This is a genomic window from Amycolatopsis sp. NPDC039088 (assembly GCF_055598845.1).
This window is the reverse complement of sequence record NZ_JBVKAE010000014.1, coordinates 45,947-102,960: the sequence shown is the minus strand read 5'-3', so window position 1 is coordinate 102,960 and position 57,014 is coordinate 45,947. Positions and strand designations below refer to the sequence as shown.

Genomic DNA, 57,014 nt, shown 5'->3' with positions numbered 1-57,014 from the left:
GTGAAGGGCGACGCCGGATTCGACTGGCAGGGCTGGAACCCCGACGGCAACGTCGCGAACTACACGCCGTCGTCGCAGCATCCGCAGTCGGTCAACCAGGACTACTACATCAGCTGGAACAACGCACAGGCCAACGGTTACGCGGCCAGCGGCGCGGACAAGAGCTCCGTGCACCGCGGTGATCTGATCGACGCGCGGGTCAAGAAGATGATCTCCAGTGGCACCAGGGTGACGCGCGTGAACCTCACGCAGGCCATGGAGGAGGCGGCACTCGCCGATCTCCGGGCGGAGAAGGTGCTGCCGGAACTGTTCAAGGTGATCGACAAGGCGCCGGTGACCGGTCCGGCCGCGGACGCGGTGGCGAAGCTGAAGACCTGGCTCGCGGCGGGCGGCCTGCGTTCGGAGACCGCGCCCGGCAGCAAGGCGTACGCGAACGCCGACGCGATCCGCATCATGGACGCCTGGTGGCCGCTGCTGGTCAACGCCCAGTTCAAACCCGGCATGGGCGACGCCGCCTACGCCGCGATGGTCGGCGTGCTGAAGATCAACGAGTCACCGTCCGGCTGGCAGAACGAGGTTCCCGGCAAGCACGTCGGCCAGCCGCACGCGGGTTCGTCGTACCAGGCGGGCTGGTGGGGCTACGTGCACAAGGACATCCGTTCGGTCCTCGGGCAGAACGTCGCCGGTCCGCTCGGCGCGAAGTTCTGTGGCGGCGGTGACGTCAACGCCTGCCGTCAGGTGCTGCTCGACTCGCTGACGCAGGCGGCCGCGCAGCCTGCCAACACCGTGTACCCCGGTGACGGCGACTGTGCCGCGGGCGACCAGTGGTGCGCCGACACGATCATCCACCGCGCGCTCGGCGGGATCACCCAGGACAAGATGAGCACCCAGAACCGGCCGACCTTCCAGCAGGTCGTGGAGTTCCCGGCGAAGCGCGGCGACAACATCGCCAACCTCGCCACCGGCCGGTCGGCGAGCGCCAGCAGCCACGAGACCGGCTGGTTCGACTCGCCGCCGTCCAAGGCCATCGACGTCGACCTGTCGACGCGCTGGGCGAGCGACTGGAGCGACAATCAGTCGATCACCGTCGACCTTGGTTCGGTGCAGCGCGTGTCCCGTGTCGTCCTGCGCTGGGAATCCGCGTACGGCAAGGCGTACCAGGTGCAGGTGTCATCGGACGGGACGAACTGGCGCGACGTGGCATCCATAGTGGACGGAGACGGCGGGCAGGACAACGTCGCCTTCGAAGCGGTGGACGGCCGTCATGTCCGGATGGCCGGTGTCCAGCGCGGCACGAAGTACGGCTATTCCCTCTACGAGTTCGAGGTGTACGCCCACTAGCGCGGGGACGGTTTACGGTGGCGGGGTGGACACGAACGCTTGGTCACCCCGCACCCTCGCCGTCGCAGCCGGACGTCCGGAGGGCCCCGGCGAACCGCTGAACGTGCCGATCGTCGCGGCGAGCACCTTCGACGCCGGTGCCGACCGCGCCTATTCACGCGAGGACGGCACGCCGACCTGGGAGGCGCTCGAAGCCGCGATCGGCGCGCTCGAAGGCGGGCACGCCACCGCGTTCGCTTCGGGGATCGCGACGCTCAGCGCTGTCGTCGACACGCTGCGGGTCGGCGCGAAGGTCTGTGTTCCGACGTACTCCTACGCCGGGTCTCGCGGACTGCTCGCGCACGCTCAGCGCACCGGCCGCCTGGTGGTCACCGAGATCGCCCCGGACGACACGGACGCGTGGGTCGCGGCCGCGGACGCCGACCTGCTCTGGCTCGAATCGCCGACCAACCCCACACTCGACGTCATCGACATCGAGACGATCGCCGCCGCCGCGAACGGGTTGGTCACCGTCGACAACACCTTCGCGACGCCGCTCGGGCAGCGGCCGTTGGACCTCGGCGCCGACATCGTCGTGCACAGCGCGACGAAACTCATCGGCGGGCACAGCGATCTGCTGCTCGGACTGACGATCGCGGCCGACGAAGCCGTCGCCAAGGACCTGCGCGACGCGCGCACCAGGATGGGGGCGACCCCGGGAGCGCTCGAAGCCTGGCTGGCCCTGCGCGGACTGCGGACGCTGCCGGTCCGGCTGGCCGAGCAGACCCGTACGGCCGCGCTCCTCGCCGCGCGGCTGGTCGACCACCCCGCGATCACCCGGGTGCGTTATCCCGGCTCCGGCACGATGATCGCGTTCGAACTCCCGGACGCGGAGACCGCGGACAAGGTCATCGGCTCGCTGCGGCTGATCCGCGCCGCCACCAGCCTCGGCGGGGTGGAGAGCCTGGTCGAACGGCGGGCGTGGCTCGCGGGCGACGCCCACGTGCCCGCCGGACTCGTCCGGTTCAGCGTCGGGCTCGAAGATCCGGAAGATCTCTGGACGGATCTGGCCTCGGCACTGGTGTTCTGATCGTGACCTTCAGGTTGCCGGGCACCGGTTTTCGCCTCCGGTCGGCCAATATTTCACCGCCAGGCACTCCGAAAGGGTGAACCGGTCGGTGACGAAGCTGAGATAATCACGGTGAGGCACGGCTTCGGCCAGGAAAACGGGAGTTTTCGTGCTGTTCGAAGGAAGCGGAAAGAATGCTTCCGGAGCGCGGTCGTTCCGGCCCTCCAGGTGTTAACATTCCTTCGTCGCCGCGAGGATTTCCCTCTGTTGAGCGGACTTCGGGCCCTTGTATCGGGCAGGGCCGTTCCGGCGTTACCGGTTTTCCCAGTGGGTCTTGTCACTGTCTATTCGCTACAGTCCGGCGGTCTTTTTACGGCAGGATCGCGCTGTCACCCGAACGAGGTAATCCCTCGGGTGGTCGCATGGTGGGGGTCACCGTGCGTTGCGATGCTTTTCCACTGGGAGATCACTTTGAAGAAGACGTTGGGCCGCGTCGCGGGCGCGGTGCTGGCCGGCGCCCTCATCTCGCTGGCCGTGACGCCGGTCGCCATGGCGCAGACCGAAGCCACGACCTCGTCCCCCTCGGCTCCGCCCGAGACGACGTCCTCCGCTCCGGCGGGGCCGACCTACACGGGTGGTCCGGTGACCACGGCCCCGCCCGAGACGAGCACTCCGGGTTCGTCGTCGCAGCAGCCGACGCCGACCTCGACCAGCGGCAAGCCGACTTCCGGCTCGCCCTCGCCGACCTCCACCTCGGAGAAGCCGACCACCACCACCCCGCCGAAGCCCGAGCTGAACGTCGGCGCCGGGTACGTCGAGGGCACCGAGGGTGCGCTGGCGATCTTCTGCGGTTCGGAGCCCGCCAACGTCACCGCGCCGGACTACAACATCGTCGAGATGTTCCAGGACGGCGGCGAAGCCTACCTGTGGATCTACATGATCGAGGCGAAGCCCGGCTTCAAGGGCACCTCGAGCACCTTCACCTGGACCTGCGACGGCAAGCCGGGCAAGGGTGACATCGAGATCGAGGGGACGGTCGGCGGCGGCTCGACCGCGCCGGGTGTCAAGCCGAAGAAGCAGGTCAAGCTGAAGCCCAAGGGCGGCATCGAGACCGGTTTCGGCGCCACCGCGGCCTGATCGGATGAAGCTCCTGACGCAGGGCGGCCGCCTGGCCGCGGCCGCCCTTGTCCTTTCACTCGCGCTGACAGGCTGCGGCACCGACGAACCCGCCCAGCCCGCCGCGCAGGCGGCGCCGTCGGAATCGACTCCGCCGGTCGTCAAGCCGTTCGACGGGGTTCGCCCGACGAGCGTGAAGATTCCCAAGATCGGTGCGGAATCGAGCCTGGTCACGGTCGCGATCGGCAAGGACGGCAAGATGTCCGTCCCGTCGGCGAAGAACCCGATGCAGGCCGCCTGGTACCGGCTTTCCCCGGTGCCCGGCGACGTCGGCCCCGCGATCCTGCTCGGGCACGTCGACGGCAACAAGCAGCCGGGCATCTTCTACAAGCTCAAGGACGTCAACCCCGGCGACGAGATCCTCGTCGACCGCAGTGACGGCAAGGTCCTGAAGTTCGTGGTCGAGAAGAAGGACCAGGTTCCCAAGGACCAGTTCCCCGAGGACGCGGTCTACGGCAACACGGACAAACCGCAGCTTCGGGTGATCACCTGTGGCGGTGTGTTCGACAAGGAAGAGCACAGCTACAAGGACAACATCGTCGTCTACGCGAACCTGGTCGCCTGACCACAAGCGCGCCATGAAAGGTCCTTTCCTTGCAAATTTCGCAAGGAAAGGACCTTTCATCGCATGGGGGGACGCTCAGCCGACGCCAGACTTCGGGAACGGGAAGCCCGCCGGAGCCGCCGCCTCACGCACGACCCACCGCCGCATCCCCGCGTCACAAGCCGCGTAACCCCAGTTGATCAACCGCTCCTGCATCGCTTCCGGCAGCTTCGTCAGCCGGGTGGGTGTTTCCGCCAGCTTGTGCGTGAGGCCGACCGGCGCCGCCAGCGCATCCGCCAGCTCGAAGTTCTCCAGATCGACGTAGGTTCCCCAGTAGCCGCCCGCGAATTCCTTCTCCACATAGGACTTCAGCAGCGCACCGCGCCGCAGCTCGCGGACCTGGTTGTCGATGACGTCGAGGACCCGCAGCAGCTGCCGTCCCCAGTCGCTGTTGACCTTCTGCTTGATCTTCATCCGCTTGCCGGCGTCGCTGACCAGCACCGTCGCGCACTGTCCTTCGACGGGGTCGAGGCCGAGGTTGTCGTAGACGCCGGCGTCGCTCAGCACGATCTTCTTGCGTGCCTTGGCCGAAAGCGGATCGTGGATGACCACCGGCGAGAGCATCGGCGGGAACGCCGACGACGCGGCCACCGCGGTCGCGAGCGGGATGTTCCCGTGCGGCCCGTCCTGTCGGAAGAACCACCACAGCGCGCCGTCCTGCAGGTTGGTCGCGGTGAAGACGAACTGCGGTCCCGCCGGGTCCAGATCCCGGAGACAGCAGTCGCCGAACAGGTGTTTCGCGTATACCCGCGCGAGTTCCTCGCCGGCGCTTCGCCACGGGATGGCCATGGCGCGCAAGGTGACCGGGATGTCGAGCCGCGTACGCGCCAGTTTGCGGACCGGCGAGACGACCTCGTCGTGGAAGTTGTTGGCGACGCCGTTCCGGAAGTCCAGATCCGGCCACGCGTGCGCGAGGATCCCGGCCGCGATCGAACCGCCGGAGACACTGGAGAACGTCGAGATCTTCGACAGCCAGCCGAGTTCGTTGAGCCGCCACAGGGCTCCGGTGTGGAAGAGCATCGCGCGGTAGCCGCCGCCGGACAAGGCGAGACCGACACCTTGCCGGGCTGTCGAAGGCTCCATGGCATCCCCCACTTGAGCGAGTGTAGAAATGAGTCGGCCCGGCGCGACAGAGTGTTACGAAAGCAGTGGCTGTAAGAGACGACGTTGTTCTTCGGGGACGTGCTCGGCGTAATTGTCGTACAGCGCCTGCTTCGCCAGTCGCGAGGCGCGCGCGCCGTCCGAGTCCCGGATCGCCCCCAGTACCTCTTCGTGATGCGTGAGCCAGTTGCGCATCAACGCCGTCCGGTCGTCGGCGTGCTCCAGTTTGTCTTCGATGAGTTCGAGGACGACGCCGCGCACGACCTCGCCGCTGATCACCAGCAGGGGATTCCCCGTCGCGCGGGCGATGGCCTCGTGGAACGCGACGTCCGCGTGGCTGAATTCGGCGAACCCCTCCGAGACCCCGGCGCGCATCGCCTCCAGCGCGGTGTCCAGTTCGATGAGATGGTCTTCGGTCCTGAGCTGCGCGGCGAGCAGATGTGCGGAACCGTCGAGCACCATGCGGAACTGCAGGAGTTCGGAGAGACCGATGTGGTCGGCCCGCGCCAGCCGGTGCATGGACCGGTGCAGGGCGGCGGGTGAGGCGGCCAGGACCTCGGGGCCGCGCGGGTCGCCGGGCCGCGAACGGATCATTTCCGCTGCCTGGAGCACTCGGAGCGCTTCCCGCACCGTCGAGCGGCCGACGTCGAACTGGACCATCAGCTCGCGTTCGCTCGGGAGCCGGTCGCCGGGTTTGATCCGGCCGCTGAACACGGCTTCTTCGATCTGCTCGACGACTCGTTGGTACGCGCTGACAGGGGAGACCGGCTCGAATTCCATCTTGACCCTGCCGTCTCGTCTGGTTTACTGGTCAGACCAGTCTACCGGTCAGGGGGCAGGATGAAAGCCCGGATCCACGCGGCGGCGTTGACGTTGTTGCTGGTGACGTCCGGGTGCTCGGCCGGTTCGAGTGCCACCGTCGCCAAGGATCCAGGCACCCTCGCGGTCGGGTACACCGCGGAACCCGCGAACTTCGACTTCACCCGCACCGACGGCGCCGCCATCCCGCAGGCCTTGCTCTACAACGTCTACGAGGGCCTGGTGAAACTCGACGCGGACGCGAAGATCGTGCCGCTGCTGGCCGAATCGTGGACGGTTTCCCCCGACGGCAAGACCTACGACTTCAAGCTGCGGAAGAACGCGAGGTTCAGCAACGGCGCGCCGTTCACCGCCGAGGACGTCAAATTCTCGCTGATGCGGGTCAAAGCCGACTGGACCGTGTCGATCAAGTCCACAATGGACGTCGTCGACCGGGTCGACGTCGTGGCGCCCGATCACGCGCGGGTCATGCTCACGAAGCCCAGCAACGGCTGGCTGTTCAGCCTGACCAGCCGTCTCGGCGCGATGTTCACCCCGACCGGTGTCGCGGATCTGGCGAACAAACCGGTCGGCACCGGGCCGTACACGGTGTCCGCGCGACGGCGCGGCGATTCCATCGTGCTCAAGGAGAATCCCGCGTACTGGGGCCGGAAACCGGCGTACTCGACGGTGGTGCTCAAGTACATCAAGGATCCGACGGCACTCAACAACGCCTTGCTCAGCAACGGGATCGACGTCATCTCCGCGATCACCGTGCCGGATTCGATCCCGCAGTTCCAGAGCGACGACCGGTTCACCGTCGTCGAGGGCACGACGAACAGCGAGGTCACGCTCGCGTTCAACAACGCCCGTCCGCCGATGGACGACGTCCGCGTGCGGCGCGCGTTGTCCTCCGCGATCGACCGGAAAGCCTTGCTGGACACCGCTTGGGCCGGACGAGGCACGCTCATCGGCAGTATGGTCCCGCCGACGGACCCTTGGTATGAGGATCTCTCGAACGCGTACCCGTTCGATCCCGCGAAAGCGAAAGCACTGCTCGCCGAAGTCGGACGGCCGGTTCCGCCGCTGCGGCTGAGGATCCCGAACCTGCCGTACGCCGTCTCGGCGGCGCAGGTGGTGGCGTCACAACTGGCGGACGTCGGGGTCACGGTGACGATCGAGCCGCTGGACTTCCCGGCGGTGTGGCTCAAGCAGGTCTTCACCGACCACGACTACGACCTCTCGATCATTCAGCACGTCGAGGCGCGCGACATCGTCACCTTCGGCAGGCCGAAGTACTACTGGGGTTACGACAGCAAGCCCGTCCAGCAGAACCTGGCGAAGGCCGACAGCGGGACGCCCCAGGAGCAGATCGAAGCGATGCGGAAGGTCGCCCGGCAGCTGTCCGAGGACGCCGCCGCGGACTGGCTCTTCCTGTTCCCCAACGTGATCGTGGCGAAGAACAAGGTGACCGGCTTCGTGCGCAACCAGGTCAGCGAGTCCTTCGATCTCACGGGATTGGCGCCGCGATGACGGTCAGGGTCCTTCGCCGCTTGGCGATCCTCGTGGCCAGTGTGCTGGTCGCGTCCATCGTGGTGTTCCTGTTCATGGCCGTGCTGCCTGGCGATCCGGCGCAGGTCGCGCTCGGCGTCAACGCGACCCCGGAACTGGTCGCGAAGACCCGTGCCGAATTCGGCATCGACCGGCCGCTGGTGACGCAGTACTTCGACTGGATCGGCGGTGTCCTGCAAGGCGACTTCGGCCGCTCGTACGTCACCCGCGAGGAGATCGGGCCGGCCCTGGCCGACCGGCTCGGGGTGACGTTGTGGCTGGTCGGCGCCGGAATGCTGGTGGCGTTGCTGATCGCCGTCCCGGCAGGCACGTTCGCCGCGGTGCGACACCGGAAGGCCGACGGCACCGCGGTTTCCGGGCTCTCGCAGCTCGGTGTCGCGATCCCCGCGTTCCTCGCCGGCATCATCCTGGTGCAGATCTTCGCGGTGCAGTTGCGGTGGCTGCCTTCCGGTGGCTGGACGCCGCCGGTGCAGGATCCCGGCGAATTCCTTCGCGGTCTCGTCCTTCCCGCCTTGTCGCTGGGACTCGTGCAGGGAGCCGTGCTGACGCGATATGTCCGTTCCGCGGTGCTCGACACACTCGGGCAGGACTATCTGCGCACGGCGCGTTCCAAGGGACTCCGGCCGTTTCAGGCGTTGTTCCGGCACGGGCTGCGCAACGCCGCCGTGCCGGTGGTGACGGTGCTCGGCCTGCAACTGGCGACGCTGCTGGTCGGCGCGGTCGTCGTCGAGCGCGTGTTCGTCCTGCCGGGGCTGGGCAGCTTGCTGCTCGACTCGGTGGCGTCGCGCGATCTGCTGTCCGTGCAGGGGATCGTGCTGGTGCTGGTGGTCGGCGTGCTGCTGGTGAACTTCGTGGTCGACGTCCTCTACACGGTGCTCGACCCGAGATTGCGGGGTTCCTGATGCGCAACCGCAGTCTCGTGATCGGCGCCGTCCTGGTCACGCTGATCGTGCTCGCCGCACTGCTTTCCTTCGTCTGGACGCCGTTCGACCCGGCGCGGGTCGACGCGGCCAACCGGCTGCACGGGTTCAGCGGCTCGAACCTGCTCGGCACGGACAGCTTCGGCCGTGACGTGCTCAGCCAGCTGATGGTCGGCGCGCGGACGACGTTGTACGTCGGCGTGGTCGCGGTCGGCATCGCCGCGCTGATCGGGACGCCGCTGGGCATCCTCGCCGGGATGTCGTCGCGTTGGCTGGGCGAATTCGTCATGCGGGTGAACGATCTCGTGCTCGCGTTCCCCGCGCTGCTGCTGGCGATCATGTTCGGCGCGGTGTTCGGGGCGGACACGCTGACCGCGATGGTGGCGATCGGCATCGCGACCATCCCGTCGTTCGCGCGGATCGCGCGCTCGGGCACGCTGCAGGTGATGAGCAGCGAGTTCGTGCTGGCCGCGCGGTCGGCGGGCCGGTCGCGGCTGAACATCGCGGCCCGGCATGTGCTGCCGAACATCTCCGGACTGCTGATCGTGCAGGCGTCCGTGTCGTTCGCGATCGCCGTGCTCGCGGAAGCGGCGTTGTCGTTCCTCGGCTTCGGCACGCGCCCGCCGACCCCGTCGTGGGGCCGGATGCTGCAGGAATCGCAGGTGTTCCTGACCCTGCACCCGCGGCTCGCACTCGTGCCAGGGGTCGCGATCGCCATCGCGGTCCTCGGGTTCAACCTGCTCGGGGACGGCCTCCGCGATCGACTCGACCCCCGATTGGCGGCGCGGCTATGACCCTCGAAGTCCACGGCCTCGGGATCGGCGACCTGGTCCGCGGCGTCTCGTTCGACATCGCGCGAGGTGAGCGGGTCGGGCTGATCGGCGAGTCCGGTTCCGGGAAGTCGTTGACGGCGTTGTCGATCATGGGACTGCTGCCCGAAGAACTCGCCGCGTCCGGCTCGGTGAAGCTCGACGGCCGCGAGCTGCTCGGCGCGCCGGAGCGGGAGCTTTCGCGGCTGCGGGGCAACGAACTGTCGATGGTGTTCCAGGAACCGATGACCGCGCTGAACCCGGCGATGCGCGTCGGCGCGCAGGTGGCGGAACCCGTCCGGATCCACCGCAACGGCGGGAATCCGCGTGCGGCCGCCGAGGCCTTGCTGGAGTCCGTCGGGCTGCCAGGCACTTTCCGCGCCTATCCACACCAGCTGTCCGGCGGGCAGCGGCAACGCGTCGTCCTCGCGATCGCGCTGGCCAACAGCCCGAAGCTGCTGATCTGCGACGAGCCGACGACGGCGCTGGACGTCACCGTGCAGGCGCAGATCCTGGAGCTGATCCTTGACGGCGTCCGCGAGCGGGAGAGCGCGCTGCTGTTCATCACGCACGACCTCGCCGTCGTGGCGTCGGTCTGCGAACGGGTGCTGGTGATGCTGGACGGCGAGATCGTCGAATCCGGCACCACGCGCGAAGTCCTGACCACGCCGAAGCACGAGTACACCAAGAAGCTTTTGGCCGCTTCGGATCTGGAGGCGAGCCGATGATGATCTCGGTGCGGGACCTCGAACGCCGCTACGCCCGCCGTGACGTGCACGCGTTGCGCGGCGTTTCGTTCGACGTCGAGGCCGGTCAGCGCTTCGGCATCGTCGGCGAGTCCGGTTCGGGAAAGTCCACTTTGGTCAGATTGCTGGCCGCCCTCGACAAGCCGACGGCAGGTAGCGTCTCGTTCCAGGGCAAGCGCATCGACACGCTGCCCGAACGCAAACTCGGCTTCCTGCGGTCGGAACTGCAGATCGTCTTCCAGGATCCGATGGGTTCGCTCGATCCGCGGATGCGGGTGCGCGACATCATCTCCGAGCCGCTGGGTCGCCGGGATCCCGCGCGGGTTTCCGAATTGCTGAAGGCGGTCGGCCTGCCGGAAGACGCCGCCGGGCGGTACCCGCACCAGTTCTCCGGCGGGCAGCGGCAACGCATCTCGATCGCACGGGCGCTCGCGCCGAACCCGAGCGTCCTGATCGCGGACGAACCGGTCAGCGCGCTCGACGTCTCCGTGCGGAAACAGATCCTCGACCTGCTCGCGTCGCTGGTCGAGCTGTACTCCCTGACGTTGATCTTCGTCTCGCACGACCTCGGTGTGGTGCGGCACGTCTGCGACCGGGTCGCGGTGATGCGGCGCGGGGAGATCGTCGAACTGGGCGACGTCGACCAGGTCTACGACGCGCCGGAACACGAGTACACCAGGGAACTGCTGGCCGCCGCGCCGAATCTGCGGGCCGAGCTGGCGCGGTTGCGGGGAGGGGACGATGGCTGACTATCCCGAAGGCCTGCCGATCGGTGACGGCTGGTTGTCCACTGTAGACACAGCGCTGGTGACGTTCCCGTACGACGGAAGCGAGATCGGCCGTGCGCCGGTCGGGACGCCCGAGCTGGCGACGCGCGCGATCGACGAGGCGGTCGCGGTGTTCAAGCAGGTCGCCGCCTTGCCGTCCCGGATGCGGCGTTCGCTCTTGAACGACGTCGCCGCGGCACTGGAAGCCCGGCGTGAAGACTTCGAACAGTTGCTGGTCCTCGAAACGGGCAAGCCGTTGGTCGACTGCCGGGTCGAGGTCGCCCGCACGATCGTCACCTGGCAGGCCGCCGCCGAAGAGGTCTCGCGGCTGCACGGGGAGACCGTGCCGCTCGATCTGCTCCCGTCCGGCGACGGGCTCGTCGGGTTCTGGAAACGCAAGCCGATCGGCGTGGTCGTCGGCATCGCCGGGTTCAACTACCCGCTGCTGCTGGCTTCGCACAAGATCGCGCCCGCGATCGCGGCCGGTTGCCCGGTCGTGGTGAAACCCGCGCCGCAGACGCCGCTGGCGACGTTGTGGCTCGTGCATTTGGTGCGCGAGCTGACCGACGTGCCCGCGATGGTCCAACTGGTCACCGGCGATGCGGCCGTCGGATCCGCGTTGGTCACGGACCGGCGCGTCGGCGCGGTGTCGTTCACCGGCTCCGCGCTGGTCGGGCACCGGATCGCGCGCGACGCGGCGCCCACGAAGACGTTGCTGGAGCTGGGGTCCAACGCCGCGCTCGTCGTTGCGGAAGACGCCGAACTCGACGCCGCTGTGGACGCGGTGCTGCGCGGCGGGTTCTACGCGTCCGGGCAGGCGTGCATCTCGGTGCAGCGGGTGCTGGTGGTCGAGCCGGTGGCCCAGGAGTTCACCGAACGGCTGTTGGCGCGGCTCGGCGAGGTCGTCGCGGGAGACCCGCGTGACGAGAAGACGCGGGTGTCGGCATTGATCGATCCCGGGTCGACCCAGCGCGTCCAGGAGTGGGTCGACAAAGCGACTTCGGCAGGTGCGCGGCTCGCGGGTGGCGGAGTGGACGGCACGGTGTTGCGGCCGACGGTGCTGCTCGACGTGCCCGACGGCCTCGAATGCTGGGACGAGGAGATCTTCGGCCCGGTCGTCTGCGTCCGCACGGTGCCAGGAGTGGACGAGGCGTTCGACGCGGTCAACGCGTCACGCTACGGCCTGCACGCTTCGGTGTTCAGCACGTCCTTGAAGACCGCGTTCCGCGCGCTCGACGAACTCGAAGTCGGCGGCGTCGTGGTCAACGAGGTGCCCGGTTTCCGGTCCGACACCATGCCGTACGGCGGGGTGAAGGATTCCGGGATCGGGCGGGAAGGGCCGCGGTTCGCGGTCGAAGAACTGACCGTGACGAGGATGGCGGTGCTGCGGCCGTGACCTATGAGAACCTGTTCCGCCTCGACGGACGGCGGGCCGTGGTGCTCGGCGGCGGCAGCGGGATCGGCCGTGAAGCCGCGCGTGCGCTGGCCGCGCACGGCGCCGAAGTGATCGTCGCCGACCGTGATGTCGCCGCGGCCGAGGAAACCGGCGCGGGGGAGGCGTACGAGATCGACCTGCTCGCGGACGGTGCCGCCGCACGAGCGGCGGAGGAACTCGGCGAGATCGACGTGGTGGTGCTGACCGCCGCGACGAACGTGCGCAAACGACTGCTCGAGTACACCCGCGAGGAATTCGACCGGGTGATCGCGTTGAACCTCGGCGCGACGTTCGAGGTCGTCCGGGCATTCGGTGCCGGGATGGTCGAACGCGGGCGGGGCAGCATCATCGGGTTCTCCTCGATCCGCGGCACCACCGTCGAACCGGGACAGGGTCCGTACGCGGCGACGAAAGCCGGTCTGGTGCAGCTTTTCCGCACGGCCGCGGCGGAGTTCGGCCCGGCCGGGGTGCGGGTGAACGCCATCGCGCCCGGCGTCGTCGAGACTCCCCTGACAGCGCAGATCAAAGCGAATCCTGCCTGGTACGACGCTTACGCGACCAAGGGCGCGCTCGGCCGATGGGCTCGTCCCGACGAACTCGCCGGCGCCGTCGTCTACCTGGCCTCGGCCGCGTCGTCGTTCGTGACCGGCGCTGTGCTGGCGGTGGACGGCGGCTGGACCGCGGTCGACGGCCGCTTCGAACCGCCCGCAACGTGAGGAGGCCCGCTGTGCCGGAGTTGCCCGACCTGACCGCTGTCGAACTGGTCGCCCAGTACCGCGCCGGGACGCTGTCGCCAGTCGAGGTGACCGAAGCCGTCCTCGCGCGCATCGAGGCGCGTGAACCCGAACTGCACGCGCTGTACGCGTACGACCCGGGTGCCGCACGCCAAGATGCGAAGGCGTCCGAGAGCCGCTGGCACGCCGGGGAACAGGCCGGGCCGATCGACGGCGTTCCCTTGACACTCAAGGAGAACATCGCGACCCGCGGTACGCCGGTCCCGCTCGGGACGGCCGCTTCCGAACTGACGCCGGCGGTTCAAGACGCCCCGGCGGCCGCCCGCGTGCGCGAGTCCGGCGGTGTCCTGCTGGGCAAGACGACCATGCCGGACTACGGGATGCTGACGTCCGGGCTGTCGAGTTTCCACACCGCGTCGCGGAATCCGTGGGACCTCGCACGCACGCCCGGTGGTTCCAGCGCCGGAGCCGGTTCGGCGGCCGCCGCCGGTTACGGCCCGCTGCATGTCGGCACCGACATCGGCGGCTCGATCCGGTTGCCTGCCGGATGGTGTGGTCTGGTGGGTTTGAAGCCGAGTTTCGGCCGGGTGCCGGTGGATCCGCCGTTCCTCGGCCGCGTCGCCGGGCCGATGACCAGGACCGTCGCCGACACCGCGCTGCTGATGAGCGTTCTGTCCGGTGTGGACGGTCGCGACCACCTTTCGCTGCCACCGGCCTCGCTCGACTGGACCGCGCTGTCCTGCGAGGTCAAGGGACTGCGGATCGGGCTGCACCTCGATCCGGGCGTCGGACTCCCGGTTCTGCCGGAAACGATCGCCGCCGTCACCGAAGCCGCGCGGCTGTTCGAGAGCGCGGGTGCCTTGGTGGAGGAGGTTTCGCCCTTCCTGCGCCGCGAAATGCTCGACGGGCTCGACACCTTCTGGCGCGTCCGTGCCTGGTCGGACATGTCGGAGCTGCCCGAGGAGCGCCGCGCGAAGGTGCTGCCGTACATCGCCGACTGGGCCGCCGGTGGCGCCGACGTCAGCGGCGTCGACGCCTATCGCGGCTTCGCGCAGATCGACGCCATCGCCGTCGCGGCCCTGCGCGCCACCGAACGCTTCGACGTCGTCCTGTCGCCGACCTGCCCGGTCTCGGCCCCGCCCGCGGCATGGCCGTCGCCGACCAACGATTCTCGGCGGCCTTTCGAGCACATCGCGTTCACCGTGCCGTACAACATGTCCGGCCAGCCCGCGCTCTCGATCAACTGCGGCTACACGAGCGACGACCAGCCCATCGGCCTCCAGATCAGCAGCCGCCGCTTCGCCGACCTCGACGTCCTCCGCGCCGCTGCCGCCTACGAAACCCTTCGGCCCACACCCCGCCCCTGGCCCTGACCCGCGTTTCGTCCTCTGAATGCGGTCCTTGCACACGCAACTACCGCACTCAGAGGACTAAACGCGTCATACCCGTGAGTCGAGTTGGGTCAACCAGGATCCGCGAGAAAGTTGCTTTGCCCGCCGGCAACAGAAAGATCAAAGCCCCGGTGACATGACCACAAGGTCAGGGGCCATCCGGGGCTATTCGTCGGCCAGCTTAGCAGAGGAGCTACGAGAGTGACCAGCGCTTGCGCGGGGGACTGGATCGAAACCTGGCTCTCGAAGCCGAGGTTCGACGTCTACCTGCAAGCGGCGAACCAGGATCGAGAGCAGGCCGCGCGCTTGTACGAGTGGAACGCGGCCGTGTCCGCAGCATTCCATCACGACCTGTCCCACTTGGAAGTCGCCTTGCGGAACGCCTACGACCGGGCGCTGGCTCACGCCGTCGCGGCAGGGAAGCAACATTGGGTATTCCAGGCGACGACGATCTTCCCGTCGCGGTGGCAGAAGGCGGCGAATGGTACGCGATACGATGTCAACGAGAGAAGCCGAAGGCTGCTTGCCGAAGCCATCAAGAGCGCGACTCCGAAGGTCCGACGCCCCGACGGTTCGGGCAAGCCACCTGCGTCACCGTCGCCTGGAAAGGTGATCGCCGAGCTGAGTTTCGGCTTCTGGCGATATCTGTCGGCGAGACGTCATCACGACCCTCTGTGGATTCCTTATCTGCACTTGGCTTTTCGCACCGGTACTGATCGCCGTGACATCGACAAGCACGTCGAGCGCTTGCACCGGCTTCGCAACCGTATCGCTCACCATGAGCCATTACTGGCCGTCGACCTCCACGGTCACTGGAAGGACATACAAGACCTCGCAGGTCTCATCTCGCCGCAGGTCGCCGCCTACATCATGGCCAACAGCTCGTGTGCGCGTCTGCTGGCCGCTCGTCCCTGCTGACCCTCGCATTTAGTCCTCTGAATGCGGTCCTTGCACACGCAACTACCGCATTCAGAGGACGAAACGCGTTATACCCGTGAGCCGAGTTGGGTCAGCCAGGCGGCGAAGTGCGGGCACTGGGCTTGGAGACCTTCGATGCCCAGGTCGGCGATCGCCAGCGGTCCTTCGAGCGTTTTCACATAACCAGGGCAGTACCTGGCCAGGCGCTTCGAAGGCGCGTTCTTCGGGTCGTCGTTGACGAGTTCCGGCCCACCGGCCTCCGTGCAGTCTTGCTTGAGCCGCTCGGCGACCGCGGGATCGTCACGAAGGAAGCCGAGTTGCTCCCCGGCGGCGAACACCCAGGACTCCAGTTCGTGTTGGACGAGATGAGGCACGAAGCGGTGATCGCCCACGGCTGTTCGCAACGCCTCTTCGACGTGCTCGACCTTGCCGGTGGCGACACCGGCCGGACGGGTCGCCATCCCCGGCGCGTCAGAAGGAAAGCCGTAGTAGTCGAACAGCGTCGTCAGCACGGTCAGCCGTGGACTGGCGAGAAGTTCTTTGATCTCCCGGTACAGCTTCGGCCACGACGTGACGCCGCCACGGTAGGTGACGGACGACGTTTGAGTGCGGACTGTCGAGTAGGTGACGAACCAGCCCTGACGCTGAAGGTGTCCGGAGAGCAGGTCACGGACGACGGTCGCCTCGGTCTGGCCTTCCACCAACAGGTGCAGACGTTTCTGATCAGGCATCGAGAACGCTGCCCAGCGATCCCGGCTGACCGCCGATGATGTTCTTCTCCCAGAGTTCGCCGAGTGAGTACTCGTCGAGCCAGGTTTCCAACGCGGCTTTGTTCGGCCGGCTGAAGGACGAGTTGCCCTCTCGTTGCTCGACGACGATCAAGTCTTCGGCGGAGAACTGGTTCATCAACGTCACCGACTGAGTAGCGATCAGGACCTGACTGCGAGTGGATGCCGATCGCAGCATGTCCGCCAATTGGACGATGGCGAACGGGTGGAGGCCGAGTTCCGGCTCGTCGAGCACGACGAGCGCCGGGAGCTCCGGTTGCAGCAACAGCGTGGCGAGGCAGACGAAACGCAGGGTTCCGTCGGACATTTGGTTCGCCGAGAAGATCGTCTCCGAACCCTGCCGATGCCAGCGAAGCAGAATGCGGTCGGTGCTGTCCGGCTGGAGGACGAAGTCGCGGAAGAACGGCGCGACGAGCCGGATCGCGCCGACGATCCGGCGATACGCGACCTTGTCCGCCCGGTCTTCGCTGTCCCGCAGCCTCAGCAGAACCGCGGCGATGTTCCCCGCGTCCGCTCGGAGCGCGAGATCGTCCGCGGTCGGAGTCAGCCTCTTCACCGGTGCGTCAGCACTTGTGTCGTGGAAGTGGTAGACGCGGCAGCCTTGGAGCAGCTCAGTGATGTGCGAAGCCACCGAGTTCGTTCCGCGTTCTTCCACGACGTCGTTGAGGCGGCTCTCCCGGTGCCCGCGGCCGATCGATCTCGTCCATGGCTGTTCGTGTCCAGGGCCGTGATACGAAATCGATTCTTCGTCGAAGATCAGTTCTTCACCGGGTGCCGCCGCCAGATGGGCTTGGTAGCTGTTGGGCGGCGCCTCCAGTTTGAGGCTGATCCGCAAGGTGTCCGCGGCGTCGTTGATCAGCGCCGACGCGCCGCCGTTGCGTCCCACGAACAGGTTCAGCAGATCTTCGCTGATCCTGCCCAAGAGCTCGAAGGCCTGGACGAAGTTGCTCTTGCCCGCGCCGTTCGCGCCGATGAGCACGTTCATCGCGCCCAGTTCGACGCGCGCCGAACGGATCGAGGTGAACCCCTCGATCTCGATCGACGTCAGCTGCTGTCGGGTCATGCGCACAGCTTAGGCAATCGTCTGTGAAAGTTGACGATTCACTCGTTCGAGCCCCTGACCCGCCCACCACCCTCGCATTTAGTCCTCTGAATGCGGTCCTTGCACACGCAACTACCGCATTCAGAGGACGAAACGCGTTACTTGCCGATCGCGTCGGCGAGCGCCAGGATCCGCCGCGCGTTGTCCACGTGCAGGTTCTCGATCATCCGCCCGTCCACGGTCACGACGCCCTGCCCGGCCGCCTGAGCCTCTTCGAACGCCGAGATGATCTTCCGCGACCGCTCGATCTCTTCCTCCGACGGCGCGAAGACGCGGTTGCACGGCTCCAATTGCGAAGGGTGGATCAGTGTCTTGCCGTCGAAGCCGAACTGGCGCCCCTGAAGGCATTCGGCCTCGAAGCCTTCGAGGTCCTTAACGTCGTTGTAGACGCCGTCGAGGATCGCCTTGCCGGTCGCGCGGGCGGCCAGCAGTGCCAAGGAAAGCCCGCCGAGCAGCGGCGCGCGGCCGGGGACGAACTCGGCGTGCAGTTCCTTCGCCAGGTCGTTCGTGCCCATGACCAGCACGGTCAGCCGTTCGGACGCCGCCGCGATCTCCTCGGCGTGCAGCATCGCGACGGGGGTTTCGACCATCGCCCAGATCTTCGTGTGGTCGGGGGCGCCGCCGAGTTCCAGCGCGCGCTCGATGTTGTGCACCTCGGCGGCGGAGTTCACCTTCGGCACCACGATCGCGGCCGGACCGGCCTGCGCGGCGGCCCGGAGGTCCGCGTCGTGCCACTCGGTGTCGAGGCCGTTCACGCGGATGGTCACCTCGCGCGAGCCGTACTCCTTCGACGACGCGGCCGCGCAAACGCGTTCACGTGCGGCTTCCTTCGCGTCGGGCGCGACGGCGTCTTCGAGGTCGAGGATGAGCCCGTCCGCGTCCAGCGTCTTGGCCTTTTCCAGCGCTCTTCCGTTCGCGCCCGGCATGTACAGCACCGAGCGGCGGGGCTTCAAAGCCGCGGAAGTCATGAGAGGGCCTCCTTGGTGGCCGCGTCGTAGGCGGCGGCGAGTTCGGGGTCGTCTGCGGCCAGCGCGTCGGCGAGTTCGGCGACCACGCGGCACTGCTTCACCGACGCGTCGTCCTGCATCTTCCCGTCGATCATCACGGCGCCGGTGCCGTCACCCATCGCGGCGATCACGCGCCGCGCCCAGGCGACGTCCTCGGGGGACGGCGAGAACACCTTCTTGGCGATGTCGATCTGCACCGGGTGCAGGCTCCACGCGCCGACACAGCCGAGCAGGAACGCGTTGCGGAACTGGTCTTCGCAGGCCACGACGTCGCGGATGTCGCCGAACGGCCCGTAGTACGGCAGGATCCCGTTCGCCGCGCAGGCGTCGACCATCCGCGCGACGGTGTAGTGCCAGAGGTCCTGCTGATACGTCGTGCGTCCCTCGTTCAGGTCTTCGCCGGTCGGGTCCGTGCGCACGAGGTAACCGGGGTGTCCGCCACCCACCCGGGTGGTCTTCATCCGGCGGCTCGCGGCGAGGTCGGCCGGGCCGAGCGAGATGCCCTGCATGCGAGGGCTCGCGCCGGCGATCTCCTCGACGTTCGCGACGCCGCTGGCGGTCTCCAGGATGGCGTGCACCAGCAGCGGTTTGGTCAGGCCGGCGCGCGCTTCGAGCTGCGCGAGGAGCCTGTCGACGTAGTGGATGTCCTGCGCGCCTTCGACCTTCGGCACCATGATCACGTCGAGCTTGTCGCCGATCTCGGTGACCAGGGTGATCAGGTCGTCGAGCACCCAAGGCGAGTCGAGGCTGTTGACGCGGGTCCACAGCTGCGTCTTGCCGAAGTCGGTCGACTTCGCGATGGAGACGAGCCCGTTCCGCGCCGCCTCCTTGCGGTCGGCCCGCACCGCGTCCTCTAGATTCCCGAGCAGGACGTCGACCTTCTTGGCGATGGCCGGGACCTTGGCGGCCATCTTCTCGTTGCTGGGGTCGAAGAAGTGGATCATCCGCGAAGGAGGCACGGGGATCTGGCGGAGCGGTTCCGGCGCCCCTACCGCGAGCGGGGCGAAGAAATCCTTCGGCGAACGCATCGTTCCTCCATCGCAACGGGTCAAGTGACCGACGAGTAACCCTAAACCCGGAACCCGGGGAACCGCTGCGGCGCAGCTCACCTCCAAGGGGACACGATCGGGAATCGCGGAGGATTCTGTGGACGACTGGGCCTTGCCGGGTTTCACCGAGATGGGGTCGCTCGGGGAGGGCGGTTTCGGTCGGGTCGTGCTGGCGCGGCACGACGAATCCGCCCAGGTCGTGGCCATCAAATACCTGTACGCGAGGTTCGCGGCCGATCCGGTGAGGCTGGCCGAATTCCGCCACGAGGCGCAGATCCTGAGCCGCGTTTCGGGGCCGCATATCGCCCGTCTGCACCAGTTCGTGGAAACCCCGCAAGGTGCCGCCATCATCATGGAAGCGGTGCACGGGATCTCCCTGAAAGAGATCCTCGGCCGCCAGGAGAAGCTCCAACCCGAAGCCGCGCTGGCCATCCTCAAAGGCTCGCTGCTCGGCCTCGCCGGCGCGCACGCCGCGGGCACCGTCCACCGCGACTACAAACCGGCCAACGTCCTGGTCACCCGTGAGGGTGAAAGCAAACTCGTCGACTTCGGCATCGCCGTACTCGCCGGGCAGACCGGCGTCGCCGCGGGCACACCCGCGTACATGGCGCCCGAGCAGTGGGCCGGCGGGGTCGCCACCCCCGCCACCGACGTCTACGCCGCGACCTGCGTGTTCTTCCAGTGCGTCGCCGGGCACCGGCCGTACGAGGCCGAACAGACCGAAGTGCTGCGCACGCTGCACGAATACGCGCCGATCCCGTTCGGCGAGGTGCCGGAGCCGGTACGCGACCTCATCGCGCGCGGCATGGCGAAGGACGTCGCCCAGCGGCCGTCGGGCGCCGCCGAGTTCGTCACCGAACTGGAGACGTCCGCGCGGAAGGCGTACGGCGACGACTGGGAGCGCAACGGCTGGCACTGGCTCGCCAAGGGCGCCGGGGTCCTGGTCGCCCTGTCCCCGCTGGCCCTGCTCGGGGCCGGGACCGCCGCCGCGCCGGTCGTCGCGGGCGGCGCGGCGGGTGGTGTCGCGGCGACCACCGGCGGCGGGATCGCGCTCGGGCTCAAGGTGACCGCCGCGATCGCCGCCGTCACCGCGGCCGCCGTCGGCACGGTCGTGGTGATCAACGCCAACGGCGACGAGACACCGCCGCGGACGACGGTGGCCGCGATGCAGGTCGACCTGCTCACCCGCACCGAGAAGCTCGACGGCTACGACTACAACGGCAAGTACGTCCGGATCAGCGGGTTGAAGGACAAGGCCGCCGAGGATCGGGTGAACAAGGCGCTGATGGCGCCCATCGACGGTTGGCTCGAGAACTTCTGGCCGGACAGCTACCTGCCGCAGAAGGAACCCGACGGCGACATCCCGCACATGAAGACCGAGGCCGAGATCCTGCGCAGAGACGACAAACTGCTCTCGGTCGTCTACAAACGCTCGATCGACTCCATCCAGTTCGGCAACCACGGCGGGTTCAGCATCCGCCCGATCGTCATCGACCTGACGAAGGGTGAACAGGTCTCCACCGCGCACCTGTTCGACAACGTCGACGGCACCGCCGCGCGGATGCGGATGGTGGAAGACCAGATCCTGGAGGCCGCGAAGCCGGGTGACTGCCTCACCGGGGCACGCAACGACGTCGAGCACCTTCCGGTGGACGCGATGTCGGCGCGCTACACCTTCGACTACGACTCCATCGTGCAGGCGGCGCCGACCGCGAACGGCATGCGGTTCTTCGTCTACGGCTCCGCGCTCGGCTTCCCCCGCGCCTGCGATCCGACGGAGGTCACCGTCGACTACGCCCGCCTGTCCGGCCTGATGAGCCCCACCGTCACGAACCTGCTCGGCCTCACCGGCGGCGGCACGCAGGGCAAACGGACCAAAGAGGACAACGTCGGCCCCTTCACCATCACCACGCCGGAGAAATGGTGGCTGCTGTCCAGCGCCCCCATCGAGCGCTATCTGGTGACCGACGATCAGTGCTCGAACAGCGGCACGCAGCCTTTCCACTGCGCGGGCGTCCTCTTCAGCGACAACTCGCGGGTCGATCCGGCCACTCCGGCGTATGAACCGGGCAAACCGTACAACCGCTCGCTCGGTTCGCGTCCGTGTCATTCGATCGGGGCGCCTGGCGAATCGCAGGGGTCGCCCGTCCTGCAGAAGAAGGAACTGCGTCCGGTCGGGACGAAGAGAGCCGCGTACGAGGAGTGGCGGCTCACGTGCACCGGCGGCGGTTCTGTCACCCAGCGGGTCTGGTTCCTGCCGAAAACGCAGCTCGTGATCGTCGACGAGTGGAACACTCCAGGTCTCGACAAGATTCTGGAAGAGGCACGGTGGAACTAAGTGACGAGTGGAGACTGCCCGGTTTCACCGAACTGGAGCAGCTGGGCACGGGCACCTTCGGTCGCGTGGTGCTGGCCCGCCAGGACAACACGGGCCACGTCGTCGCGATCAAGTACCTCTTCTCCCGCTTCGCCGCGGACCCCGCCTACCTGGCAGCGTTCCGGCAGGAGGCGCTGGCGCTGCATCGGGTGACGAGCCCGCACGTAGTCCGCCTGTACGAGTTCTTCGAGACACCGCAGGGCGCGGCGATCGTGATGGAGGCGATCAACGGCGTCTCCCTGCTTTCCGTGCTTCGGGCCGAAGGCGCTCTCGAACCCGAAGCAGCGCTCGCGGTGCTGAAGGGTTCGCTGCTCGGCCTGGCCGCGGCGCACTCCGTCGACGTCGTCCACCGGGACTACAAACCGGGCAACGTCCTCGTCGCCGACACCGGCGAAAGCAAACTGGTCGACTTCGGCACGGCCGTCCTGGCGGGTGAGCAGGGGCCGTCCGTCGGAACGCCGGCGTACATGGCGCCCGAGCAGTGGGCAGGCGGCCCGGCCACTCCCGCCACCGACGTCTATGCCGCGACCTGTGTGTTCTTCCAATGCGTCGCCGGGCACCGGCCGTACCAGGCCGAAGAAACCGAGATACTCCGCACGCTGCACCAGCACGCGCCCATCCCGTTCGGCGAGGCCCCCGACCAGGTGCACGAGCTCATCGCGCTGGGGATGGCGAAGGATCCCTCGAAGCGGCCGGTCGACGCGCTCACCTTCGTCGGCGAACTGGAACGCGTCGCCCGTGCGGGTTACGGCGACGACTGGGAGCGCAAGGGCTGGTCACGGCTGGCGAAGGCGACGGGTCTCCTCGTCGCGGCGACACCGCTGGTCCTGCTCGGCGCGGGGACGGCGGCCGCGCCCGGCGTCGCCGCCGCCGGAACGGGCGCGGTGGCCGCGTCGACCGGCGGGATCGCGGCCGGACTGAAGATCGCCATCGGCGTCGTCGCGGCGACCGCCGCGGTGGTCGGCTCCGTGGTCGTCTTCTCCGACGCGAGCACCCCGCCGCCATCGCCGCCGACCACCCAGCAGGCCGTCGCGCTGAAGGTCGCCATGAAGACCAAGACCGGGACGGTCCCCGGCACGAACATCGCCTACAGCGGCGACTACCCCGAGGTGACCGGGACCACCGACCAGGCCTGGTTGAAACGGGTCAACGACGCCTTGGCGGCGCCGATCGACGATTGGAACCGCAAAACCGGCCCCGGCGCCGCTGGGCTGGAGCCGGAACGCGGTCCGTACACGCTCCTCACGAAGGCCGACGTGCGCTCGCAGAACGAGCGGTACCTCTCGGTCCGCTACTCGCACGATCTCGCGAACAAACCGCATCCGACCTGGAGTTACGGCCGGGCCACGGTGACGATCGACCTGAAGGAAGGCAAGGCGCTCACCCCTGGCGAGCTGTTCGCCCCCGGGAAGTTCACCGACGACGGACTGCTGGCTCTCACCGAGCGCATTTGGCCGGACAAGGAGCAGTGCGGGCCCGTCAGCACCACGTTCCCGTATCGGCCGCTCAAGACGGTGGATCTCACCGACGAGCGGAAGGCGTGGCTCGCCTTCACACCGACGGCCGTCGAGATCACCGTCAACATGACCGATCTCGGTTTCTCCACCGCCTGCGCCGTCCAGGACTACTCGCTGCCCTACGACAAGGTGGCCGATCTGCTGAACCCGGCCCTCGTGGCGGGCGTGACCGGCGGGAAGCCGGTGAAGGGGACGTCGTCCGCGCCGCCTCCCCAAGGACTCACCGATGTCCCCGTCGGCGCGTTGACCCTGCACCTGCCGCCGGGCTGGTCGGTGCAGTCGCAGGGACTCGAGAAGGTCATCGTCGATTCGAGCTGCCCGGATCCGAAGAAGTACTTCAACTGCCGGTACTTCCTGGTCACCGACAACACACAGGAGTCGGCGGAGCAGCCGTCGTACCGGCCGGGCGAGTTCTACCGCCGCAGTGCTGGAGGCCGTGCCTGCAACGCCGCCGGCCGCAAGGACCTCCGCCAAGAGGGTGACGCCACGGCCACGGTTTCCGCCACCGCACCGATCGGGGCCGCGACGGCGACCTACCAGGAGTGGATCATCAGCTGTGTTCCTCGTGGACAGACCGGTGGGAACGGCGAGACGCGGGTGACCCAGCGGATCTGGTTCCTTGCGGAAAAGCAGATCGTCGTCATGGACGAGTGGCAGACCCCCGGCGTCGAAGAACTCCTCCGGACCGCGACGGTCTCATGACCCTGACCTGCGAAGGTCCACAGTGGAATGACTATTCACTGGGCTGAATGGACTAGCGCACTACTTCCGTTGCCGCGCCTGTGTTCGGTGGCGGCCCGTTCGTGCCTGTGACCGTTCGGAGACGCCGGGTAACACCACTTACCTCGCTCTCACTCGGTTGGCGGCACGGTCGGACTGAAGTCCGATGACCGCCCACCGACCGGTCACCGATCGCAAGGCGCCGCCGATCGCAGCCACTCCCGTTGTCCGGCGCCGCCGCCTTCCGGCCCTGTTAGACAGTTCATGTGCCGCTTCCACCGAGGCGGCACGGGATGAAGAGCCTTAGGGAAACCAGGTTCGAAGGAGGCGGAACGTGGCGGCTACACCGAACATGGAGAGCTCGACGGTCGCCGGTGGCGCGAAGCGCAGCCGGTCACTGCCGAGCCGGGTGGTGCCGCCGGTCGAACTGCCCGCGAGCGTCGAGGAGCTTTCGCGCAAGGCCGCGGCCCTGCTCGGTTGGAACGGCATCGTGTTGCCGGAGACCACCGTGCTCGGCCGCAAGATCTGCGTGGTCGCCCGGCTCCGTACCGACGTGCACGCGGAGCGCATCGCGATGGGCATGGGTCCCGTCGTCGATCGCGCCACCGTCGACACCTGGACATGGCCAGAGCTGGCCGCGACCGCACCCGCGCCGGCCGCCGAGATCATCGGCGTCCTCGCGGTCGCCCGGCACTGGCGCACCGCGATGGCCTCCGCGGTCCCGTTCGCACGCTACGGCGAGGCCGCGATGGTGCTCCCATCGCCAGCCGTACTGACCGAAGACTACGTCGGCAACTGCCTGCCGCGTGCCCGCGCCTACGGGCTCGCGATCGTCAGCGCCGACCCCAACGCGGTCACCGACCTCGACCTCGAGGGCCACAACGAGCGCATGATCTTGGACGAGGACCCGGTGTCGCGCCTGGTCAACGAGATCGTCTACGACCAGCTGCTGCGGGCCACCGAGCTCCCTGCCGAAGTGGACTGAAGCCACTACTGTCGGTGCCATGCGAGTCGTCATTGCGGGTGGACACGGACAGATCGCGCTGAAGCTGGAGAAACTCCTCTCGGCGCGCGGTGATCAGGCGGTGGGGATCGTGCGCAATCCCGATCACGTCGCCGATCTCGAAGCGGCAGGCGCCGAAGCCGTCGTCCTCGACCTGGAGAAGTCCGATGTGGACGCCGTGGCGAAGGTGCTCGACGGCGCCGACGCCGCCGTCTTCGCCGCGGGCGCGGGCCCGGGCAGCGGCACGGCCCGTAAGGACACTGTGGACAGGGCCGCCGCGGCACTTTTCGCGGCGGCGTCCGAACAGGCCGGTGTCCGGCGGCACATCCAGGTCGGCTCCATCAACGCCGACGTATGGGAAACCGCGGACGTGCCGGACGATTTCCGGCTCTACCTCAAAGCCAAGAAAGCTGCCGAAGACGATCTGCGCGCCCGCGACCTCGACTGGACGATCCTGCGACCGGGTCAGCTCACCAACGACGAAGGCACCGGCAAGGTCCTCATCGCCGACTCCACCGAACGCGGCCCCATTCCCCGTCAGGATGTCGCCGCGATCCTGGTCGCGCTGCTCGACGATCCGTCGACGGCGGGACGTATCCTCACCGCGATCTCAGGTGATACTGCTATCTCTCAGGCCGTTTCCGCTTTGTGAAACCATAGTGTGTGGACGTAATCCGTCTTTTGACCGAACGGAGTAGGTCCTTGCGCGAGGACATCGCGGTTTTCAGCGGTAGCGCACATCCCGAGCTCGCCGAGGAAATCTGCACGCATCTGGGCGTCCCGTTGCATCCCGTGCGGGTTCAGCGGTTCGCCAACGACTGTCTCGAAGTCCAGCTCCAGGCGAACTGCCGCGAACGCGACGTCTTCCTGATCCAGCCACTGGTGCGGCCGGTGCAGGAGAACCTCGTCGAGCTGCTGTTGATGCTGGACGCCGCGCGGGGCGCGTCGGCGAAGCGGATCACCGTCGTCATGCCGCACTATTCGTACGCTCGATCGGACAAAAAGGACGCGCCGCGGATTTCGATCGGCGGCCGTCTCGTCGCCGACCTGATGGCGACCGCGGGCGCCGATCGCGTCCTCGCGATGACCCTGCACTCGCCGCAGGTGCACGGTTTCTTCAGCGTCCCGGTCGACCATCTGCACGCGTTGCAGGAGCTGGCCAAGTACTTCCGCCAGTACGACCTCTCCGCGACCACCGTGGTCTCGCCGGATCTCGGCAACGCCAAGGAGGCCGCGCATTTCGCTCGGCTGCTCGGGGTTCAGGTCGCCGCCGGCGCGAAGCAGCGCTTCGCCGACGACAGGGTCGAGATCAGCTCGGTGATCGGTGAGATCACCGGCCGCGACGTGATCGTCCTCGACGACGAGATCGCCAAGGGCAGCACGGTGCTCGAACTGCTCACCAAGCTGCGGGAACTGAAGCCGCGCTCGATCCGCGTCGCGTGCACGCACGGGCTGTTCTCCAGCGGCGCGCTGAAGCGGATCGGCGGCCAGCCGGACGTGCTGGAGATCGTCTGCACGAACACGGTGCCGATCGCGCCCGAGGAACAGAGCCCGAAGCTGCGGGTCCTGTCGATCGCGCCAGCGCTGGCGGAGGCGATGCGGCGGATCCACAACGGAGAGTCGGTCAGCGCACTCTTTGAGACGGCCTAGCTAAACGGTGCCGAGAACCCGGTCGAGGTACGTGTTCGCGAAGACCCCGGCCGGGTCCACCTCCTTGCGGACCCGCGAAAAGTCGTCGAACCGCGGATAGCGCGAGCGCAGGGTCGCGGCGTCGAGGTCGTGCATCTTGCCCCAGTGCGGGCGGCCGCCGACCTCGCCGACGATCGAGGCGAATCCGGCGAAATACTCGCGGTAGGGCATGCCGACGAACTGGTGGATCGCGATGTAGGCGGAGTCGCGGCCGTTCGCCGTCGAGAGCCAGATGTCGTCCGCGGCGGCGACGCGCACCTCGACCGGGAACGCGACCGGGTTCTCCAGTTTCGGTACCAGCGCGCGGAGTTCGGCGAAGACGTCGAGCAGCGACTCACGCGGGACCGCGAACTCCGACTCGACGAACCGCACCCCGCGATGGGTCACGAAGACGCGATGCGACGTGTCGCTGTACTCGCGGGCGGAGAGGACGTTCGAGGCGAACCCGCCGAGCGGCCGCACGAGTCTCGGTACGGCCCGGCCGAGGCGGCACAGCCCGCCGAACGCGAGGTTCTCCGTGATCTCGTAGTCGACGAATTCCTTCAGCTTGGTCAGTGGACGGCGCTCGCTGCCCGCCGGGAGCCGGTTGTTGCGTTTGACCAGTGCGTTCTTGCCGTAGGGGAACCAGTAGAACTCGAAGTGGTCGTTCTCGTCGGCGAACTGGTCGAAGCCTTCGAGAACCTGTTCGAGCGGTTCCGGTCGTTCCTGCGCGGACAGCAGGAACGACGGTTCACACTGCAGGGTGACGGTGCTGATGACGCCGAGCGCGCCGAGGCCGACGCGCGCGGCGGCGAACAGTTCGGGCCGCTCGTCCGCCGAACAGGTGACCACGGTGCCGTCCGCGAGGACGAGTTCGAGCGCGGCGATCTGCGTGGCGATGCCGCCGAGCCGGGCGCCGGTGCCGTGGGTGCCGGTGGAGATCGCGCCCGCGACGGTCTGCGCGTCGATGTCGCCGAGGTTGGTCATCGCCAGCCCCAGCGCGTCGAGTTCGGCGTTGAGCTGCTTGAGCGTGGTGCCCGAACGGACCGTGACCAGGCCTTTGGCGACATCCGCCGACGCGATTCCTGTCCAGCCGGTCAGGTCCATCGCGTCCGAATTCGCCGCGGCGATCGCGGTGAACGAGTGGCCGCTGCCCAGCGGGCGCAGGCGGCGTCCGTCCGCGACCGTACGGCCGATCGCTTCGGCGATGCCGTTCGTGTCGCGCGGTCGATGCACGCGCAGCGGCGACGCCGTCGCGGTGCCGGCCCAGTTGCTCCACCGTGTCATGCGCCACCCGTTCCGTGAGTGTTCGAGTGCCGAAACAGTAAGTGAATAGTATTCGCGTTTCAAGCCCTTCTGTCGTACCTTAGTTCGGGTGACCAGTGCGACGGTGTACGACTTGGCGACGAAGGACCTGGATCCTCCGTTCGCGGTTGTCGACTTGGATGCTTTCGACGCGAACGGCGCCGACCTGCTGCGGCGGGCGGGCGGCAAGCCGATCCGCGTGGTCAGCAAGTCCGTCCGTTGCCGGTACCTGCTCGACCGGGTGCTCGCGCGGCCCGGCTTCGAGGGCCTCATGTGCTACTCGCTCGCCGAAGCCGTGTGGCACGTGGAGCAGGGGACGACCGATGACATCGTCGTCGCGTACCCGACCGCCGACCACGGCGCGCTGCGGCGGCTGGCGGCGAACGACCGCGCGCGGGCGGCGATCTCGATCATGGTCGACTCGCCGGAACACCTCGACCTCGTCGACGCCGCGCTCGGACAGGACCACCCCGAGATCCGGGTCTGTCTCGAACTCGACGCTTCGTGGCGGCCGCTGCCCGGCGTGCACGTCGGCACCAGGCGCTCGCCGGTGTTCAGCCCGCGGCAGGCTGCGGATCTGACGCGGACCATCTTGTCCCGCAAGGGTTTCCGGCTCGTCGGGATGATGGCGTACGAAGGTCAGATCGCCGGGCTCGGTGACGCGGCGGGCAGCGGCGTCAAGAACGCTGTCGTCGGCTGGATGCAGCGAAAGTCCATTGTGGAGATCGCGAAGCGCCGCGCGGCCGCTGTCCGGGCGGTGCGGGCGCTGGCGGAGCTGGAATTCGTCAACGGCGGCGGCAGCGGCAGCGTCGAATCGACCGGTGCCGAGGAAGCCGTCACCGAGATCGCCGCGGGCTCCGGCCTCATCGGGCCCACGCTCTTCGACGGCTACGCGCACTTCTCGCCGCGACCGGCCGCGATGTTCGCGCTTCCTGTCGTCCGGCGCCCCGCCCCGAAGATCGCGACGCTCTTCTCCGGTGGCTACATCGCTTCGGGCCCGGCAGAGTCTTCGCGACTCCCGACGCCGTACCTGCCCGAAGGACTTTCGCTGCTCGGCTTCGAAGGCGCCGGCGAAGTCCAGACCCCCGTGTCCGGCGAAGCCGCCCGTCACCTGCGGCTCGGCGACCGCGTCTGGCTGCGCCACGCGAAAGCCGGCGAACTCGCCGAACGCTTCACGCACTACCACGTCGTCGTCGGCGACCGCGTCGACCGGACCGTCCCCACCTACCGAGGCGAACACCAGAACTTCGGCTGACCCGCGCGACCCCATCCCCCACCCGTCCCTGGGGGGCGCGCCCCGCACCAGCGTATCGGGAGGGGGTGTCGGGGAGTGGGGTCCCAAGGGGTGAGGGGCGAGGTTGTCCACAACTGTGGGTGGGTGTGGACAACTTATGTGGACAACTGGATAAGGCCAGGTCAGGGCGTATAGCGGCGTGGTTGGTGGGGGTTGTGTGACTGCTGGGGCGCCGGATCCTGTCGTCGATGGACACGAATGGAGCAGGGGGATTCATCGGTGACGGGGCGGCCGTCTTCGGGACGTTGAGCGTCCTGAAGACGGCTGGCCCAGCGGCAGCAGCGCCAGAAACCCTCAGGCCTCGCCGAACTTGCTCGCCAAGTACCCCTTGACCACCGACTTCGCCTCCGCGACGATCCGCTCGTCCCCGCGCGGGTCACGACGGAACGCCAGCTTCAGCAGCGCGTCGGCCGTCTCGTTCGCGATCGTCAGCGCGAACCGGATGTCGTCCAGCGGCGACGAGATCCGCGCCGAAAGCACCTTGGTGAGCTCGTCGACGATGACGGCGTTGTTGTCGCGGGTCTCGTCCAGGAGCTGCCGGTCCACGACATCACCGAAGTGGACCTTCGAGAACCCGGGGACCTCGCGGTGCATGTCGAGATAGATGTCGAGGATCGAGTCCACGACGTCCCACCAGTGCTCGGGCGCCAGCTGGTTCAACGTCTCCGACACCGAGGCGACGAACCGTTCGAGATTGCGCTGCGTCAATGCCTGCACCACGGCCCGCTTGTCGGGGAAGAACTGGTACAGCGACCCGACGGCCACCCCTGCGCGCTTCGCGATCAGTGTGGTCGTCAATGCGTCGTAACCGAGTTCGTCGATCAGCTGGGCGCTGGCGTCGAGCATCTGCTCCACCCGCTTGGCGCTGCGTTGCTGGACGGGCTGCCGCCGCAGCGGAGTCGTCTCCGCCGGCGGTTTCGCGGCCTGGATGTCGGACACTCGGGCTCCTCCTTCGCTGATCTGCGACTTTATCGTGCCGACGGGGTTCCCCACGGTCGAGTGAAGGCATAGTATCTGAGAACTTTTCATGTTCGGCCGTGTCTCCGAAGAAAGGTGCGTAGCCGGTGGAAAAATCGATCTTCCCGTCCGAATTCCTGTGGGGTGTTTCGACCTCCGCCTTCCAGATCGAGGGGGCGACCGGCGAAGGCGGCCGAGGACAGTCCATTTGGGACACATTCACCGAAACGGAGGGAAAGATCGCGCGGGCTGAGCACGCAAAGGTAGCCGCCGATCACTTCCACCGCTACTCCGAAGACATCGCGCTGATGGCCGACCTCGGTGTCGGCGCCTACCGGATGTCCTTCGCCTGGCCGAGGATCCAGCCCGACGGCGACGGAAAGCCCAACGCCGAAGGCCTTGCCTTCTACGACAAGCTCATCGACGAGGTCTGCGCCGCCGGAATCGACCCGGCGGGGACGCTCTTTCACTGGGACCTCCCGCAGGCGCTCGAGGACGAGGGTGGCTGGCTCGCCCGTGACACCGCAGAGCGGTTCGGCGAATACGCCGCCATCGTGGGCGAGCGATTCTCCGATCGGGTGAAAATGTGGATCCCGCTCAACGAGCCCATGGTCATGTCGATCTTCGGCTACGCGATCGGCGAATACGCCCCCGGCAAGATGCTCCTGCTCGACGCCCTGCCCACCGCGCACTACCAGAATCTCGCTCACGGGCTCGCCGTCCAAGCCCTGCGCGCGGCAGGTGCCCGCAGCGTCGGCACCGCCAACAACCATTCACCCATCTGGCCCGCCTCCGATTCACCGGAAGACAAGGCCGCCGGCGAATGGATCGACGCCCTCATCAACCGGACGTACGCGGATCCCGTGCTGCTGGGCCGTTATCCCGAACAAGTCGTCCCGCATCTCCCCGCGGGCTTCGCGGAAGATCTCGCCACCATCGCGCAGCCGCTCGACTTCTACGGGGTGAACTACTACGAGCCGCAGGGCGTCGCCGCGCCCGGTGAAGGCAATCCGCTGCCTTTCGAGCTTCGCGCGATCGAGGGATATCCCATGACCACCAACGATTCGCCGATCGTCCCCCAGGGATTGCGCGAACTGCTCGTCGGTTTCCACGAGCGCTACCGGGAGCATCTCCCGCCCGTCTACATCACCGAAAACGGCTGCAGTTTCGACGACGTCGTCGCCGAAGACGGACGCGTGCACGATCAGGAGCGCATCGACTTCCTCGAAAGTCACCTCGTCGCGGTCCGGGAAGCGATGGACGCCGGCGTCGACGTCCGCGGGTACTTCGTCTGGTCGCTGATGGACAACTTCGAATGGTCGAAGGGCTACCAGCCGCGGTTCGGCCTGGTGCACATCGACTACGAGACGCAGCGGCGGACACCGAAGGATTCCTTCGGCTGGTACCGGAAACTGATCCGCCATGAGTGAGGTCAAGGCGCTGCCCGAGGCACTCGCCGAGCCGGTCGCCAGGGTCCGCGCGGGCTGGATGAGCCTGCTGTTCTTCGCGAACATCGCGCTCTGGCTCGGGGTTTACGCGCCCATTCAGGTTCTCCTGCCGAAACAGGCCGAGATTCTGGACGCCGCCGGCAAGGAGGCCGTGTTCAGTCTGGTCACCGGGATCGGCGCGCTCGTCGCGCTGATCGCCAACCCCGCCGTCGGCCTGCTCTCGGACCGGACCTGTTCCGTCCGCGGCCGCCGCCATCCGTGGACGGCGGCCGGTGCGGTGGTCGCCGCGGCCGGACTGCTCGTCCTCGCGTTCGCGCCGAACATCGCGGTCATGGTGCTCGGCTGGTGCCTCGTCCAGGCCGGGCTGAACGGGATGCTCGCGATGCTGGTCTCGGCGATCGCGGACCGGGTGCCGGTGCCCCAGCGCGCGCAGGTCGGCGGTCTGGTGGGCATCGCCCAGATGCTCGGGACCGTGCTCGGTGCGGTGGTGGTCGTCGTGATGCTGGATGTCGCGGGACTGCCCCTGGGCTACGCGGTGTGCGCGGCCATCGTGCTGGCGGGGGCGGCGGCGTTCGTCCTGCGCACGCCGGACGCGCGGCTGCCGGTCGCGTTCCGGCCGTCCGTCCGGACCAAGGACGTGCTGGCGAACCTGTGGATCTCCCCGCGTAAGCATCCGGACTTCGCCTGGGCGTGGGGATGCCACTTCATGATCAACCTCGGCAACGCCTTCGGCACGTTGTACCTGCTGTTCTTCCTCAAGGACGCGGTGCACTACGAAGATCCGGACACCGGACTGTTGATCATGATGGGGCTCTACGGGGCGGCGCTCATCGTCGGCGCGCTCATCGCCGGGCATTTCTCCGACAAGTCCGGACGGCGTAAGCCCTACGTCCTGGCGGCATCGGTGGTGATGGCGATCGCCGCGCTGCTGCTGGTCGTCTGGCAGAACTGGACGGCCGCGCTCGTGGCGTCACCGTTGCTGGGCGTCGGCTTCGGCGCGTACATGGCCGTCGCGCTGGCGATGCTCACCCAGGTGCTGCCCACCGCGCAGGACCGGGCGAAGGACCTCGGGGTCATCAACATCGCGAACTCGCTGCCGCAGGTGGTGGCGCCGATGCTGACCGCGCCGATCCTGGCCTACCTTGGCGGATATCCGAGCCTCTTCGCGGCGTCGGCGCTGTCCACAGTTCTCGCCGCGGTGCTGGTCACGCGGGTGAAGGCGGTCAGCTGAAGGGCGGTTGGAGACCGCGGACCGGTGCCGGTCGGGGGAGGGGAGTGCAACGGCACCGGCCCGCGGGGTTCGGGGGATGACAACGCGGAACCGAAGGAAACTCGCGTTGCGTTTGTGATCATCAACTTAGCGACCGATTACGGCGTTCGCTAGGTGTTCTGCCGATAATTTTCGATTAATCGCGGTGGGGACCGGGGTGATTACCGAGAGCGGCTCGTCACGTTCGGGGGTACGGGCGAACCGCTTCCGGCGGAGGCGAGATCGTGGCGTGGTTGCCGAGGGGGCGCTCGGACCGCCGTTCACTCGCCGACATCTTTCAGGCTGCTTCTTTCAAAATGAGTCAGGCTGCGGCATCTTTTCAGGCGTGTACGCCGCCGATGGCGGGCCTGCGCGGGTTGACCAGCGCGTGCCTGCCGGTGGTTTCGGCCGCGGTCACCCTGGTCTGCCCGGGGACACGGCGGCGGGCTTCGCGCCGGTGGTCCTGGGAGGCCGCGGTCTGCTGAGGGGCGAGGCCGCCGGCGACCAGATGCTCGTGCGCGACCTGCCAGACCGAGCAGGGGGCCTTGCACTTGTGCCAGCGGGTCGAGCAAGTGGGGCAATCCCCACGCTCGTCGGGCTCGTGCGCCTGGAGCATGGCGCGCCAACCCTCGGTCAGCCGGGGGAGCTCCGAGCGGGCGACCGACACGAGCGACTGCGCGTCGGCCCGGTTCGCGAGATCGGAGAGCATGTCGAGGCGTTCCCAAACCGCGTTGCGGAGGACTTGCCCTAGGACCTGATCCACGGAGAACTCACCGTTACCTTTCCGCCATCTTGGCGGCTTCGTTGAGCGCGGCCCTGAGCTGTCCGAGCTGGCCGGACGTCAGGCGCGCGGTCTCTCCTGGCGGCGAGACGAGAACCACCTGGTTGTCTTCGACGAACACGGTGACGGCACGCTCGCGGCTGATGAGATCGCCGCACTGCACCCGCCAGACCAGTTGTCCGCCTTCATAACGGCGCACGCTCGCGGTACGGGGGTCGACCGGGGCGGACGGCGAGACCGGACGGTTGGCGCCGGGGGCGACGGCGACCGCCTGCTGACCGGCGGGGCCGGTCGCACGCAGGTGGCGCGTGGCCATACCGGGCCGTCCCGCGGTGATGGAGCCTGTTGCGATCGAGTCCACGAACTCCACTGGCTCTGCTCCGCTCTCTCGTTCCACGTCGTCTTCGTAACCGCGTATCCGCACCTGTAGGGGGTTCGGAGACTGGTAGCTCTCTGTGATCGCTGCCGGTGGCCGGTAGGTCACGGAGATCTGACAACTACAGTGATGTGAAACCGAGTTCGATAGAAGGTCGAACCGCCGTCATAGCGGTGACCGGACGAGGTTTCACGGTGAGCGGTCAAACGACTTCTGCCGGGCCGATCACGGCGGGCATTCCGGTGTTTCGCGCGGTTGAATAGGTGTGCCTACGCTGTTTCTCGACCCCAACGGAACTGTGAGGGGGCGCAATGGACGCCAGTATCGGTGGCGGCGCTGTCGCCGGCTCGGACACGAATGTCAAGGGCCGCCAGAGTCACCCCGTGCCACCGGATGCCTGGGAGCAGCCGGAGATGCGAGCCGCACTGGCCAGCCGGGAGATCTCTTCCGTGTACCGGCTGTTGCGCAAGCACGGTGTTTCGCAGCGTCAGATCGCCGCGATGACCGGCCAGTCGCAGTCCGAGGTGTCCGAGATCCTCAAAGGTCGCCAGGTGATGGCGTACGACGTGCTCACCCGCATCGCTGACGGCCTTGGTGTCCCACGGGGATACATGGGTCTCGCCTACGACGAGGCGACAGCGATAAAGGTCGTCGGCGCTGCCGACGGCCAGCAGGCGGAGGAGGACGAGTCCGTGAAGCGACGGAGGTTCCTCGCGCACGCCGCCCAGGTCACGATGGGGGCGGCGGTGTTCGGTCCGGAATCGGGTACGTGGTCCGCGGGACCGGCGAAGACGCCGGCACCCGGGCGGATCGGCATGACCGACGTCCGTCAGGTGGAAGCCGCGACCAGGGCGCTCCGCTCCCTCGACTACCAGTACGGCGGCGGTTTCTGCCGCGACGCCGTGGTCGCCCAGCTGTCCTGGGGACAGCAGATGCTCGAGTCCAGCGGCACCGAAATGGTCAAGAACCGCCTCTACGTCGCGCTGGCCGACCTGCACAGCCTGGCCGGCTGGACGTCCTTCGACACCGGCCTCATGGACTCCGCCCGCGGACATTTCGCCAACGCGCTCGACCTGGCCAAACAGGGCGACAACCACCCACTCGTGGCCAACGTGCTGTACCGGATGGGCCGCGTCTACCTGCACCAGGACGCGCCGAACGACGCGCTGAAACTGTTCCAGCTCGGCCAGATCGCCGCCCAGGAATCGGGCTCCGAACTGGCGGTCGCCGTGCTCTGCGCCAACGAGGCGTGGGCCTACGCGATGATGGGCAACGAGGAACAGGCCGTGAAGCTGCTCGGCCGGAGCAAGGACGAATTCGCCCGCGCCAACCTGGCCGAGGCCGAGTCCTGGGTCAAGTTCTTCACCGAAACCGACGTCTACGCCATGATCGGCACCGTGCACACGGTGCTCGCCGCGAAGAACGCCGAGCACACCAAGTACGCGATCCCCGCACTGACCAAGGCCGTCGAGTCCTACGACGACGACATGGCCCGCAGCAAGACCTTCATGCTCAGCGCGCTGGCCACGAATCACCTGCTCGAAGGCGATCTCGATCACGGCTCCAAGGTGGGCTCGAAGGCCGTCGACTGCGCCGAGGGCATCAAGTCGGAGCGGGTGAAGGACCGGATGCGGCCGCTGCAGGTCGAGGCGGAGCGTCGCCGGAACAACGCCGACGCCCGTGACCTCGCCGACCGCCTCAATTCCTTCTACGCCGCCTGAGCCGACCGGGTTGGACGGCCGGTTCACGCCCGGCAAACTGCACGATGCCCTGGGGCGGACGTGCGAACTGCTGGGCGTGGACCCCGCCGGGGCCCGGCTGCTGAGGTTCACCAACAACGCCGTCTACGAGCTGGCGAGCGCGCCGTTCGTCGTCCGGATCGTCGGCTCCACCCTGCTGCGGCACCGCGTCGGCACGGTCGTGCGGGTCGCGCGCCACTTCGAACGGCACGGGGTGCCTGCCATCCGCCTTCTTCCCGGCTTCGAACAGCCCATCCCGGTCGGCGAGCATCTCGTGACGGTGTGGTGGAAAGTGCCGTCCACCGGCCGGAAGGCCCGATCCTCGGACCTCGCCGCGTTGCTGCGCCGGGTCCACGCGCTCAAGCCGCCGGACGGGCTGCCCGAGTGGGCGCCGTTCGCCGCGGTCCGTGCCCGGGTTTCGGACGCGGAGGAGCTGGCCGACGGCGACCGGCGGTTCCTGCTCGAACGCTGCGCCGAGGTCGAGGCCGCGCTCGCGACACTCGACTTCCCGCTGCCGAGGGGCCTGATCCACGGCGACGCGCACACCGGGAATGTGATCACGGGACCGGACGGACCGGTGCTGTGCGATTTCGATTCCTCCTGCGTCGGGCCGCCGGAATGGGACCTGACCCCGCTCGCCGTCGGCCGCGAACGGTTCGGTGATCCACCCGCCCGCTATCGCGTGTTCGCCGAGCGGTACGGATTCGACGTGACCACATGGTCCGGATTCCCGGTGCTGCGGGCGATCCGCGAACTGAAGCTCACTACGAGTGTTCTCCCGATTCTCCGCAGTCATCCCAACGTACGGGATGAGCTGCGGAAACGGTTGGACGATCTCCGGAACGGGCGCACCGGTGCCCGCTGGAACCGGTATCGATGATTAGCGGAACGACCAACTTGCACGTGCATTCGCCGACGGCGAATGACCGTTCGTCGCTTGCCCGAAATGGCCCATCAATGAGTGACTAATTCGCCCGCGCTAATCACTTCCATTGGCTCAGTGCTCCCCCAAATGTGCAAGTTGCAGCTACGCTCCGTTAATTGGCGCGCGGGGTTCACCTCGTCGTTGTGCACCGATCGGTGCCCTGGGGTCACAGTTGTTCCAAACGCGTACGCAGAGCGTCGGCCTCCGGGCGTCCAAGTCCGACGAAAATCGGCAGGGCCTGGTCGTAGTGGCGCCGGGCTTCCTCGGGTTCCCCCTGTGCCTCGGCGATCTCGCCGAACGCCGAAAGCACCCTGGCCACCTCGAACCTCGACCCGCTGGCCTCCATCGTGGCGCGGGCGGTTTCGAGTTCGGCCCGTGCGGCCGAGAGCTCCCCGGTGGCCGTGAGGACGCGGCCGAGTTCGATCCTGGCGCGGGCCACGTTGTAGTCGTCGCCGTCGAGGATGTCGCGAGCGCGGGTGAGGTCGGCGATCGCGGCTTCGGCCTGTCCGGCCTTGGCGCGGGTCGCGCCGAGGTTGATCAGCGCCAGCCCGATGTCGTGCGGACGCTCCTGCCGTTCACTGAGCGCGAGGTCCTCGGTGAACCACTCGATCGCGTCGTCGAGCCTGCCCTGCTGCAGAGCGACCAGGCCGAGCCCCTCCACCGACCGGATCTCGACGACGTGGTCGCCCGCCGCCCGCGCGGCGTCGCGTCCGGCCAGGTAGTGCCGGACGGCGTCGTCGTAGCGGCCGGTGCCGCGGCAAGCGGCGCCGCCGCGGTTGCGCATCAACGCCTCCGCGGAGGTGTTGCCCCACGCCTTGGCGCAGTCGACACCGAGCTCACTCACCCGCAGGAAGTCCGGGTAGTGCTTGCGCAGCAGGAAAAGCGGCCACATCGCGGCGGCGAGCTGCCAGCCGAGCTCCGGAAGCTGCGCGTCGAGTGCCGTCTTGACCGCGGCGATGAGGTTCTCGCGTTCCAGCTCCAGCCACGCGAGCGCCTCTTCGGAGGACTCGAACCTGACCCGCGTCGCCGGACGGTACTCGTAGTCGTACGGGATCTCGTCCTGGTCGGGCGTGGTCAGGCTCGCGGTCGCGGAAGCCGCGTACAGGTACCACTCGAGCATGCGGCGCACGGCGATCTCGCGGTCGTGCTCGTTGCCCGCCGTCTTCTCCTTGGCGTGCAGCCGCGCGAGGTCGTGGAAGGTGTACCGGTCATCGCCGCGGTCGATCAGCAATCCGACGTCGACGAGCTGGTCCAGCAGATCGTCGGCGACCTCGGGGCGGATGCCGATCGAAGCGGCCGCGACCCCGACGCCGAAGTCGGGGCCGGGGTGCAGGCCGAGCGCCGAGTACAGCGCGGCCGCGTCGGAGGGGAGCTCGTCATAGGACAGGTTGAAGCTGGCTTCCACCGATTGGGCCTCTTTCGTCGAGAGCGTAGCCAGTCGACGATATTCCTTCCCCAGCTCGGTGGCGATCTTCTCCAACGACATTTTCGGCCGTCCGGCCAGCTTCGCGCTGATCGTGGTGAGGGCGATCGGCAGACCGCCGCACAGGTTGACGATGTCGCGCGCGTGGCCTGCTTCGGCACCGACCCGCTCGGCGCCGACCGCGCGGTCCAGCAGTTCGGCGCTGTGCGCGGAGCCGAAGGGGGCCAGCTCGATCAGCTTCGCGCGATGTTCGGTCTGGAGCCTGCCCAGCCGGCGCCTCGAAGTCACGATCACGAGGCTTTCCCCGCAGGACGGCAGCAGCGGCAGCACCTGATCGGTCGACCCCGCGTTGTCGAGCAGCAGAAGCAAGGGCCGGTCGGCGGTCGTCGTGCGGTAGAGAGCGGCGAGTTCCTCGACGTCCGAAGGCAGCCCTTCCGGCGGAACGCCCAGCGCGCGAAGGAACCGGCCGAGCGCTTCACTCGCGGAGAGCGGGCCGTTGGTGCTGAACCCGCCGAGATCCGCCCAGAGGTGCCCGTCCGGGAACCGGTCACCGAGGCGGCGGCCCCACGCGGTGGCCAACGCCGTCTTCCCGATCCCGCCCTGGCCGCTGATCAGGTGCACCGCCGGCCGGTCGACGTCGGTATCGGCCTGTGTCAGCAGCTTTTCGAGCAGCGTGAGTTCGGCCGTGCGGTTGGTGAAATGCGCCGGTACGGGCGGAAGCTGACGTGGACCGGAACTCACCTGCCTGGTGAGCGGGGCCGCCGAACGCTGGCGCGGTACTCGCGGCGTGCCTGCTTCGACGGCTTCACTGTCACCCGGCAACGGGCTGCCCATCCACTATCCCCTCTTCGGGTTAACCCCAGCGATCGCGTAGAGCATCCCGGCGAAGGTCCGAAGAGGACAGCGAAACCGGCCAAATGCGGCCGGATGGAGCAAGGTGTGTAACAGCTAGCCGGTCGGCACCACCGGCGTGGGTAAGGCCTCTTGCGACGAAGTGCAATTGAGCGCATTCATGAGCTACGCTCGACATGTCGGATCGGCTTGCCGGTGCGGCAACGAGAAGGTCCTACTACTCGTTGAGAGCGTGTCGTCGCGGACGTCGCGCGAGTCGCAAGGCCAGGTGACCTGGGGCATGACCGGGAGCCTGGCCTTACGCATGTCCAGTGCTGGTCAGGTCGGCATATCGATCCGGACCTCATGCACGCAGCCGCTGAGCGGCTGAAAGAACGCGTCATTGCCGACAATCCGAGCCCGGACCGCCCCGGCCACGACGTCGGAGATCCACAGCAGAGGCTCATCCTTGCCGAAGCGGTGTTCGATCCGGAACGCTGCCCCCTTGGGCAGGTGCAGTCGCGCGTACCGGACGCTGTCGACGTCGCGCTTGTTCAGGTCGGCTTGCCGGGCTTCGGCGACGAGAGTGTCGACGCCGACGTCGTGCAGTTCGACGACCAGTCGCTGCAGACACAGCGCGCGACCACGCTCCTGTCTCTTCGGCCGCACTGGGGTGCCGACAGTGACCACGTGCAGTTCATCGAGATCGGCGACGCGCTTGGCGACGTCGAGCTTCTCCTGGTGATCCATCGGATACCAGTGCAGCTTGCTGCTACGACGGCCGCCACGAACGTCCAGCATCACCTGGCGCAGCTCGGCGTGCCGAGCGATCGGCAACACCGCGGCCGCGAGTACGTAGAAGCCTCCGGAAGGGTCTTCGTGGAACGACTCGTCGGCGAAGGCCTGCGGCGGGGACATTCAGCAAGCGTAGGCGGCGCCCCTGACAGCACCTTTCAGCGACGCGGACGTGTTCGTCTTCCGCTGTCTTCTTCGCCCGGGAACAGCTAGCCGGTCGGCACCACCGGCGCGCGAGTGAGGACGACGGCGAAACCGAACGCCAGCCCCATCACGGTCAGCTCCAGTGTCGCCCAGGCGGCCAGCGCCGTCCGGTCGTGCCGGATGATCCGCGGCATCAGTTTCCACCGCGTGTAGGCGCCGAGTCCCGCGATCACGCCGGTACACGACAGCTTGAGCAGCACCAATTGCCCGTACGGCGTGGTGAACAAGCCTTCCCAGAAGCCGAGCGACGGGTTGAGCGTGATCTCGATCAGCCCGTTGAACAGTCCGGTCGCCGCGCCGAGGACCAGGCACAGCGTCGCCAGTTTGGAAAACCGCGGCAGCGCGTGCGCCAGCAGCGTCCGGTTCCCGATGAGCAGCACCGTCATCGCGCCGAGTCCGCCGGTCCAGGCGACGGCGCTCATCACGTGCAGTTCCATCGAGATCATCGTGTAGTCGTGGTAGTTCCAGTTCGACGCGTGCCCGGTGACCGGCAGTGGAAGCAGCGCGAACAGCCCGAGTCCGACGCGGACCTCGGCGGGCACCTTCTCGCCGTGCTTCAGCGCCAGGATCCCGAGTCCCGCGTGCAGCAGCGCCAGTACCGCGACGATCAGCAGCGCCTTCCCGGCGCCGACGTCGGCGATGTAGCTCCCGACGTCCGACATCGACAGCGTGCTGGAGCCGGGCCGGTACTCGGCGGTCTGCAGGATCAGCGCGACGAGCGCGGTGGTCGCCCAGACCAGCGCGGCCGCGACGCTCGCCGGCCGCGCGACCCGCATGATCGGCTCGGAGAGCTTCGGCCGGTCGTAACCGACCAGCACCGAAAGCAGCGCCAGCCCGATGGTGGCGACCGCCGAGATGTCCAGCAGTACCCGCACGATCGGGATGGAGACCGAGACCACCTCGCTGACCTGCGCGACCCCGGGCACCGGGGCGGTCGCCGTCAGCGCGACGCCGATCAGGACGCCGACCATCGCCGCCGCCACCACACAGAACAGGACGGCGACGCGGGCGCGTGAGGTGGTCTCGGCCTGTGTCATGACCCGCTCTTCTCCTTGTCACCGGCGCCGGTGCGCAACGCGACGGTCAGCCCGACGGCGAGCAGAACGACGGCACCCGCGATCCACACCCAGATCGGTACCCCGGACGAGCCTTCGCCGCCGGTCGCCGGTGTGTTCGCCGATTCGCCGCCGCCGCTCTTGGCGGCGTCGACGGACGCCGGTGTCCCGGTGCCCGCGGTGGTGACGGTGAACGGCACCTCGCCGGTCACGGCGTGCCCGTCCGCGGAGAGGATCCGGTAGCCGATCTTGTACTCGCCCGCCGGGCCGAGCGGCCGCAGCGGCACGGTCACGACACTGTCGCGGACCTCGACCTGTCCTTCGGCCCACTGGCCGCCGCCCGGTCCGATGACCGCGATCTGGTTGACGTTCGCGTTCTGGACGTATTGGTCGAACGTGAGCGTGACCTTCGCCGGTCCGGTGGCGAGCGAAGCGCCCTTCGCCGGGTCGGACGAGATCAGCACGTTGTGCGCCAGCGCCGGGGTGGCGGTGGCGAGCCACGCCACCCCGGTGATCGCCAGCGCGATGAGCGCCTTACGCATTTACTTGGTTCCCTCGGTGTTCTTGGTGGCGGCGGCCGTGGTGGCGCGGCGCGCGCGCAGGGTGGCGCCGACGCCGACCCCGAGTCCGAGGGCGCCGACGACCAGACCGGCGCCGCCCAGCCAGCGGGCGGTGTCGTCGGACGACGAAGCGTGCGATTCCTCGGAGGCCTTCGCGTCGGAGCCGTGGCCGCCGCCGTGTCCGTCGCCGCTCTTCTCGGCGAGTTTCACGCTCGGCGCGGGGTGCTCCGGCTCTTCACCCGAAGCCGGGGTCGGCTGGTCCCAGTTGACGACCTTGCCGTTCTCGTACGTCTGGGTGGCCGGGAACTCCAGCGCGTCGACGGTGGTCGGGAACTGGCCCGCGCTGATCTGGAACTCCTGGAATTCGGCCGAACCGGCGGCGATCTTGGTGCCGGGCTCCGCGGTCCAGGAGACCTTGGTGACGGCCTCGGTGATCTGCGTGCCGGACGCGGTGGTCACCGGGGCGGGCAGCTTCGACTTGACGACCTCGGCCTTCCAGCCGGGGATCGGCTTGGTGCGCACCGAACTGAGCGCGTACTCGGGCTTGACGGCGACCTCGACCTTGATCGTGCCGGCGTCCTTCTCCTCGTTGGGTACGCGGAAGAAGATCGACCCGTAGCCGCCCTTTTCGGGCTGGGGGCCGTAGACGTTGGCGGTGACGTGGGCCGAAGCGATCCCGGCCGAGAGCAGACCGGTGATGCCGATGGTGGCGGCCAGGACACCGGCGCGCTTGAAGACGTGCTTGGACACGAAAACTCCTGGACGTGACTGGGAAGGCGGGTTCGGGGACCTCGCCGGAGTACGGGGGATGAAGTGAGGTTTCAGGAGAAGAGCGGCGGGCCGCGTCTGCCGTGCACCCGGCGAAGGTCCACGCGGACGAGGTGACCCGGTCCCGCCGGACGGGCGAGCACCGGCGCCGTCGGCCGGGCGGGCACCGGAAGCGCGTTGAGGATGAAGGGGACCAGCGCGCGCAGGCAGGCGAGGACGCCGAGCAGCAGTCCATCGGCCTTGGCCAGCAGCAACGCGGTGACCAGTGTCGCCACGACGTGGGCCGCGGTCATCGCGAACCCGCCCGAAAGGGGTGTGGGTTCGCTGTGCGGTTCGTGACTGCTCAGCGAACTGAGCACGAGATGCATCACGACCTGACCGGCGCCGAGATCGACGATCGTGGCCAGCGGCCCGCGAGCCTTCGCGGCGAGCGCGGCGGCGTTCCAGCCGATGAGCACGGTGAGCAACAACGTCATCGCCGTATCGGGGAGATCGCCGTCCCCGATCATGTGAGCGGTCACGGCCAGCGCCGCGGAACTGACGCCGAGCAACCCACCGCGTACAGCACGTAACGCGCTTCGGTGATGGCTGCCTTTACTCACGGGTGAAGAGTATTCGACGTACCGCTGGGTGGTCGATCTCCTCCCGGCTGTTGAGCAGTGGGAAAGACGCTGGCCGCGCGGCGCGTGCGTTTGCCCATTCACGCCGAGTGGGGAAGGTTTACAGGACAAAAGGCGGTAAACAGGGGTTTGGCCGCACACTTTTTGGGTAGTCAGGCTCCCGATACAGCTACTCCGAATGGGTGAGGACTCTCACTCAGAGGCGGCGGGAGAACCAGCACGCGATGAATCTCTTCGAGTACATCTCGGATCGGTGGGACAGAGTCGCCCTCCAAGGGCTTCTCCACGTCAGCGCGGTCGTGCAGTGCACGATCCTGGCCGCCGTGCTCGGCGTGCTGATCGGCGTCGCCGTCTATCGCAGCCCGCTCGGGTCCGCGGTGGCCACGGCGTTGGCGAGCACGATCCTCACCGTCCCCTCCTTCGCGCTCTTGGGCCTCCTCATCCCCGTCTTCGGCCTCGGCGCGAACACCACCGTCATCGCCCTCGTGCTCTACGCGCTGCTGCCGATCGTGCGGAACACGATCGTCGGGCTCGGTGGGGTCGATCCGGCGGTCAGCGACGCGGCGCGCGGTATCGGCATGAGCCGGTTCGGCGTGCTGACCAGGGTGGAGCTGCGGCTCGCCTGGCCCGCCATCCTCGCCGGGATGCGGGTCGCGACGCAGATGCTCATGGGCATCGCGGTCATCGCGGCCTACGCGAAGGGCCCGGGCCTCGGCTCGGAGGTCTTCTCCGGGCTCACGAACGCGGGGAGCACGAACTCCCTCAATCAGGCATTGACCGGGACGCTCGGCGTGGTCGTCCTCGCGCTGGTCCTCGACGCCGTTTACGTCCTGATCAACCGTTTGACCGTCTCAAGGGGTGTCCGTGGCTGAACACGCTGAAACCGTATCCGGTGTCGAAATCCAGCTGGAGAACGTCAGCAAGCGTTACCCCGGCACCCGCGAACCGGCGGTCGACGACTTCTCGATGGTGGTGCCCGCCGGCAAGATCGTGGTCTTCGTCGGCCCGTCCGGCTGCGGCAAGACCACGACCATGCGGATGATCAACCGGCTGATCGAGCCGACGTCCGGCCGGATCACCATCGGCGGCGACGACGCGCTGAAACTCGACGTCGACACCCTGCGCCGACGCATCGGCTACGCGATCCAGCAGGCCGGGCTGTTCCCGCATTTCACCGTCGCGCAGAACATCGCGGTGGTGCCGGGGCTGCTCGGCTGGGACAAGAAGAAGGTCAACGACCGGGTCGAGGAGATGATGGACCTGGTCGGGCTCGACCCGATCGACTTCCGCGACCGCTTCCCGCGTCAGCTGTCCGGTGGGCAGCAGCAGCGGGTCGGGGTGGCGCGGGCGCTCGCGGCGGATCCGCCGGTGCTGCTGATGGACGAACCGTTCGGCGCGGTCGACCCGATCACGCGTGGCAACCTGCAGGACGAACTACTGCGGCTGCAGACCGAGCTGAAGAAGACGATCGTCTTCGTCACCCACGACTTCGACGAGGCCGTGAAGCTCGGCGACAAGATCGCGGTGCTCGGCAACCAGTCGAAGATCCTCCAGTACGACACCCCGGACGCGATCCTCGCGAACCCGGCGGACGACACGGTCGCCGGGTTCGTCGGCGCCGGTGCCTCACTGAAGCAGCTGACACTGCTGCGGGTCCGCGACGTCGAGCTGAAGCAGGACGCGCTGACGGCGACCGTCAGCGAATCGCCGTCGGACGTGCGCGAGAAGCTGACCAAGCAGCGCAAGCATTTCGTGCTGGTGCTCGATCAGCGCCGTCGGCCGATGCGGTGGGTCCACGTGCGGGAACTGACCGCGGGCACGTCGCTGGCCACCGCCGGCAAACCGCTGCGTGACTCGGTCAGCCTCCAGTCGACGCTGCAGGACGCGCTCGAAGCGATGCTCGCCGAGGGCGGCAGCGTCCCGGTCACGGGCGCGCGCGGTGAGTACGCCGGGACGATCGAGCTCGACACCGTCATCGCGACGATCCAGCAACTGCGCGAGGAGCACGCGGACGACAACCCGGCGGAAGGTGTGACCGCATGACGGCCGTCGATACCGGGTTCTCCACCGAATCCTCGTCAAGAAGGGCCGAGCGGGTCCGGCTGTTCGCCCAGCCCGCGGCGGTGCTGCTGATCGTCGCCGGGGTGCTGATCTGGGTCTTCGCCGGCGACCTGACCGCGACGGAGAAGGAGACGCTCAACGCCGCCGGGTTGCTCGCCGCGCTGCGCGACCACCTGGCGATGACCATCGTGGTGACCGCGATCGTGGTCGCCGTCGCGGTGCCGCTCGGCGTGCTGGTGACCCGGCCATGGGCGAAGTGGGCGGCGCCGGTGTTCCTGGCGGTCGCGAACATCGGCCAGGCCGCGCCCGCGCTCGGTGTGCTGGTGCTGTGGTTCATCGTCACCGGCGCGACCGGTGGGCTGTGGGTCGCGGCGCTGCCGCTGGCGTTCTATTCGCTGCTTCCGGTGCTGCGGAACACGATGGTCGGCCTGCAGCAGATCGACCCCGCCCTGATCGACGCCGGCCGCGGCATCGGCATGTCGGCGTCCGGCGTGCTGTGGCGGGTCGAATTCCCGCTGGCCATCCCGCTGATCCTGGCGGGCCTGCGGACGTCGCTGGTGCTGGCGGTCGGCACGGCGACGTTCGGCATGTTCGTCAACGCCGGCGGTTTCGGCCTGCTCATCGACACCGGCTACAAGCTCAACCTGACGAAGGTGCTGATCACCGGTTCGGTGCTCGCCGTCGCGCTGGCGCTGCTGGTGGACTGGCTCGGCGCGGTCGCGGAACAGTTCTTCGGACCGAAGGGACTGCGCTGACATGCGAGTGAAAGCCATTCTTGGCGCGATCCTGTTGTGCGGCACGCTTTCCGCGTGCGGACTCGAGGTCAACACCGCGCTGCCGTACAAGATCGAACCCGGTTCCATCCAGCCCATCGAGTCGCTCAAGGGTGTCGAGGTGACGGTGGGGTCCAAGGACTTCACCGAGAACATCATCCTCGGCTACATGGCCGAAATGGCGCTTTCCGCGGCGGGCGCGGACGTCGTCGACCTGACCGATATCAAGGGCTCGAACTCGTCGCGGCAGGCGTTGCTCGCCGGGCAGACCGACGTCACCTGGGAGTACACCGGCACCGGCTGGATCAACTACCAGGGCAACGAACTCCCCGTCCCCGGCGGGGAACAGGCCCAGTACGAAGCCACGAAGGCGGCCGACGAGGCGAAGTACGGCGTCACCTGGCTGAACTACTCGCCGCTCAACGACCAGTACGCCTTCGCGGTCACCGAGGCCTACGGCGCGGCGAACAACCTGAAGACGACGTCGGATCTGGCGGAGTTCCTGAAGCGGAAGCCCGACCAGAACGTGTTCTGCCTGGAGACCGAATTCACCAGCCGCCAGGACGGTTTCCCCGCCGCCGTGCGGGCCTACGGATTCCAGAACCCGGTGATCAAGAACTTCGGCATCGGCACGATCTACTCGGCCGTGGCGAGCGGGACCTGCCCGATCGGCGAGATCTTCACGACCGACGGCCGCATCGCCGGACTCAACCTGCGCGTCCTCGAAGACGACAAGAAAGCGTTCCCGCAGTACAACGCCGTGCCGACGCTGCGGACGGACTTCCTCAAGCAGCACCCGGAACTGCGCGGCCCGCTCGACGCCGTCAGCGCGGCCCTCGACAACGAGCAGATGATCGAACTGTGCAAGCAGGTCGACGTCGACGGCCGTGACCAGGGCGAAGTCGCCTACGAGTGGATGAAGAAGAAGGGATTTATCAAGTAGCCCGCTTCTCCCTCGCGACGTGTCATAAGGGGTCCCCATAGGACGGAATTCGTCCCATGGGGACCCCTTATGGCATCCGTCAGGTCTCCGCCGACGCGAGGCTCAGATCCCCAGGCGGTGCAGCAGCTTCCCCTCCAGCTGGTCCAGCTCCCCGGCGACAGCCCGATGCGCCGCCTTGCGCCGCGCGGCGGGCATCCGCTCCGCGGCACGGACGGTCGCCGAAAGCTGCTCCAGCGTTCCTTGGGTGTCCTTCGCGAAGCTCACGTCGGCGTCGGTCGCCTTCGCGGACTTCTTCAGCTCCGCGAGCCCCTGCGTCAGTCCCGCGATCCGCGCGTGCAACGCGGCACCGCGTCCGCTGAACTCGCTGAGCTGGTCGACGGCGACGCCGAGCTTCTTCGCCTGATAACGGTCGTACAGCTCTCGCGCGGCACCCGCCGCTCGAACGGCGTACGGCGCGATCACCGGCAGTACGGCCGGTCCGAGCACTTTGGCCACCGCGACGGCGTTTTTCGCCTTCTTCGGGGTGAACCTGCCTTCGCCCTCGATGGCTTTGGCCTTGCGCGCCATGGCACCTCCCACGCTGTGTCACAGACGAACTTACTGGTCCCCGAAGTGGCGGGCATGTCGGCTTGCCGGTCGCCTTCTAGAGTGTTGTCTGTGAGTAACGAGGTGCTACTGGACGCGGGAGCGGTGAGCCGCTGCCGGCGTCGCGTGCACCTTGAACACGATCCGGCGATGCGCGAGGTTCCGCTCGCCCCACCCGACCCCGCCGCGCAGCAGCGGATCGCCGACGCGTCAGCCCATCGCGAGGCCATTGTCCAGCGCTTGATGGACGCGACCGGCCCGGACGGGGGCTGGGTCAAGATCGCCCGAGACCTCCCTGCCGCCGAACGCGTGCAGCTCACCGAAGATGCCCTCGCCGCCGAAGCGCGCTACATCTGGGGTGCGTTGCTGCCGGTGGATCGCGCGGGTCACCGGCGTGGCGGCTCCGAGCTCCTGGTCCACACGGGCGCCGGGTATGTGCCGGTGCTGGTCGTACGGCATCGCATCACCGATCGCGGCGCGGGTGCGCCGACCACGGTGATGACCGACCTCGATCCGGCGAACCGGCTGCCCGATCCGGCGCGAAAGGTTCGCTCGCAACCGCGGGACCAGATGCGGCTCGCGCACCTCTACCGGATGCTCGAAGCGCTCGGGAAGCACGAAGGGCACCGCGCGATCGGTGGCGTCATCGGTCTCGACGCGGACGTCGTCGTCTGGCACGACCTGTCCGCGGGCACCTGGCCGGGCGGCCGAAGCGCGCTGACGGAGTACCAGAGCCGCTTCGCCGACAGGCTCGCCATCGCGACCGCGGCAGCCGAAGGCGAAGAACCGCTCGCCGAACCGTCACGTGTCCTCGAATGCCGTCGCTGTCCCTGGTGGCCGACGTGCGAGGTCGTGCTCACCGAAACCCGCGACGTCAGCCTGGTCGTCCGCGGCGAGGACGCGATGGAACTGCGCCGCGCCGGAGTGTCCACAGTGGACAAGCTGGCGGCGCTCGATCCGGCCGACGAGCCGCCGCCGATGAACTGGACCGGCGGCACCTTCGCCGACGCGATCATCCTTGCGCGCGCCTGGCTCGCCGATCTCACGATGGTGCGCAAGGTCGACCGCATCGAGGTCTCCCGCGGCGACGTCGAGGTGGACGTCGACATGGAGAGCTTCGGTGATTCCGGCGCGTATCTGTGGGGCTCGCTGCTGTCCGGCGCCGACATCGGGATGGAGCAGGGCTACCGGGCCTTCGCGACCTGGGAGCCGCTGCCGACCGCGGACGAGGCCCGGTCGTTCGCCGAATTCTGGGCCTGGTTCAAGGAAGTCCGGGAGCGCACCCTCGCGGCCGGGCTGACCTTCCGCGCCTACTGCTACAACGCGCTCGCCGAGAACCGCTGGCTCTTCGGCTCCGTGGAACGGTTCGGCGATTACCCGGGCGTTCCCACGAAGGCCGAGATCGCGTCCTTTGTGGACTCCGAAGAATGGATCGACCTCTTCCGCAGCGTCACCGACCAGTTCCTGTGCTCGCACGGCAAGGGGCTCAAGGTGATCGCCCCGGTCGCCGGTTTCGCCTGGCGCGATCCGGAAGCGGGCGGCGAGGCGTCGATGAGCTGGTATCGCGACGCCGTCGGCATGGACGGCGGTGTCCCGGACGATGTCCAGCGTGAGCGCCTGCTGCGTTACAACGAGGACGACGTGCTGGCCACGCACGCGCTGCGCAACTGGATGACCGACCACGCGCAGACGTCCGTGCCGTACATGAACGACCTCTGATCTCTCAGCGACTAAGAGACTTGCGATCAAGCCCGCTTCTGCGGATACTCGTAGACGAGTACTCGTAAACGAGGAGGCGACTTGAAGCGGCGGAAGGTCGGGAATCTGCTCGCGCTGGCGATCCTGTCGACGCTGAACGAGCGGCCGATGCATCCGTACGAAATGGCCTCGGTCCTGAAGAGTCGCGGCAAGGACCGCGATATGGGGATCAAATGGGGCTCGTTCTACACCGTCGTCGGCAACCTGCGGAAACACGGCTTCATCGAAGCCGTCGAGAGCGGCCGCGACGGTGCCCTCCCCGAGCGCACGGTGTACCGGATCACCGACGCCGGCCGTGACGAAATGCTCGACTGGCTGCGCGAGCTGCTCGGCGAACTCGCGCCGGAGGAGCCGAAGTTCGTCGCCGGTCTGTCGGTGTTGGGCTGGCTCGGCCCGGACGAGGTGATCGCCCTGTTCCGCACCCGGCTGGCCGCACTGGACGAAGACATCGCCTCGACCCGGGCCGAACTGACGCGGCTCCTCGAGGAGATTCCGCGGCTCGTGCTGCTCGAGGTCGAGTACCACTTGGCGATGCGCGTCGCGGAAGCCGAGTGGGTCCGCACGATCCTCGGAGAACTGACCTCCGGCTCGATGCCCGGACTCGCCGAATGGCGGGCCCTGTTGGCCGAAAGGGGGAGTACCCGCAGTTGAAAGAGCCCCGGCGAGGTGTTGCAGCACCCCGCCGGGGCGACGATCCCGCAACCGGAACCCGGCCACGAGAAGGCATCTTGAGGATAGCCGGGCTCCGGGCGAACAACCTGGAGAGACCATGTCGAACATCAAGGACAGGAAGCGGTTCAAGCTCATCCCGGAGATGGGCGGCGCGCTGGCCCGGAACTACGCCCGGCAGCGCGGCACCGAACCGCAGATCGAACTCTGGCGGAAGCAGGCCCGCGAACTCACCGCGGACCTGCCGGAAGGCGCGAAGATCCTCGAAGTCGCCTTCGGCCCCGGCTACTTCGCCGTCGAACTGGCGCGGCTGGGGTTCACCGTCACCGGACTGGACGTCGCGCCGACGTTCGTCGAGATCGCGAGTGAGTACGCGCGGACTCAAGGCGTCGAGGTCGAGCTTCGCGAGGGGGACGTTTCACGGATGCCGTTCGACGACGAGTCGTTCGACTTCGTCGTCTGCCAGGCCGCGTTCAAGAACTTCGTGTGGCCGGTGAAGGCACTCGACGAGATGCACCGTGTGCTGCGTCCTGGTGGCACCGCCGTGGTGCAGGACATGAACCGGGACGCGACCGATGGTGACATCGCGGCCGAGGTGGAGGGCATGAAGCTCGGGAAACTGGCCGCTTTGACGACCCGGCAGACACTCGGTCAGCTGCGGCGGCGTGCCTACACGCCGGTCGACTTCAGCGGGCTTGTCGCCGAAACCGCGTTCCGGACGTGCGACGTCGTCACCGCCGGTATCGGCCTGGAAGTCCGTCTCACCCGCCCCTGACGCGCTATGAAAGGTCCTTTCCTTGCAAAATTTGCGAGGAAAGGACCTTTCCTCTCACGCGGGTGCGGCTCAGCGAGGAGCCATGCGCAGCGAGCCGTCCATCCGGACGACCTCGCCGTTCAGGTAGTCGTGGTCGATCAGCGACAGCGCGAGCTGCGCGTACTCGTCCGGCCGCGCGAGCCGCTTCGGGAACGGAACGCCCTCGGCCAGCGAAGCGCGGAACTCGTCGCTCACCGTCGCCAGCATGGGGGTGTCGACGATGCCCGGCGCGATGGTCAGCACCCGGATCCCGTGCGACGCGAGGTCACGGGCGGCGGGCAGGGTCATCCCGACGATTCCGCCCTTGGACGACGAGTACGCCACCTGCCCGATCTGACCGTCGAAGGCCGCGATCGACGCGGTGTTGATGATCACGCCACGCGCGTTGTCGGCGAGCGGTTCCGTCTTCGCGATGGCTTCGGCGGCCAGCGTCAGCACGTTGAAGGAGCCGATCAGGTTGATCTGGACGACCTTCGCGTACAGGGCGAGGTCGTGCGGGCCCTTCTTCGAAAGGATGCGGGCGGACGGCCCGATCCCGGCGCAGTTCACCACGGTCCGCAGCGGCACCCCGGACTCGGCGGCGGTCGCGACGGCGGTCCGCACCTGCTCCGGATCGGTCACGTCGGCCTCGACGTAGGTGATGCCCTCGACCTGCTCGGCGTTGGCGATGGCACCGGCGAGGTCCAGCGCGAAGACCCGAGCGCCCTTCGCCGCGAGCGCCTTCGCGGTCGCACCGCCGAGCCCGGACGCGCCACCCGTGACGAGCGCCGCGGTATCGGTGATCTGCATGTTCTCCCTTTCGTCGACAACCGGGTCTAGGTTAACGCTCGTTCGCATCGGTGCGGTGGGTGTGCTGGCTCACGTCGGTGCGAAGCATGTCGTGAGGAGTATTCGGGCCTGAAGCGTTCCGTTCGCTTCCAGGTCAACTCCGGCTGTCACCTTCAGCAGCATGAGCACTGCTCGGATCGTGGTGGTGGGGACCGGTTACGTCGGATTGACCACGGGGGCCTGCTTGGCCGGCCTGGGGCATCGAGTCACTTGTGTCGATGTCGACCAGGCGAAGGTCGCAAGGCTCTCCGCCGGACGGGTGGACATCCTGGAGCCGGGATTGTCCGAGCTGGTGTCGAGGGGGCTGACCAGCGGAAGACTCACTTTCGTGGTCGGCGCGCGCGACGCGGTTCGCGACGCGGAGGCCGTTTTCCTTTGTGTGCCGACACCGATGGGGGCTGGCGGGTCGGCGGACCTGCGTGCGGTCGAAGCGGTGACCAACGAGATCGGCGACGTCATCCCTCCGGGTTGTGCGCTGATCACCAAATCCACCGTTCCGGTGGGCACGTCGAAGCGCATCCAAGCGATGCTCGGCCGCACGGACGTGCCGGTCGTGTCGAATCCGGAGTTCTTGCGCGAGGGCACCGCGGTCGAGGACTTCCTCGGCCCGGACCGGATCGTCGTCGGCTCCGACGACGTCGCGGCCGCCCGCTGGGTCGGCGAGCTCTACGCCGATCTGGCCGCCCCGGTCGTCGTCGCCGACGCGGCCAGCGCGGAACTGGTGAAGTACGCGGCGAACTGCTTTCTCGCGATGAAACTGTCCTATGTGAACTCCATCGCCGAACTGTGCGAACGCCTCGGCGCGGACATCGACCTCGTCACCGAAGGAATGGGCTACGACCGGCGTATCGGCCGTTCGTTCCTGAAGCCCGGCCCGGGCTGGGGCGGTTCCTGCCTGCCGAAGGACACCAGCGCGCTGGTCAAGGTCGCCGAATCCGTGCAGTACGACTTCACGTTGCTGACCTCGGCGATCGAGGAGAACATCGCGCAGCGGGACCGGATCGTCGCGAAGATCGCCGGCGCCGTCGGCGGCACGCTGGCCGGTTCGCGGATCGGCATCCTCGGCCTGGCGTTCAAGGCCGGAACGAACGACCTGCGCGACTCACCCGCCCTCGCGGTCGCATCCGTGCTGGGCGCGCTCGGCGCGGAACTGACCGCTTACGACCCGGCCGTCGGCGGCCAGCTCGCCGGGATGACCGTGGTCGACGACCCGTACCAGGTCGCGAAGGCGGCCGACGCCGTCGTCGTGCTGACGGAATGGGACGAGTTCAAACGGCTCGACTGGCACTACATGGCCGAGCAGATGGACGGTGACTCGGTCGTCGACACACGCAATCTCCTGGACCCGCAACAGATTCTTGACGCGGGCCTTTCGTGGCAGGGCGTCGGACGGCCTCGGGCAGCGCTGCGGCGGAAGGTCGCCGTCTCCTGACCCGGCTGGACCTTTCATTGCACGAGGGAGACCAGCTTCATCAGCCCGTCCACGACCTCCTCGGCCGTCGGAGCGTTCTCCGGGTCGAGCATGTGTTGCAGCATCACGCCCGAGTTCAGCGCCGTGGCCACCGCTCCGATACGGCGCTCGTCCGCCTCGGTGAGGTTGTCCTCGTCGATCCCCAGCACTCCCGCCGCCATCCCACGACGACCCTCGCGCTGCGCCGCGGCGAGTTGTTTTCGCAGCTCAGGGTGATGCTCGGACTGCACGAACGCCTCGATCGAGGCAAGCCACAGCTGCCGGTTGCGCCCGTACGAGTCGATCATCGCCCGCCACGAGGCGCGGTACTGCTCGGACGGCGACGCCCCCGGGTCGATGGCGCTCCGCATCTCCCGCTGGACTTCCTTGCCCCACTCGTCCATTGCCTCGGAGAACGCCGTCAGCAGCAGAGTTTCCCGGGATCCGAAGTGGTAACCGATCGCCGCGTGGCTGACCCCGGCCGCCGCCGCGATGTCCCGCACCGTCGTCCGTGACCAGCCCTTTTCCTTCAAGCACTGGATGGCGCCCGCCATCAGGTCCTCGCGATTACCCATGCCCGAGATCCTAGACCACGCGGTTTATCCAAACGGTTTAACCATATGGCTTGACCAAGCGTGCAAATCTGCCGTACGGTCGTTCCCATCGCCGAGAACACCGAGGAGCAGCCATGACGACCACCGTTCTGATCTCCGGCGCCGGCATCGCGGGTCCGGCCCTCGCCTTCTGGTTGCGGGAGCGCGGTTTCGCGCCGACCGTCGTCGAACGCGCCCCGGCCCTGCGCGAAGGCGGCAGCGCGGTCGACTTCCGCGGCGAGCAGATGACCCTGCTGAAGCGCATGGGGATCCTCGAAGACGTTCGCGCGAAGGAAACCGCGATGGGCGCGCAGGTCATCGTCGACCCGCGAGGCAAGAAGGTCGCGCAGATGCCGTCGGTCTTCTTCAGCGGCGAAGTCGAGATCGAACGCGGAGACCTGACGCGCATCCTCTACGACCACACGAAAGACGACGTCGAGTACGTCTTCGGCGACTGGATCACCGGGCTCGACGAACTCGCGGACGGTATCGACGTCAGCTTCGCCCATGGCGAGTCGCGTAGATTCGACCTCGTCGTCGGCGCGGACGGGCTGCACTCGGGGGTCAGACGGCTGGTCTTCGGCGAAGAAGAGCGGTTCCGCACGGATCTCGGCTTTCACACCGCGGGCTTCACCGCGCCCAACCACCTCGACCTCGACCACCTCGGCCAGATCTGCAGCGTCCCCGGCCGGACGGTGATGGTCGCCAGCGGCCGCGACCGCTCGGCGCTCAACGTCAGCTTCGTCTTCGCGTCGGGACCGTTGGAGGTCCACCGCCGCGACGTCGAGGGGCAGAAGAAGGTCCTCGCCGAGCGCTACGCCGACTTCGGCTGGGAAGTTCCGGCACTGCTGGAAGGCCTCGGCGACGTCGACGCGCTGTATTTCGATTCGCTCAGCCAGATCCACCTCGACAAGTGGTCACAGGGCCGGGTCGTGTTGCTCGGCGACGCCGCCTGGTGCGCGGGTCCTGGCGGTTCGGGAACCGGGCTCGCGATGATGGGCGCGTACGTCCTGGCGGGTGAACTCGCCGCCGCGCGTGGAGACCACGAGGTCGCCTTCGCGCGCTATGAGGAGAAGCTTCGAGGTCCGGTGAAGGTCTCGCAGAAGCAGGCGGCCGGGATCGGCACGTTCCTCGCGCCGAAGACGCGGTTCATGGTCGGCTACCGGAACTTCCTGTACCGAGTGCTGGGCTCGCGGCCGATGACCAAGGTGTTCACGTGGCTGACTTCGCGCGCGGCCAACGCGACGACGCTGGAAAACTATGACGTCCCGGTCGTCGCGGGATAGTTTCGGTGAGTGAGGGATTTTCGGAGGGCTTGTCACGAGGCGGCCAGGCTCGTCTCACAGATCCTTCCCGGCACCAAGGTGCTCAGCCGAGCCGAACTCGGAGGTCCTCTCGCCTTGGAGAAATGGCCCGGTATGTCGCAGCGCGAGGTGAATTGCTGGAAGCCGAAGAACCTTGGTGAAGCCTCTTCAACTACTGGGACTGAAAAAGTAGTTAGCAAAGCGTAGTATCGGCCGGGTGTTCACGACCAGGCCGGAACTGGCCGGCACCCACGGCATGGTGGCATCGACGCACTGGCTGGCTTCGGCCACCGGCATGGCGGTGCTCGAAAACGGCGGCAACGCCTTCGACGCGGCGGTAGCGGCCGGGTTCGTCCTGCAGATCGCCGAGCCGCATCTGTGCGGCCCGGCGGGGCAGGTCCCCGGCATCTTCGTCACCGCCGCCGATCGAACCCCGCGAGTCCTCGCGGGTCAGGGCGTCTCGCCCGCGGCAGCGACGCCGGAGCGTTTCGCGGACCTCGGGCTCGACCTGATCCCCGGCAGCGGTCTGCTTCCCGCGACCGTGCCGGGGGCGTGGGACGGCTGGCTGCTGCTCCTCCGGGATCACGGCACGAAGTCGTTGCGCGACGTGCTCGGTTACGCGATTTCCTATGCGCGCGACGGAATTCCGCTGGTCAGCCGGGTCGGCGAAACGATCCGCGCGGTGCAGGACCTGTTCACCGAGCATTGGCCGACGTCGGCGGCGCTGTGGCTCGCCGACGGCAAGCCCGTCGAGGGCCTGCATCGCAATCCGGCGCTCGCGGACACCTGGGAGCGGTTGCTCGCCGAGGCCGAGTCCGTCAGCGGCCGCGAGGCGCAGATCGACGCCGGACGGCGCGCCTGGTCGCAGGGCTTCGTCGCCGAGGCGATCGAGAAGTTCAGCCGCAAGGCCTTCCGCGATGACTCCGGCCGTGACCACGCCGGACTCCTCACCGGTGAGGACATCGCGAGCTGGGAAGCGACGTACGAAGACGCGCTGCAGGTCGACTTCGGTGACTGGGGCCTGGTGAAGATGGGCGCTTGGACCCAGGGGCCCGCCTTGCTGCAGCAGGCACGGTTGCTGGACGGCCTGCGCGATGAACTGTCCTATGTGGATGGAATCCCGACCGAACGCACGGTGCATTTGGCCGTCGAAGCGGCGAAACTGGCATTCGCCGATCGCGAGGCCTGGTACGGGGATTCGCCTGATGTGCCGATCGAGCTGCTGATTTCCCGTGAATACGCGGAAGCCCGCCGCGCCTTGATCACCGAAGAAGCATCAGCCGAACTCCGGCCGGGCGGCCCCTCGCCGCGGCTGCCCGCGATCCTCGAAAAGCTGCGCGGTCTCGAATCCGGTTCGGGCGCGACGGGGGAGCCGACGGTCGGGCCGCTGGGCGAGACCCGTGGCGACACCGTGCACATCGACGTCGTCGACGCGGCCGGGAACATGATCTCGGTGACGCCGTCGGGTGGCTGGCTGCAGTCGAGCCCGACGATTCCCGAACTCGGGTTCTGCCTCGACTCGCGTGGGCAGATGTTCTGGCTTGAGCAAGGTTTGCCGAACTCGCTGGCGCCGCGGAAACGGCCGCGGATCACACTTTCGCCGTCGATGGGCCTGCGCGACGGCGAGCCGGTGCTGGCGTTCGGGACGCCCGGCGGCGACCAGCAGGACCAGTGGCAGCTGTGTTTCTGGCTGGCGCACACGCTCGGCGGGCTGAACCTGCAGGAGTCGATCGATTCGCCCGCGTGGCATACGACGGCGTTCCCGAGTTCGTTCTATCCGCGTTCGTGGACGCCGCGGGAACTCGTGGTCGAATCGCGACTCGGCCAGTCCACAATGGACGCTCTGGCCGCGCGCGGGCACGCCGTGGTCGATGCCGGACCTTGGGCGCTGGGGCGGCTTTCGGCCGTGTCGCGTTCCGGCGGAGTCCTGCGCGCCGCCGCGAACGCGCGGGGAATGCAGGGCTACGCCGCCGGCCGCTGACGCCCACTGTGCCATGCCGTGAAGGCCTCCTTCCCTACCTTCAGGGTCAGGGTCCCGGCGAAGTCGCATAAGTGCTGGTCGGCTGCACCTCTATAGCGGGACAAGACGAACGCGTCGTGGTGGACACGGCGGGAGTGGGCCCACGCAAGGGGGCTCACCCGGGTCCGGACTGTCCATAAGGGCCACTTTTCGAGACAGAACTGCCCGATTTAGGCATCTTGCACGGTTTCGCGAGGGGGTCGTGGGGGGGGGGTTGTTTTTTTTCCCCACCCCCCCCCCCCAAACACGGTAAAAGGGGTGGTTTTTTGTTGCTGGAGGGGCGGCGAGTGTGGTC

The 57,014-nt window shown here is 67.8% G+C and carries 52 protein-coding genes (1 of these 52 cut by a window edge); 33 read left to right on the top strand and 19 right to left on the bottom strand.

Annotated elements, in window-relative coordinates:
• From ACZ7KI_RS19690 to ACZ7KI_RS19675, 4 genes are all read left to right on the top strand, one after another.
• Nucleotides 1–1,341, top strand: partial view of a penicillin acylase family protein gene (locus tag ACZ7KI_RS19690; protein ID WP_470274551.1) — the 3' portion only. It extends 1,893 nt beyond the left edge of the window; 1,341 of the gene's 3,234 nt are visible here — the last part of the coding sequence; the start codon falls outside the window, past its left edge; its stop codon occupies nt 1,339–1,341.
• Between the two features lie 25 nt (nt 1,342–1,366).
• Entirely contained in the window at nt 1,367–2,410 is a 1,044-nt protein-coding gene (locus ACZ7KI_RS19685) for a trans-sulfuration enzyme family protein (protein WP_470274550.1), read from the top strand.
• A 426-nt stretch (nt 2,411–2,836) separates the two neighbouring features.
• Nucleotides 2,837–3,526, top strand: a complete 690-nt coding sequence (locus ACZ7KI_RS19680; RefSeq protein WP_470274549.1) for a hypothetical protein — start codon at nt 2,837–2,839, stop codon at nt 3,524–3,526.
• A gap of 4 nt (nt 3,527–3,530) precedes the next feature.
• A complete protein-coding gene (locus ACZ7KI_RS19675; RefSeq protein ID WP_470274548.1) occupies nt 3,531–4,130 on the top strand; it encodes a class F sortase in 600 nt (199 codons plus the stop codon).
• A 75-nt stretch (nt 4,131–4,205) separates the two neighbouring features.
• Here the strand turns inward: ACZ7KI_RS19675 and ACZ7KI_RS19670 are convergent, their stop codons facing one another.
• Both ACZ7KI_RS19670 and ACZ7KI_RS19665 read right to left on the bottom strand, forming a co-directional pair.
• Entirely contained in the window at nt 4,206–5,252 is a 1,047-nt protein-coding gene (locus ACZ7KI_RS19670; protein ID WP_470274547.1) for a patatin-like phospholipase family protein, read from the bottom strand.
• A gap of 54 nt (nt 5,253–5,306) precedes the next feature.
• A complete protein-coding gene (locus tag ACZ7KI_RS19665) occupies nt 5,307–6,050 on the bottom strand; it encodes a FadR/GntR family transcriptional regulator (RefSeq protein WP_470274546.1) in 744 nt (247 codons plus the stop codon).
• Between the two features lie 60 nt (nt 6,051–6,110).
• Between ACZ7KI_RS19665 and ACZ7KI_RS19660 the strand changes: the two genes are divergently transcribed.
• From ACZ7KI_RS19660 to ACZ7KI_RS19620, 9 genes are all read left to right on the top strand, one after another.
• Complete coding sequence (locus ACZ7KI_RS19660; protein WP_470274545.1) at nt 6,111–7,601, top strand: ABC transporter substrate-binding protein; 1,491 nt, start codon at nt 6,111–6,113, stop codon at nt 7,599–7,601.
• Nucleotides 7,598–8,542 carry an ABC transporter permease gene (locus ACZ7KI_RS19655; protein ID WP_470274544.1) on the top strand — a complete coding sequence of 315 codons (945 nt, stop codon included), beginning with the start codon at nt 7,598–7,600 and terminating at the stop codon, nt 8,540–8,542. Before ACZ7KI_RS19660 ends, ACZ7KI_RS19655 begins: the two co-directional genes overlap by 4 nt.
• The gene (locus tag ACZ7KI_RS19650) at nt 8,542–9,354 is read left to right on the top strand and encodes an ABC transporter permease (RefSeq protein WP_470274543.1); all 813 of its coding nucleotides are present in this window, start codon (nt 8,542–8,544) and stop codon (nt 9,352–9,354) included. The genes ACZ7KI_RS19655 and ACZ7KI_RS19650 overlap by 1 nt, the downstream gene beginning before the upstream one ends.
• On the top strand, nt 9,351–10,097 hold the full coding sequence (locus tag ACZ7KI_RS19645) for an ATP-binding cassette domain-containing protein (RefSeq protein ID WP_470274542.1): 747 nt from the start codon (nt 9,351–9,353) through the stop codon (nt 10,095–10,097). The genes ACZ7KI_RS19650 and ACZ7KI_RS19645 overlap by 4 nt, the downstream gene beginning before the upstream one ends.
• Nucleotides 10,094–10,864 (top strand): ABC transporter ATP-binding protein, encoded by a 771-nt coding sequence (locus tag ACZ7KI_RS19640; protein WP_470274541.1) that lies wholly within the window; start codon nt 10,094–10,096, stop codon nt 10,862–10,864. Before ACZ7KI_RS19645 ends, ACZ7KI_RS19640 begins: the two co-directional genes overlap by 4 nt.
• Nucleotides 10,857–12,278: an aldehyde dehydrogenase family protein gene (locus tag ACZ7KI_RS19635; RefSeq protein WP_470274540.1), complete on the top strand. Its 1,422-nt coding sequence runs from the start codon at nt 10,857–10,859 to the stop codon at nt 12,276–12,278. The genes ACZ7KI_RS19640 and ACZ7KI_RS19635 overlap by 8 nt, the downstream gene beginning before the upstream one ends.
• Nucleotides 12,275–13,033, top strand: coding sequence for an SDR family NAD(P)-dependent oxidoreductase (locus ACZ7KI_RS19630; protein WP_470274539.1), 759 nt, complete (start codon nt 12,275–12,277; stop codon nt 13,031–13,033). The genes ACZ7KI_RS19635 and ACZ7KI_RS19630 overlap by 4 nt, the downstream gene beginning before the upstream one ends.
• Nucleotides 13,034–13,044: 11 nt before the next feature.
• Nucleotides 13,045–14,424, top strand: coding sequence for an amidase (locus tag ACZ7KI_RS19625; protein WP_470274538.1), 1,380 nt, complete (start codon nt 13,045–13,047; stop codon nt 14,422–14,424).
• 219 nt (nt 14,425–14,643) lie between these two features.
• Nucleotides 14,644–15,360: a hypothetical protein gene (locus tag ACZ7KI_RS19620; RefSeq protein WP_470274537.1), complete on the top strand. Its 717-nt coding sequence runs from the start codon at nt 14,644–14,646 to the stop codon at nt 15,358–15,360.
• A gap of 68 nt (nt 15,361–15,428) precedes the next feature.
• Here the strand turns inward: ACZ7KI_RS19620 and ACZ7KI_RS19615 are convergent, their stop codons facing one another.
• The 4 genes from ACZ7KI_RS19615 to ACZ7KI_RS19600 form a co-directional block, all read right to left on the bottom strand.
• A complete protein-coding gene (locus tag ACZ7KI_RS19615) occupies nt 15,429–16,091 on the bottom strand; it encodes a DUF4276 family protein (protein ID WP_470274536.1) in 663 nt (220 codons plus the stop codon).
• Nucleotides 16,084–17,211 carry an AAA family ATPase gene (locus ACZ7KI_RS19610; protein WP_470274535.1) on the bottom strand — a complete coding sequence of 376 codons (1,128 nt, stop codon included), beginning with the start codon at nt 17,209–17,211 and terminating at the stop codon, nt 16,084–16,086. The genes ACZ7KI_RS19615 and ACZ7KI_RS19610 overlap by 8 nt, the downstream gene beginning before the upstream one ends.
• Before the next feature lie 137 nt (nt 17,212–17,348).
• Nucleotides 17,349–18,203: an HpcH/HpaI aldolase/citrate lyase family protein gene (locus ACZ7KI_RS19605; protein ID WP_470274637.1), complete on the bottom strand. Its 855-nt coding sequence runs from the start codon at nt 18,201–18,203 to the stop codon at nt 17,349–17,351.
• Nucleotides 18,204–18,214: 11 nt separating this feature from the next.
• A complete protein-coding gene (locus tag ACZ7KI_RS19600) occupies nt 18,215–19,285 on the bottom strand; it encodes an HpcH/HpaI aldolase/citrate lyase family protein (protein WP_470274534.1) in 1,071 nt (356 codons plus the stop codon).
• A gap of 118 nt (nt 19,286–19,403) precedes the next feature.
• On the opposite strand from ACZ7KI_RS19600, the gene ACZ7KI_RS19595 reads away from it, so the two are divergent.
• From ACZ7KI_RS19595 to ACZ7KI_RS19575, 5 genes are all read left to right on the top strand, one after another.
• Nucleotides 19,404–21,644, top strand: coding sequence for a protein kinase domain-containing protein (locus ACZ7KI_RS19595; RefSeq protein ID WP_470274533.1), 2,241 nt, complete (start codon nt 19,404–19,406; stop codon nt 21,642–21,644).
• A complete protein-coding gene (locus ACZ7KI_RS19590) occupies nt 21,635–23,902 on the top strand; it encodes a serine/threonine-protein kinase (RefSeq protein ID WP_470274532.1) in 2,268 nt (755 codons plus the stop codon). The genes ACZ7KI_RS19595 and ACZ7KI_RS19590 overlap by 10 nt, the downstream gene beginning before the upstream one ends.
• Nucleotides 23,903–24,254: 352 nt before the next feature.
• Complete coding sequence (locus ACZ7KI_RS19585; RefSeq protein WP_470274531.1) at nt 24,255–24,905, top strand: hypothetical protein; 651 nt, start codon at nt 24,255–24,257, stop codon at nt 24,903–24,905.
• 19 nt (nt 24,906–24,924) lie between these two features.
• Nucleotides 24,925–25,575 (top strand): NAD(P)H-binding protein, encoded by a 651-nt coding sequence (locus ACZ7KI_RS19580; protein WP_470274530.1) that lies wholly within the window; start codon nt 24,925–24,927, stop codon nt 25,573–25,575.
• 50 nt (nt 25,576–25,625) lie between these two features.
• On the top strand, nt 25,626–26,573 hold the full coding sequence (locus tag ACZ7KI_RS19575; protein ID WP_470274529.1) for a ribose-phosphate diphosphokinase: 948 nt from the start codon (nt 25,626–25,628) through the stop codon (nt 26,571–26,573).
• Here ACZ7KI_RS19575 and ACZ7KI_RS19570 read toward each other — a convergent pair whose 3' ends face one another.
• Complete coding sequence (locus ACZ7KI_RS19570) at nt 26,574–27,878, bottom strand: D-arabinono-1,4-lactone oxidase (protein ID WP_470274528.1); 1,305 nt, start codon at nt 27,876–27,878, stop codon at nt 26,574–26,576. It abuts the gene before it with no gap.
• An 88-nt stretch (nt 27,879–27,966) separates the two neighbouring features.
• On the opposite strand from ACZ7KI_RS19570, the gene ACZ7KI_RS19565 reads away from it, so the two are divergent.
• Nucleotides 27,967–29,151: an amino acid deaminase/aldolase gene (locus ACZ7KI_RS19565; protein WP_465500305.1), complete on the top strand. Its 1,185-nt coding sequence runs from the start codon at nt 27,967–27,969 to the stop codon at nt 29,149–29,151.
• Between the two features lie 333 nt (nt 29,152–29,484).
• Here ACZ7KI_RS19565 and ACZ7KI_RS19560 read toward each other — a convergent pair whose 3' ends face one another.
• Nucleotides 29,485–30,129: a TetR/AcrR family transcriptional regulator gene (locus ACZ7KI_RS19560; protein ID WP_465500306.1), complete on the bottom strand. Its 645-nt coding sequence runs from the start codon at nt 30,127–30,129 to the stop codon at nt 29,485–29,487.
• Between the two features lie 125 nt (nt 30,130–30,254).
• Between ACZ7KI_RS19560 and ACZ7KI_RS19555 the strand changes: the two genes are divergently transcribed.
• Both ACZ7KI_RS19555 and ACZ7KI_RS19550 read left to right on the top strand, forming a co-directional pair.
• Nucleotides 30,255–31,577 carry a GH1 family beta-glucosidase gene (locus ACZ7KI_RS19555; protein ID WP_470274527.1) on the top strand — a complete coding sequence of 441 codons (1,323 nt, stop codon included), beginning with the start codon at nt 30,255–30,257 and terminating at the stop codon, nt 31,575–31,577.
• The gene (locus ACZ7KI_RS19550; protein WP_470274526.1) at nt 31,570–32,826 is read left to right on the top strand and encodes an MFS transporter; all 1,257 of its coding nucleotides are present in this window, start codon (nt 31,570–31,572) and stop codon (nt 32,824–32,826) included. Before ACZ7KI_RS19555 ends, ACZ7KI_RS19550 begins: the two co-directional genes overlap by 8 nt.
• 358 nt (nt 32,827–33,184) lie before the next feature.
• Here ACZ7KI_RS19550 and ACZ7KI_RS19545 read toward each other — a convergent pair whose 3' ends face one another.
• Both ACZ7KI_RS19545 and ACZ7KI_RS19540 read right to left on the bottom strand, forming a co-directional pair.
• Nucleotides 33,185–33,607, bottom strand: coding sequence for a hypothetical protein (locus tag ACZ7KI_RS19545; RefSeq protein ID WP_470274525.1), 423 nt, complete (start codon nt 33,605–33,607; stop codon nt 33,185–33,187).
• A 13-nt stretch (nt 33,608–33,620) separates the two neighbouring features.
• Entirely contained in the window at nt 33,621–33,995 is a 375-nt protein-coding gene (locus tag ACZ7KI_RS19540; RefSeq protein WP_465500310.1) for a hypothetical protein, read from the bottom strand.
• Between the two features lie 317 nt (nt 33,996–34,312).
• Here ACZ7KI_RS19540 and ACZ7KI_RS19535 point away from each other — a divergent pair, with 317 nt between their 5' ends.
• Both ACZ7KI_RS19535 and ACZ7KI_RS19530 read left to right on the top strand, forming a co-directional pair.
• The gene (locus tag ACZ7KI_RS19535) at nt 34,313–35,722 is read left to right on the top strand and encodes a tetratricopeptide repeat protein (protein WP_470274524.1); all 1,410 of its coding nucleotides are present in this window, start codon (nt 34,313–34,315) and stop codon (nt 35,720–35,722) included.
• Between the two features lie 10 nt (nt 35,723–35,732).
• Nucleotides 35,733–36,620 carry a phosphotransferase family protein gene (locus tag ACZ7KI_RS19530; protein WP_470274523.1) on the top strand — a complete coding sequence of 296 codons (888 nt, stop codon included), beginning with the start codon at nt 35,733–35,735 and terminating at the stop codon, nt 36,618–36,620.
• 211 nt (nt 36,621–36,831) lie between these two features.
• On the opposite strand, the gene ACZ7KI_RS19525 is transcribed toward ACZ7KI_RS19530, so the two are convergent.
• From ACZ7KI_RS19525 to ACZ7KI_RS19500, 6 genes are all read right to left on the bottom strand, one after another.
• Nucleotides 36,832–38,922: an ATP-binding protein gene (locus ACZ7KI_RS19525; RefSeq protein WP_470274522.1), complete on the bottom strand. Its 2,091-nt coding sequence runs from the start codon at nt 38,920–38,922 to the stop codon at nt 36,832–36,834.
• 336 nt (nt 38,923–39,258) lie between these two features.
• Nucleotides 39,259–39,837: a hypothetical protein gene (locus ACZ7KI_RS19520; protein ID WP_470274521.1), complete on the bottom strand. Its 579-nt coding sequence runs from the start codon at nt 39,835–39,837 to the stop codon at nt 39,259–39,261.
• 86 nt (nt 39,838–39,923) lie between these two features.
• Nucleotides 39,924–40,955: a copper resistance D family protein gene (locus ACZ7KI_RS19515; RefSeq protein ID WP_470274520.1), complete on the bottom strand. Its 1,032-nt coding sequence runs from the start codon at nt 40,953–40,955 to the stop codon at nt 39,924–39,926.
• Nucleotides 40,952–41,515, bottom strand: a complete 564-nt coding sequence (locus ACZ7KI_RS19510; RefSeq protein WP_470274519.1) for a copper resistance CopC family protein — start codon at nt 41,513–41,515, stop codon at nt 40,952–40,954. The genes ACZ7KI_RS19515 and ACZ7KI_RS19510 overlap by 4 nt, the downstream gene beginning before the upstream one ends.
• A complete protein-coding gene (locus tag ACZ7KI_RS19505; protein ID WP_470274518.1) occupies nt 41,516–42,283 on the bottom strand; it encodes a YcnI family copper-binding membrane protein in 768 nt (255 codons plus the stop codon). It abuts the gene before it with no gap.
• Between the two features lie 71 nt (nt 42,284–42,354).
• Nucleotides 42,355–42,852, bottom strand: coding sequence for a hypothetical protein (locus ACZ7KI_RS19500; protein WP_470274636.1), 498 nt, complete (start codon nt 42,850–42,852; stop codon nt 42,355–42,357).
• Nucleotides 42,853–43,145: 293 nt separating this feature from the next.
• Here ACZ7KI_RS19500 and ACZ7KI_RS19495 point away from each other — a divergent pair, with 293 nt between their 5' ends.
• From ACZ7KI_RS19495 to ACZ7KI_RS19480, 4 genes are read left to right on the top strand one after another with little or no spacing between them, the layout of a single operon-like run.
• The gene (locus ACZ7KI_RS19495; protein WP_470274635.1) at nt 43,146–43,793 is read left to right on the top strand and encodes an ABC transporter permease; all 648 of its coding nucleotides are present in this window, start codon (nt 43,146–43,148) and stop codon (nt 43,791–43,793) included.
• Nucleotides 43,780–44,964 (top strand): ABC transporter ATP-binding protein, encoded by a 1,185-nt coding sequence (locus tag ACZ7KI_RS19490; protein ID WP_470274517.1) that lies wholly within the window; start codon nt 43,780–43,782, stop codon nt 44,962–44,964. Before ACZ7KI_RS19495 ends, ACZ7KI_RS19490 begins: the two co-directional genes overlap by 14 nt.
• Complete coding sequence (locus ACZ7KI_RS19485) at nt 44,961–45,737, top strand: ABC transporter permease (RefSeq protein WP_470274516.1); 777 nt, start codon at nt 44,961–44,963, stop codon at nt 45,735–45,737. The genes ACZ7KI_RS19490 and ACZ7KI_RS19485 overlap by 4 nt, the downstream gene beginning before the upstream one ends.
• Before the next feature lies 1 nt (nt 45,738).
• On the top strand, nt 45,739–46,698 hold the full coding sequence (locus ACZ7KI_RS19480; RefSeq protein WP_470274515.1) for a glycine betaine ABC transporter substrate-binding protein: 960 nt from the start codon (nt 45,739–45,741) through the stop codon (nt 46,696–46,698).
• Between the two features lie 102 nt (nt 46,699–46,800).
• On the opposite strand, the gene ACZ7KI_RS19475 is transcribed toward ACZ7KI_RS19480, so the two are convergent.
• A complete protein-coding gene (locus tag ACZ7KI_RS19475) occupies nt 46,801–47,265 on the bottom strand; it encodes a DUF6474 family protein (RefSeq protein WP_470221629.1) in 465 nt (154 codons plus the stop codon).
• Between the two features lie 54 nt (nt 47,266–47,319).
• On the opposite strand from ACZ7KI_RS19475, the gene ACZ7KI_RS19470 reads away from it, so the two are divergent.
• From ACZ7KI_RS19470 to ACZ7KI_RS19460, 3 genes are all read left to right on the top strand, one after another.
• Entirely contained in the window at nt 47,320–49,002 is a 1,683-nt protein-coding gene (locus ACZ7KI_RS19470; protein WP_470274634.1) for a TM0106 family RecB-like putative nuclease, read from the top strand.
• A gap of 81 nt (nt 49,003–49,083) precedes the next feature.
• Entirely contained in the window at nt 49,084–49,692 is a 609-nt protein-coding gene (locus tag ACZ7KI_RS19465) for a PadR family transcriptional regulator (RefSeq protein WP_470274514.1), read from the top strand.
• A 118-nt stretch (nt 49,693–49,810) separates the two neighbouring features.
• Nucleotides 49,811–50,485 (top strand): class I SAM-dependent methyltransferase, encoded by a 675-nt coding sequence (locus ACZ7KI_RS19460; RefSeq protein WP_470274513.1) that lies wholly within the window; start codon nt 49,811–49,813, stop codon nt 50,483–50,485.
• Nucleotides 50,486–50,554: 69 nt separating this feature from the next.
• Here ACZ7KI_RS19460 and ACZ7KI_RS19455 read toward each other — a convergent pair whose 3' ends face one another.
• Nucleotides 50,555–51,313, bottom strand: a complete 759-nt coding sequence (locus ACZ7KI_RS19455; RefSeq protein ID WP_470274512.1) for an SDR family NAD(P)-dependent oxidoreductase — start codon at nt 51,311–51,313, stop codon at nt 50,555–50,557.
• A 160-nt stretch (nt 51,314–51,473) separates the two neighbouring features.
• Here ACZ7KI_RS19455 and ACZ7KI_RS19450 point away from each other — a divergent pair, with 160 nt between their 5' ends.
• Complete coding sequence (locus tag ACZ7KI_RS19450; RefSeq protein WP_470274511.1) at nt 51,474–52,784, top strand: UDP-glucose dehydrogenase family protein; 1,311 nt, start codon at nt 51,474–51,476, stop codon at nt 52,782–52,784.
• Between the two features lie 14 nt (nt 52,785–52,798).
• Here ACZ7KI_RS19450 and ACZ7KI_RS19445 read toward each other — a convergent pair whose 3' ends face one another.
• Nucleotides 52,799–53,377 carry a TetR/AcrR family transcriptional regulator gene (locus tag ACZ7KI_RS19445; protein WP_470274510.1) on the bottom strand — a complete coding sequence of 193 codons (579 nt, stop codon included), beginning with the start codon at nt 53,375–53,377 and terminating at the stop codon, nt 52,799–52,801.
• Nucleotides 53,378–53,490: 113 nt separating this feature from the next.
• Here ACZ7KI_RS19445 and ACZ7KI_RS19440 point away from each other — a divergent pair, with 113 nt between their 5' ends.
• A complete protein-coding gene (locus ACZ7KI_RS19440; protein WP_470274509.1) occupies nt 53,491–54,681 on the top strand; it encodes an FAD-dependent monooxygenase in 1,191 nt (396 codons plus the stop codon).
• Between the two features lie 235 nt (nt 54,682–54,916).
• The gene (locus ACZ7KI_RS19435; RefSeq protein WP_470274508.1) at nt 54,917–56,680 is read left to right on the top strand and encodes a gamma-glutamyltransferase family protein; all 1,764 of its coding nucleotides are present in this window, start codon (nt 54,917–54,919) and stop codon (nt 56,678–56,680) included.
• Nucleotides 56,681–57,014 lie beyond the last annotated feature (334 nt).

Excerpts from the sequence above, each read along its gene's own strand:
- ACZ7KI_RS19570 (WP_470274528.1), bottom strand. The coding sequence starts at position 27,878 with ATGACACGGTGGAGCAACTGGGCCGGCACCGCGACGGCGTCGCCGCTG.
- ACZ7KI_RS19520 (WP_470274521.1), bottom strand. The coding sequence starts at position 39,837 with ATGTCCCCGCCGCAGGCCTTCGCCGACGAGTCGTTCCACGAAGACCCT.
- ACZ7KI_RS19655 (WP_470274544.1), top strand. The coding sequence starts at position 7,598 with ATGACGGTCAGGGTCCTTCGCCGCTTGGCGATCCTCGTGGCCAGTGTG.
- ACZ7KI_RS19550 (WP_470274526.1), top strand. The coding sequence starts at position 31,570 with ATGAGTGAGGTCAAGGCGCTGCCCGAGGCACTCGCCGAGCCGGTCGCC.
- ACZ7KI_RS19525 (WP_470274522.1), bottom strand. The coding sequence starts at position 38,922 with ATGGGCAGCCCGTTGCCGGGTGACAGTGAAGCCGTCGAAGCAGGCACG.
- ACZ7KI_RS19535 (WP_470274524.1), top strand. The coding sequence starts at position 34,313 with ATGGACGCCAGTATCGGTGGCGGCGCTGTCGCCGGCTCGGACACGAAT.
- ACZ7KI_RS19645 (WP_470274542.1), top strand. The coding sequence starts at position 9,351 with ATGACCCTCGAAGTCCACGGCCTCGGGATCGGCGACCTGGTCCGCGGC.
- ACZ7KI_RS19445 (WP_470274510.1), bottom strand. The coding sequence starts at position 53,377 with ATGGGTAATCGCGAGGACCTGATGGCGGGCGCCATCCAGTGCTTGAAG.
- ACZ7KI_RS19670 (WP_470274547.1), bottom strand. The coding sequence starts at position 5,252 with ATGGAGCCTTCGACAGCCCGGCAAGGTGTCGGTCTCGCCTTGTCCGGC.
- ACZ7KI_RS19665 (WP_470274546.1), bottom strand. The coding sequence starts at position 6,050 with ATGGAATTCGAGCCGGTCTCCCCTGTCAGCGCGTACCAACGAGTCGTC.
- ACZ7KI_RS19515 (WP_470274520.1), bottom strand. The coding sequence starts at position 40,955 with ATGACACAGGCCGAGACCACCTCACGCGCCCGCGTCGCCGTCCTGTTC.
- ACZ7KI_RS19680 (WP_470274549.1), top strand. The coding sequence starts at position 2,837 with ATGCTTTTCCACTGGGAGATCACTTTGAAGAAGACGTTGGGCCGCGTC.
- ACZ7KI_RS19450 (WP_470274511.1), top strand. The coding sequence starts at position 51,474 with ATGAGCACTGCTCGGATCGTGGTGGTGGGGACCGGTTACGTCGGATTG.
- ACZ7KI_RS19640 (WP_470274541.1), top strand. The coding sequence starts at position 10,094 with ATGATGATCTCGGTGCGGGACCTCGAACGCCGCTACGCCCGCCGTGAC.
- ACZ7KI_RS19675 (WP_470274548.1), top strand. The coding sequence starts at position 3,531 with ATGAAGCTCCTGACGCAGGGCGGCCGCCTGGCCGCGGCCGCCCTTGTC.
- ACZ7KI_RS19635 (WP_470274540.1), top strand. The coding sequence starts at position 10,857 with ATGGCTGACTATCCCGAAGGCCTGCCGATCGGTGACGGCTGGTTGTCC.
- ACZ7KI_RS19475 (WP_470221629.1), bottom strand. The coding sequence starts at position 47,265 with ATGGCGCGCAAGGCCAAAGCCATCGAGGGCGAAGGCAGGTTCACCCCG.
- ACZ7KI_RS19440 (WP_470274509.1), top strand. The coding sequence starts at position 53,491 with ATGACGACCACCGTTCTGATCTCCGGCGCCGGCATCGCGGGTCCGGCC.
- ACZ7KI_RS19485 (WP_470274516.1), top strand. The coding sequence starts at position 44,961 with ATGACGGCCGTCGATACCGGGTTCTCCACCGAATCCTCGTCAAGAAGG.
- ACZ7KI_RS19455 (WP_470274512.1), bottom strand. The coding sequence starts at position 51,313 with ATGCAGATCACCGATACCGCGGCGCTCGTCACGGGTGGCGCGTCCGGG.
- ACZ7KI_RS19660 (WP_470274545.1), top strand. The coding sequence starts at position 6,111 with ATGAAAGCCCGGATCCACGCGGCGGCGTTGACGTTGTTGCTGGTGACG.
- ACZ7KI_RS19510 (WP_470274519.1), bottom strand. The coding sequence starts at position 41,515 with ATGCGTAAGGCGCTCATCGCGCTGGCGATCACCGGGGTGGCGTGGCTC.
- ACZ7KI_RS19650 (WP_470274543.1), top strand. The coding sequence starts at position 8,542 with ATGCGCAACCGCAGTCTCGTGATCGGCGCCGTCCTGGTCACGCTGATC.
- ACZ7KI_RS19610 (WP_470274535.1), bottom strand. The coding sequence starts at position 17,211 with ATGACCCGACAGCAGCTGACGTCGATCGAGATCGAGGGGTTCACCTCG.
- ACZ7KI_RS19480 (WP_470274515.1), top strand. The coding sequence starts at position 45,739 with ATGCGAGTGAAAGCCATTCTTGGCGCGATCCTGTTGTGCGGCACGCTT.
- ACZ7KI_RS19615 (WP_470274536.1), bottom strand. The coding sequence starts at position 16,091 with ATGCCTGATCAGAAACGTCTGCACCTGTTGGTGGAAGGCCAGACCGAG.
- ACZ7KI_RS19600 (WP_470274534.1), bottom strand. The coding sequence starts at position 19,285 with ATGCGTTCGCCGAAGGATTTCTTCGCCCCGCTCGCGGTAGGGGCGCCG.
- ACZ7KI_RS19495 (WP_470274635.1), top strand. The coding sequence starts at position 43,146 with ATGAATCTCTTCGAGTACATCTCGGATCGGTGGGACAGAGTCGCCCTC.
- ACZ7KI_RS19460 (WP_470274513.1), top strand. The coding sequence starts at position 49,811 with ATGTCGAACATCAAGGACAGGAAGCGGTTCAAGCTCATCCCGGAGATG.
- ACZ7KI_RS19470 (WP_470274634.1), top strand. The coding sequence starts at position 47,320 with ATGTCGGCTTGCCGGTCGCCTTCTAGAGTGTTGTCTGTGAGTAACGAG.
- ACZ7KI_RS19580 (WP_470274530.1), top strand. The coding sequence starts at position 24,925 with ATGCGAGTCGTCATTGCGGGTGGACACGGACAGATCGCGCTGAAGCTG.